This is a genomic window from Micrococcus porci (genome assembly GCF_020097155.1).
In the GTDB taxonomy this organism is placed as follows: Bacteria; Actinomycetota; Actinomycetes; order Actinomycetales; family Micrococcaceae; genus Micrococcus; species Micrococcus porci.
Window position 1 is genome coordinate 1,175,390 of sequence record NZ_CP083691.1, and the last position, 56,359, is coordinate 1,231,748.

Here is a 56,359-nt window from a genome sequence, read left to right on the forward strand (position 1 = left end):
CTGCCCGCCTACGGGGCCGGCGCCGGCCTCTACCCCGAGGCCCTGCACGCGGTCGACGGCTGGGAGGGCGCCGTGCCCGACGCCGTCAGCCTGGGCCGCGTGGACGAGCTCGCCCTGCGCCGCGGCCGCGGCGTGCTGCCGCCCACGCCCCTGTACCTCCGCGAGTCCGACGCCACGGTGCCGGCCCCGCGCACCCCGGCGCGGCCCGCCGGCGCATGAGCCTGCCCGACGCTACGGACCCCGGCGACGACGCCGCGCCCGCCCACGGGCTGCCCGCCGGGTTCCTGCTGCGCCCCATGACCGTGTGGGATGTCCCCGAGGTGCTGGAGCACGAGGAGACCCTGTTCCCGCTGGACGCCTGGCCGGGGCACTTCTACGCCGAGGAGCTCGCCCAGGCGGGCCCCGCCGGCGCGCTCGACGCCCACGGCCGCCCCACGACCCGGGACTACCGCGTGGTGGTCCGCCAGGACACCGGGGAGATCGTCGGGTACGGCGGCATCATGGCCGTGGGGGACACCGCAGACGTGCAGACCATCGGCACTGCCGCCGCCGTCCAGGGCCGCGGGATCGGCGCCGCGCAGCTGCGCTGGATGGTCGCCGCCGCGCGCGAGCGCGGGGCCGAGTCCCTGCTGCTCGAGGTCCGCGAGTCCAACGCCGCCGCCCGCCGGCTCTACGCGCGGCACGGGTTCGAGCCGATCGCCGTGCGCCGCGGCTACTACCCGGGCGGCGAGGACGCCGTCGTCATGCGCCGGGCCCTCTGAACGCGGCCCCGCCCGGCGGCCCGGCCTAGAATGGCCCCCATGTCCGCCACCGCAACCGCCCCCCTCGTCCTCGGCATCGAGTCCTCCTGCGACGAGACCGGCGTCGGGATCGCCCGCGGCACCGCCCTGCTGGCCCACGAGGTCGCCTCCTCCGTGGAGGAGCACGTGCGCTTCGGCGGCGTCATCCCGGAGATCGCCGCGCGCGCCCACCTCGAGGCCCTCGTGCCCACCGTCCGCCGCGCCCTCGACGCCGCCGGGGTCACGCTGGACGAGGTCGACGCGATCGCCGTGACCTCCGGGCCCGGACTCGCCGGGGCGCTGATGGTCGGCGTCGCGGGGGCCAAGGCGCTCGCGGTGGCGGCGGACAAACCGCTCTACGGGATCAACCACCTCGTGGCCCACGTCGGCGTCGGGCTGCTGGACGGCGTGCGCCCCGCCGACTGGGACGACCTGCCCCGGGACCTCGGCGCGCTGCTCGTCTCCGGCGGGCACACCGAGATCCTCCAGGTGGACCGGATCAGTTCGGACGTCACCCTGCTGGGCTCCACCATCGACGACGCCGCCGGCGAGGCGTACGACAAGGTCGCCCGCCTCATCGGGGCCGGGTATCCCGGCGGCCCCGTGATCGACCGGATGGCGCAGGAGGGGGACCCGAAGGCGTTCCGGTTCCCCCGCGGGCTGACGGCCGGCAAGTTCGTGGGCACCGCGGAGGAGCCCGGCCCGCACCGGCACGACTGGTCCTTCTCGGGGCTCAAGACCGCCGTCTCCCGGGCCGTGGAGCAGTTCGAGGCGCAGGGGCTCGAGGTGCCGCGCACGGACATCGCCGCGTCCTTCCAGGAGGCGGTGGCCGACGTCATCACGGCCAAGGCCGTGCGGGCGTGCCGCGAGCACGGCCTCACGCACCTGCTGCTCGGCGGCGGTGTGGCCGCCAACTCCCGCCTGCGCGGGCTGCTCGCCGACCGGTGCCGCTCCGCCGGGATCGAGCTCGTCGTCCCGCCGGTCAACCTGTGCACGGACAACGGGGCCATGGTCGCCGCGCTCGGCGCCCGGCTCGTGGCCGACGGCGTCGCCCCCTCGGACCTCGCGTTCGGGGCGGATCCGGGCCAGCCCGTCTCCGCGGTCAGCGCCGCCTGACGCGCCGGCCCGACGGCGGCCGGCGCGCGCCCGTCGTGGCCGGGCCTACTCGCTGCCCTTCGACTGCTCGTCGCCGGACCGCCCGCCGTGGACCTCCTCGGGGAGCTCCGCCACGGGGACCACGACGACGTCCTCGAGCTTCCAGTCGAGCTCCTCGATCCGCTCGCGCAGGTCGGCGCAGCGGCCCACGGTGACGTCGGCGCCGTGCCGGGGCACCACGAACATCTCCAGGTGGAACACGTGGCCCTCGTCGCGCACCCGGGCGCCGGCGTGCCGGACCCACGGCTGGGCCCACGCCACCCGCTCGGCGCGGTCGATGATCGGGTGCGGGCGCGCGCCGTCGATCGTGGTGGCGCGGCGGTCCGCCAGGTTCGTGACGGCCTCCTTGAGGTTCTTCCAGCCGTCCAGCACGATGCTCACGCCCACGAAGATCGCCGCCGCGGCGTCCGCCCACCACCAGCCCAGGCCGATACCGGCCACGCCGACGATGGTCGCCACGCCCGTCTGCCAGTCCGCCTTGTTCATGTCCGCGTCCGCGTACAGCACGCGGTCGTGGAGCTGCTCGGCGAGCTTGAGCTTCTTGTGGCCGAGGATCATGGGCCCGGGCACGGACAGGGCCATCACGGCCATCATGAACCAGCCCTGCCACACGGTGTGCCCGAACAGGTCGAACGTGCCGATGGGCGGGTGCTCCGCCGTCAGCAGGCCCAGGAGGGAGTCGCCGACGAGGACCACGCCCATCACGGACAGGGCGACGGCGGCCACGAGGTGTCCCACCCCGACGGACCGGTGAGAGCCGTAGGGCCGGGCCCGCGTCGGGGCCATGCGGGCCACGCGCAGGGCGACGAGGAACGCGATCGGCGGGATCAGGGAGAGCAGGTCCTCGATCCACGCGGCGCGCATGGCCTGCGAGGAGCCCATCACGACCGCCACGAGCGAGACCGTGAGCACGAGCCAGCCGAGGGAGACCCACTCGAGGACCACGGCCTGGTGGGCGGCCCGCGCGACGTCGTCGGGCAGCTCGGCGCGTCCGATGGTGCGCTTCTCGCTCATGCCCCGGCCTCCTCGCCGTGCGCGTCCAGGAAGCGCTCGAGCGCGGACTGGAACTGGTTCTCCCCCAGGGGGACGGCCATGACGAGCTCGGCCTTCTCCCCGTCCGGGCCCGTGGTCTCCGCGTAGGGGCGGGTCAGACCGGCGTCGGTCGTCCAGGGCGACTTCTTCGTGAGCCCGCCGACCACCAGGTCGAGGTCGCCCTGCTTCAGCGCCGTCATGAGGGCCTCTTCGCCGGAGACGGTCCACTCCACGCGCGCGTCCCGCTCGGCGGCGAAGGCACGCACCAGGTCCGGCTCGGGGCCCTGGGGCTCGGCACCGGCGGCGTCCACGTGGGGCGGGTGGTGCGAGGCCCCTACCCGCAGCGTCCCGCCCGTGATCCGGTCCAGGGTGCCGTCCGGGTCGGCGGGGTAGCCGGAGGATGTGCATCCGGTCAGGACGACGCCGGCGGCGGCGAGCGCGCCGGTCAGGAGGGTGCGGCGGGGGGTCTGCATGGGGCTCACTCTAGAGGGGAGTGGGAGCGGTGCCCCGCGTTCCCGAGGCCCTCCCGGCCGTCCAGGTGGTCGAGCACGAGGCGCACCGCGTCCCGCGCGTCCGTGCGCGGGCGCCAGTCGGTCGCGCGCCGCAGCGCGGAGGTGTCCATCACGGGCACCGCGGCGGCCATGTCCACCCAGCCCGGGTCCGTGGGCTGCAGGCGGGCCCGGTAGCTCACGGCGGCGGCGGCGCGGAACACCGCGACGGGCAGCTCGAGGATCCGGCGGGCGCCGAGCACCGTGCCCATCGTGTGGGCGTCGAGCACGGGCTCGGCGGCGACGTTGAACGCGCCGCCGGCGCGGTGGGCGACCACCTGCCAGTACGCCTCCGCGACGTCCTGGGCGGTGAGCGCCTGGAAGCGCAGGCCCGTGGGGAAGGGCAGCACGGGGGTGCGCAGGCGCGCGGCGAGGCGGGCGGGCACGAGGTCGCCCAGGAAGTAGTCCTTGATCTCGGGCCCGGCGCCGGACTGGAAGATCAGTCCGGGCCGGAGCCGGCTGACGAGCATCCGCGGGTGCTCGGCCGCCACGCGGTCCAGGATCGTCTCCACCTCGGCCTTCTGGGCCGCGTAGTGGGACGTCGGCACGCCCGTGGTGGGGTGCGACTCGTCCACCCGCACGTCCTTCGGCCCCGGCCCATACGCGCCCACGGAGGAGGCGTAGACCAGGTGGGGCACCCCCGCGGCGGCAGCGGCACGGAACACGCGCTCGTTGCCGTCCACGTTGACCGCCCGCAGATGCGCGCGGTCGCGGTTGGGGCGGATCACCCACACGAGGTCGACCACGGCGTCCGCCCCGCGCAGCACCTCGGTGAGGCGGGGGGCGGACGCGGCGTCGGCGATGTCCATGCGGTGCCACTCGACGCCGTCGTACGGAGCGCCCGCGCGGTCCGGGCCGCGCCGGCTCACGCCGACGAGCTCGGTGGCCTCCGGGGCCCGGTGGAGGCGCTCGAGCAGGGCCGTCCCGACGTTGCCGGTGGCACCGAGGACGACGATCCTCACGGCGTGAGCACCACCTTGATGCAGCCGTCCTGCTTCTTCTGGAACTTCTCGTACATGGCGGGCGCATCCTCGAGGGGCGCGGTGTGCGTCACGAGGTCGAGCACGCCCAGGGGATCGGACGGGTCGTCCATCAGGGGCAGGAGGTCGTCCACCCAGCGGCGGACGTTGCACTGGCCCATGGTGAACTGGATCTGCTTGTCGAACATGGTGAGCAGCGGCATGGGGTCCTGCATGCCGCCGTACACGCCGCTCAGGGAGACGGTGCCGCCGCGGCGCACGGACTCGATCGCCGTGTGCAGGGCCGTGAGACGGTCGATGCCGGAGGTCTTGACGGCCGCGCGGGCCAGCGGGCCGGGCAGCATGCCCGCCGCGGTCTGGGCGGCCGCGGCCACGGGCGCGCCGTGCGCCTCCATGCCCACGGCGTCCACGACGCCGTCCGGGCCCCGCCCGCCGGTCGCCTGGCGCAGGAGGTCCGGGACGCCCGTGCCGGAGCCCTCCATGTCCAGGACCTCGACGCCGTGGCGCGCGGCCATGTGGCGGCGCTCCGGCACGGGGTCGACGGCGATCACGCGGCACCCCAGGTGCACGCCGATGCGCGCGGACATCTGGCCGATGGGGCCCAGGCCGAGGACGGCCAGCGTGTCGCCCTTCGACACGTTCGCGTACTGCACGGCCTGCCACGCGGTGGGCACCACGTCGGAGAGGAACAGCCACTGGGTGTCGGGGCCGGTGTGCGGCACCTTGATGGGCCCGTAGTCGGCGTGCGGCACCCGCAGGTACTCGGCCTGGCCGCCGGGCACGGAGCCGTAGAGGCGGGAGTAGCCCAGCAGCGCGGCGCCGGAGCCCTGCTCCTTCACCTGGGTGGTCTCGCACTGGGACTGCAGGCCGTGCTGGCACATCCAGCAGTGGCCGCAGGAGATGTTGAAGGGGATGACGACGCGGTCACCGGGGGAGAGGTTCGTGACCGCGGAGCCGACCTCCTCCACGATGCCCATGGGCTCGTGGCCGATGACGTCTCCCTTGTCCATGAACGGGCCCAGGACCTCGTAGAGGTGGAGGTCGGATCCGCAGATGCCGGTGGAGGTGACCTTGATGATCGCGTCCGTGGGCTCCTGGATCCGCGGATCCGGGACGTCCTCGACGGAGACGCTTCGCTTTCCCTGCCATGTGAGTGCTCGCATGCCGGGTACGCTACGGCCCGGCCGGCCCCGAAGGAAGGGTGCGCGGGCCGGAATCCCCAGGTCAGCCCTGGAAGGCCCGGAGGGACTCGCGGGTGCGGTCCGCGGCGTCCCGGACGACGGCGCGCAGGGGCGCGACCGGGTCGGCGGGGTCCTCGCCCGTCCGGGGCGGACCCGCGGCGGCCTCCGCGGCCACGCGTCGCTGCCGGTCCGCGGGGGAGTGCTCCATCAGGACGCGCGCGTGCGCCAGCTCCGCCGCGCAGCCCAGTTCCTCCGCCACCGGGGCCAGGCGCTCCAGGTCCGCGGCCAGGTGCTCGGCCAGCGGGACCTGCGTGCCGGCGTCGTCCGTGATGACGGTGGCCTCCAGGCCGTAGCGGGCGGCGCGCCACTTGTTCTCCTGGGTGTACCAGGGCGGCAGGATCGCGACGGGCTCGTCGTCCTCGACCTGCGCGGAGAGCTCATGGACCAGGCACTGGGCGTAGGCCGCGACGGCGCCGATCTCCTCGAGGGTGGCCATGCCGTCGCACACCCGCATCTCCACGGTGCCCAGGCGCGGCACCGCGCGCACGTCCCAGCGGCACTCGGTGACGTCCTCCACCATGCCGACGCCCGTCATCTGCTCGACGCAGTGCTCGAAGCCCTCCCACGTCTCGAACTGGAAGGGCAGCCCGGCGGTCGGCAGCTGCTGGAAGAGCTGCGTGCGCTGGGACTGGTAGCCGGTGTCCGCGCCCACCCAGAACGGGGACGACGCCGACAGCGCCAGCAGGTGCGGGAGCCGGCTGATCAGCCGGTTGACGGCGGGCATGGCCTTGGCGCGGTCGTCCAGGCCGATGTGCACGTGCACGCCGAAGATCAGCATCTGGCGGCCCCAGTACTGGGTGAGGTCCACCATCCGCCCGTAGCGCGCCTTGGGAGTGATGGGCTGCGTCATCGCCTCGCCGAACGGGTGCGTGCCCTGGCAGAACAGCGCCAGCCCGCGGTCCGCCGCGGCGCGCTGCACGCGGGCCGCGATCCCGCCGAGGTCCGCGACGGCGTCCGGCACCGAGCCGTGCACGCCCGTGACCAGCTCGACCGTGTTCTGCAGCAGCTCGCCCGTCACGTGCGGGTGGTCGGCGTCCGCGTCCAGGCCCGCCTCGGCGCGCAGCTCCTCGAGGATGCCCGGCGCCTCGGAGCGCAGGTCGCCCGTCAGGGGATCCACGAGCGCTAGCTCCCACTCGATGCCGAGGGTGGACTGCGCGGAGTCGGCGAAGGGAAGGCTCATGGCGTCATCCTAGGGTGGTCGCATGGCACGATCCCAGCGCCCCGCCCGCCCGTCGCGGCCCCGTCCGCGTCCCGCCGACCGGCCGGGCCGCCCCCGCGCGGCCGAGTCCGCGGCCGACGCCACCCGCCTGGAGCCGGTGCTGGACCCCGCCGGGCGCGTCCTGCTCGACGGGCTCGGCGACGTCTCTGGCCAGGACCCCCTGGCCCTGTCCTCCCGCCTGCGCGCCGCCGGACACGACGCCGACACGGTCGCCGCCGCCCTGACCCAGGCGGGGCTGCGCCACGCGGGGCGCGCCAAGCTCGGTGCGCTCGCGGACGGCATGCTCCTCACCCGGGACGGGCTCGAGCAGGCCACCCGCGCCGTGGTGGCGGAGCACCGGGCGCGGCGCCTTCAGGAGGCCGGGGTGCGCTCCCTCGCCGACCTCGGCTGCGGCATCGGGGCGGACGCCCTCGTGTACGCGCGCGCCGGGCTGGACGTCACCGCCGTCGAGCGGGACCCCACCGTGGCCGCCGCCGCGGCGGCCAACCTCGCGACCCTCGCCCCCGCGGGCGCCGCCAGCGTCGTGACGGGCGACGCCGAGGCGTGGGCGGCCGCGCACGCGGACGAGGTGGATGCGCTCTGGCTGGACCCCGCGCGTCGGCGGCTGGGCTCGTCCGGGACGGCACGCGTGTTCGACCCCGAGGCGTTCTCCCCGCCGTTGTCCTTCGTGCTCGGCCTGGCCGACGGCGGCCGTCCGGTGGGTGTGAAGCTGGGCCCGGGCCTGCCCCACGAGCACGTGCCCGCCGCGGCCGAGGCCGAATGGGTGTCTGTGGATGGGGACGTCGTGGAGGTGACGCTGTGGTTCGGGCCGCTCGCGCAGGCCCCCGGGCGGCGCACGGCGACGCTGCTGGACACCCGCGGGTCGGCCGTGCACCGCCTCGTTCCGGCCGCCGCGTCCTCGCCCGCCGTGGAGGCGGTGGGGGAGGAGGGCGTGGACGGGCTCGTCGGCCAGGTCCTGCTCGAGCCGGACGGGGCGGTGATCCGCGCGGGGCTGGTGACGGACCTGGCGGTGGAGCTCGGCCCGGCTGTCCGCCTGCTGGACCCGCACCTGGCGTACCTCGTGGCGCCGGACGCGGCGCCGCACCCCCTGGCGCGCGGATACCGGGTGCTCGCGGTGCACGAGTTCCGCACGAAGGCGCTGGCCCGCTGGGCGCGGGAGACCGGTGTCGGTCGCCTGGACGTGAAGAAGCGCGGCGTGCGGGAGACCCCGGAGCAGGTGCGGGCCGCCGTGCTCGGTCGCGGCACGCCCGGGGGACGTCACGCGACGCTCGTGCTGGCGCGCGTGGGGGAGCGGCGCGTGGCGTTCGAGGTGGAGCCCCTGCCGGCCGGCTGAGGCGGCCGTGTGACGCCGGGTGACTCCGGCGAGGGCTGTGCCGCGCATTACGTGACGGGCGTGTACCCTAATCAACTGAGGTAAGCCTCACCTGACCTGAGGGCGTCCCCCCGCCCGCCCCAACGACGCACGGGCCGCACCCGCGACGCCCGCCGAGGAGATCCCCCATGCGCACCGCACGCCTGTCCACCGCCGCCGCCCTCGCTTCGCTCGCCGCCCTGACGCTGGCCGGCTGCGGAGCGGGAGGCCCCGCCGCCGAGGGCTCCTCCCCGGCCTCCTCGGCCGCGTCCTCCTCCCCGGCCTCCTCGGCCGCGTCCTCCTCCGCGACGGCCGGCGGCGTCGCGGCCGGGGTCACCGTCACGGACATGTCCGGCACCGAGGTCACCCTGCCGGAGGAGGTCGACTCCGTCATCGCCACGGACAACCGCATCTTCCGCACCCTGGACGACTGGGGCGTCGAGCTGTCGGCCGCGCCGAAGCAGATCATGTACAAGGGCGAGGGCGGGCCCTCCTACCTCCAGGACGACTCGGTCGCCGACATCGGCAACCACCGGGAGCCCGACATGGAGCTGTTCGTCACCGCCGAGCCGGACGTCGTCTTCAACGGCCAGCGGTTCAACGAGCGCAAGGCGGAGATCGACGAGCTGACCGGCGACGCCGCCGTCGTGGACACGAACTTCGACGTCACGCAGACCCCCATGGACGAGGGCCTGAAGAAGCTGACCACCCTGCTGGGCGAGGCCACCGGCCACGAGGCCGATGCCGAGAAGCTCATCGCCGACTTCGACGCCGCCACGCAGCTCGCCAAGGACGCCTACGACCCCGAGCAGACCGTCATGGGCCTCATCGCCTCGGGCGGCGAGCTGTCGTACGCCGCGCCCAGCACCGGCCGCTCCATCGGCCCGTTCTTCGACATGCTGGACCTGACCCCGGCCCTCGATCAGTCGGGCACCGACAACCACCAGGGCGACGACATCTCCGTCGAGGCCATCGCGAAGTCGAACCCGGACTGGCTGATCGTCATGGACCGCGACGCCGCCGTCGGCGAGGAGAACGCCACCGCCGCCGAGCTGATCGAGCGCTCCGAGGCCCTCCAGGACGTGACCGCGGTGAAGGAGGGCAACATCGTGTACCTGCCCGCCGACTTCTACGTCTCCGAGGACATCCAGAACCACACCACGGTCATGGAAGACCTCGCGAAGGCCTTCGAAGGCGCGCAGTGACTCTCGACGTGCGTCACCACGTCGCCGACGCCCCGCCCCGGCTCGAGGAGCCGGGGCGGGGCGACCGCGTGTGCTGGGTCCCGCCCGCCGTCCTGCGGCCCGAGCGCACCCGCTGGCAGCGCACCTGGCCGCTGCTGGTCGGCGTCCTGGTGACCGCGGCCCTCATCGTGGTCTCGCTGTTCGTGGGCGTGTACGACGTCGGCGCGGAGGGCGGACGCGAGATGTTCGCCATCACGCGCGTGCCGCGCACGGTCGCCCTCGTGCTGGCCGGTGCCTCGATGGCGATGTGCGGGCTGATCATGCAGCTCATGACGCAGAACCGCTTCGTGGAGCCCAGCACCACGGGCACCACCGAGTGGGCCGGCCTCGGCCTGCTGGTGACCATGGTGCTCGTGCCGGGGTCGGGCCTGGTGACCCGGATGGTCGGGGCCATCCTCTTCGCCTTCGTCGGCACCCTCGTGTTCTTCCTCTTCCTGCGGCGGGTGCGCCTGCAGTCCTCCCTCATCGTGCCGATCGTGGGCATCATGCTCGGCGCCGTCGTGGGCGCCGCCTCGACGTTCCTCGCCCTCCAGACGGACATGCTGCAGCAGGTGGGCGCGTGGTTCGCCGGCTCGTTCACCTCCGTGGTCCGCGGCCGGTACGAGCTGCTCTTCCTCGTGCTGATCGTGTGCGTGGCGGTCTTCGTCATCGCCGACCGCTTCACCGTGGCCGGCCTCGGCAAGGACGTCGCGACGAACGTCGGCCTCAACTACGACGCCGTGATCCTCACCGGCGTGGCCATGGTGGCCGTGGCCACCGGCGTGGTCACCGTGGTGATCGGGGCCCTCCCGTTCCTGGGGCTCGTGGTCCCCAACCTCGTGTCCATGGTGCGCGGCGACAACCTGCGGACGAACCTGCCCTGGGTGGTCATGGTCGGCGTGTGGATCGTGATCGTCTGCGACCTGATCGGGCGCACCGTGATCGCCCCGTTCGAGGTGCCCATCTCGCTGATCCTGGGCCTCGTGGGCGCGATCGTGTTCCTCGCCCTGCTGCTGAGGCAGGCCAAGCATGGCTGAGCCGCTCGCGACCGCCCCGGGTCGCATCCCCGCCCCGTCCGGCGGCGCCACCGCGGCCGGGCCCGTCGACGCCGACGCCCCGCGCCGGTCCGGCGCGTTCGTCACCGCCGCCGACCGCCGGAGGTATGCGCTCGTCGTCGCGGTGCTGGCCGCCGTCGCCGTGCTCTCCACCGCCGGGATCCTGCTGTGGGGCAACGAGGCCGAGCCCGGCTCGCGCGCGTTCTGGATGATCGCGCGGATGCGCGTGGAGTCCCTGGGCGTGATCGGGATCGTGGCGCTGTGCCACTCCTTCGCGACCGTCAGCTTCCACACGGTGACGGGCAACCGCATCATCACGCCCTCGATCATGGGGTTCGAGGCGCTCTACACGGCCGTGTCGACCGCCGCCGTGTACGTGCTGGGAGCCGCCGGCGTCGCGGTGCTGACCGGGGTGGGGCCGTTCCTCGCCCAGGCCGCGCTCATGGTGGCGCTCGCGACGGCCCTGTACTCGTGGCTGCTGTCCCGGCCCTACGGCAGCGTCCATCTGATGCTGCTCGTGGGCGTGGTGCTGGGCGGCGGGCTGGCCGCGCTGAGCACGTTCATGCAGCGACTGCTGGACCCGAACTCGTTCGACCTGCTGAGCGCGCGGCTCTTCGGCAACATCTCGAACGCCCGGACCGAGTACGTGGCGATCGCCGCGCCCATCGCCGTCGTCGTGTGTGCGCTGCTGTGGCTGCGCTCCCGTCGCCTGAACACGGTGGCGCTCGGCGCCGACGCCGCGACCAACCTGGGCCTGCACCACCGGCGCGAGCTCATGGTGACGCTGCTGCTGGTCTCCGTGCTGATGGCCATGACCACCGCGCTCGTGGGCCCGATGACGTTCCTCGGCTTCCTCGTGGCGACGCTGGCGTACAGCCTCGTCGACACCCACGACCACCGGTTCATCCTCCCGGTGGCGGCGCTGGCCGGGTACGCGGTGCTCACGAGCGCCTACTTCGTGCTGCGGCACGTGTTCTACGCGGGGGGTGCGGTCACGGTGGTCATCGAGCTGATCGGCGGCATCACCTTCCTGATCGTCGTGATGAGAAAGGGACGTCTGTGATCGAGCTGCGCGGCGTGGTGAAGCGCCACAGCGACGAGGTGTGCATCGGACCCGTGGACCTGGACATCCAGGCCGGGGGAGTGACCGCGCTCGTGGGGCCCAACGGGGCGGGCAAGTCCACGCTGCTGACGATGATCGGCCGGCTGCAGGACGCCGACGCCGGGACGATCGCCGTGGGCGGGCACGACATCACCACGACGCCGTCTCGGAAGATCGCCCAGACCCTGTCCATCCTGCGGCAGGAGAACCACTTCGTGACGCGGCTGACCGTGCGACAGCTCGTGGGGTTCGGGCGCTACCCGTACACGCGTGGCCGGCTGACCCTGGAGGACGAGCGGCACGTGTCGGACGCGATCGACTTCCTCAACCTCGGCCCGTTCGAGAACCGGTACCTCGACCAGCTCTCGGGCGGCCAGCGGCAGCGCGCGTACGTGGCGATGGTGCTGGCGCAGAACACCGAGTACGTGCTGCTGGACGAGCCGCTGAACAACCTGGACATGCAGCACTCGGTGCAGATGATGCAGCAGCTGCGCCGGGCCGCCGACGAGCTGGGCCGAACCGTGGTGATCGTGCTGCACGACATCAACTTCGCCGCCCACTACGCCGACCGGATCGTGGCCATGGGCGACGGCCAGGTGGTGGAGACCGGCACCCCGGCCGAGATCCTGCGCCCTGAGGTGCTGGAGCGGATCTTCAAGACCCCCTGCAGCGTGGTGGACGGACCGCACGGGCCGCTGGCCGTGTACTGGTGAGCGGGGCCGTGGCGGGGAACGGTCGTGGGCCCTGCCCGGACCCGCTCATCGGCCGCGACGGCGGTCCTGCAGCTGGGCGATCAGCCGGCGGTACCCCTCGGCGTGGTCCTCGGCGGTGTTCCGCAGGGGCGTGACGCCGCGGGCCGGCAGCCGGCGGTCACGACGGGCGTCGCGGGCCTGCTGTGCGGGCGTGAGGTGACCGCCGCCGTCGTACTCCAGGGCGACCGCCAGCTCCGGGGAGAACATGTGGGTCTCGGGGCAGTCCGGGTCCCAGGGGTCCAGCCGGTGCTGCAGCAGCGGCTCGCCGAGCCCCGCGTCGACGAGCGCGAGTCGCGCGAGGGACACCACGGCTGAGTCGGCGCCGACGCGCACCCGCTCCAGCATCGCGCGGAGCCGTGCCACGGTCGTCAGCGGCGGCAGACGGCCGCGCGGCGACCAGGGGTGCGTGACCAGATGGTCGGCCGCCGCCACCAGGTCCGGCTCGGGCCAGGGAGGACGCAGCGTGCACAGGTCCGCCCACCCGGACGCGGGCGCCGCGCTGCGGGGCGTCCAGGTCGCCGCGACGCAGGCGGGCCGGGCCGGCTCCCGCCGCGAGGGCTTCGGCCGTGGTGAAGACCTGCGGGAGGGGCGGCGGAGGAGCGGGGCCGGGCTGTGCAGGAGTGGACGGGGAACCCGGAGACCGCACGGACGGTCTGGACCCTCAGCCCCTCCTGCGTCGTGTTCACGACGCGGGTCGAGCAGAAGGGGGGAGGGGCGTGTTCCGCCGTCGGCGCACGGCGTTGGCAGTCGGTTGGTGGGAGTGCCAGCCCCGCGCTAGAGTCAGACCTGGCACTCGGGGGGTACCGGGTGCCAAGCCAAGGATGGGCCCAGCGGCACCGCGACGACGCCGGGCCTGACGCCCGTGGCACCCCCGCAGATCTGAACATCGCGGCCCGGCCCCGCCGCCGGGGCACCGCACGTCGAACAGAAGGAGTGTGCAGCATGTCTGTCTCCATCAAGCCCCTCGAGGACCGCATCGTCGTCCGCCCGCTGGAGGCCGAGCAGACCACCGCGTCCGGCCTCGTCATCCCGGACACCGCCAAGGAGAAGCCCCAGGAGGGCCAGGTCGTGGCCGTGGGCCCGGGCCGCGTGGCCGAGAACGGCACCCGCGTGCCCGTGGACGTGGCCGAGGGCGACGTCGTCCTCTACTCCAAGTACGGCGGCACCGAGGTCAAGGTCGGCGGCGAGGAGTACCTGGTGCTCTCCGCCCGCGACGTGCTGGCCGTCGTCACCAAGTGACCCCCTGACGCGTCGGGCCCGGCGAGCGGCACTCGCCGCCCCGGGCCCTTCGCGTCCCCTCTTCTTCTCCCCGAACACCCGATCCGAAAGGAGCCGCCGTCATGGCCAAGCAGCTGGCATTCAACGACGACGCCCGCCGCGCCCTCCAGGCCGGCATCGACAAGCTCGCCGACACCGTCAAGGTGACCCTCGGCCCGAAGGGCCGCAACGTGGTCCTGGACAAGGCGTGGGGCGCCCCCACCATCACCAACGACGGCGTCACGATCGCCCGGGACGTCGAGCTCGAGGACCCGTACGAGAACATGGGCGCGCAGCTGGCCAAGGAGGTGGCGACCAAGACCAACGACATCGCGGGCGACGGCACCACCACCGCCACCGTGCTGGCCCAGGCCCTCGTGAACGAGGGCATGCGCCAGGTCGCCGCCGGCGCCGCCCCGAACGAGGTCAAGAAGGGCATCGAGACCGCGGTCGCCGCCGTCGAGAAGCGCCTGCAGGAGAACGCCCGCCCCGTGGAGGGCAAGGAGGTGGCCCACGTGGCCGCCATCTCCGCCCAGAACGACGAGGTCGGCGAGCTGCTGGCCCGCGCCTTCGACACCGTGGGCACCGACGGCGTGATCACCATCGAGGAGTCCTCCACGACCTCCACCGAGCTGGACGTCACCGAGGGCATGCAGTTCGACAAGGGCTACCTCTCCCCGTACATGGTCACCGACGCCGAGCGCCAGGAGGCCGTCCTCGAGGACGCCTACGTGCTGATCAACTCCGGCAAGATCTCCAACGTGCAGGAGCTGCTGCCCCTGCTGGAGAAGGTGCTGCAGGCCAACAAGCCGCTGTTCGTGATTGCCGAGGACGTCGAGGGCGAGGCCCTGTCCACCCTCGTGGTGAACAAGATCCGCGGCACCCTGAACGTCGTGGCCGTCAAGGCCCCGGGCTTCGGCGACCGCCGCAAGGCCATGATGCAGGACATCGCGATCCTCACGGGCGCCACCGTGGTCTCCCCGGACCTCGGCATGAAGCTGGAGCAGGCCGACCTCGACGTGCTGGGCTCGGCCCGCCGCGTCACCGTCACCAAGGACGCCACCACCATCGTCGACGGCGGCGGCGAGGCGGCCGACGTCGAGGCCCGCGTCTCCCAGATCAAGGCCGAGGTCGCCGCGACCGACTCCGACTGGGACCGCGAGAAGCTGCAGGAGCGCCTGGCCAAGCTCGCCGGCGGCATCGGCGTGATCCGTGTGGGCGCCGCCACCGAGGTGGAGCTCAAGGAGCGGAAGCACCGCATCGAGGACGCCGTGTCCTCCACGCGCGCCGCGCTCGAGGAGGGCATCGTCGCCGGCGGCGGCACCGCCCTGATCAACGCGCTCTCCGTCCTGGACGAGGACGCCGAGGTGACCGCCCTCACCGGCGACGCCGCCACCGGCGTGGAGATCGTCCGCAAGGCGCTCAAGGAGCCGCTGCGCTGGATCGCCCAGAACGCGGGCGAGGACGGCTACGTCGTGGTCTCCAAGGTCGCGGAGATGAAGCCGAACGAGGGCTTCAACGCCAAGACCGGCGTGTACGGCGACCTGATCGCCGACGGCGTCATCGACCCCGTGAAGGTGACCCGCTCCGCGCTGGCCAACGCCGCCTCGATCGCGGCGCTCGTGCTGACCACGGAGACCCTCGTGGCCGACAAGGTCGAGGACGAGGACGAGCACCAGCACTGACGCCGGGCCGCTCGCGACGACGCCCCCGCACCTCCACTGGGAGGGGCGGGGGCGTCGTCGCGTCCGGGGGTGCTCAGCGGGCGGAGCCGGCCTCGGTGAGGTCCGCCCGGGACGCGCCGCGGGCGTCGTCGTGACGGGCCTCGACGATGGTCTCGTCCTCGTCGGCCATGACGTCGCCGCGCTCGGCGTCGTAGCGGGTCCGGTCGAGGATGCCCTCCTGCTGGGCGACGAGCGCGGGGATGAGGGCCTGTCCGGACACGTTGACGGCGGTGCGGCCCATGTCCACGATCGGGTCCACGGCCAGGAGCAGGGCCATGCCCTCCAGGGGCAGGCCGGTCGTCGACAGGGTGAGCGTGAGCATCACGGTGGCGCCGGTGGTGCCCGCGGTGGCGGCGGAGCCGAGGACCGAGACCAGCACGACGAGGGCGTACTGGCCGAGGGTCATGTCGATCCCGTAGAACTGCGCCACGAACACGGCGGCCACGGCCGGGTAGATCGCCGCGCAGCCGTCCATCTTGGTGGTGGCGCCCAGCGGCACGGCGAAGGAGGCGTAGCCGGTGGGCACGCCGAAGCTGCGCTCGGCCACGCGCTGGGTGACGGGCAGGGTGCCGAGCGAGGAGCGGGACACGAAGCCCATCTGGAAGGCGGGCCAGACGCCGGTGAAGAACTGCTTCACGGACAGGCCGTGCACGCGGGCCAGCAGCGGGTAGACGACGAGCATGACGAGCGCCAGGCCCACGTAGACCGCCACGACGAACTTCACGAGCGTGCCCATCGTGGACCAGCCGTAGGAGGCCACCGCGTTGCCGAGCAGGCCGACGGTGCCGAGGGGGGCGAGGCGGATGATCCACCAGAGGACCTTCTGGATGACGGCCAGCACGGACCGGGAGAACGCGAGGAACGGCTCGGCCTTCTCGCCGACCTTGAGGGCGGCCACGCCCACGGCGATCGCGATGACCAGGATCTGCAGCACCTGGAAGGACGGCGTGGAGGTGAGGGCGCCGTCGTCGCCCGCGGTGGTCTTCACGGTCAGGCCGAGCATGTTCACCGGGACCATGGACGTCAGGAAGTCGAGCCAGGTGACGGTCCGCGCCTGGTAGCCCTCGGGTGCGGACTGGCCGGTGCCCACGCCGGGCTGCATCACGACGCCGACGGCCAGGCCGATCAGCACGGCGATGAAGCTGGTGATCGCGAACCACAGCAGGGTCTTGGCGGCCAGGCGGGCGGCATTGGTCACCTGGGCGAGGTTGGCCACGGAGGCGACGACGGCGAAGAACACGAGCGGGACGACCGTCGCCTTGAGCAGCTGCACGTAGATCGACCCGATGAGGGCGAGGGTCTCGCCGAGCCAGGTCGGGGAGTCGGGGGTGTGGCCCATGGCCCGGGCGGCGAGGCCGAGGAGCAGGCCGAGGACGAGGGCGGCGGCGATCTGCCAGCCGAAGTTGCCGGTCCAGGCGGGGAGCCGGCGGCGGCGCGCGGGTGTGGACGCCCCGGAGGCGGGGGAGGAGGGGTGCGAGGTCATCCGGGAAGGGTAGGGCCGTCCTTACCAGAGATCGGAATCGGGTTTCCCCCCATGACGTCGGTGTGGCGCGCGCCGCAGGCGTCCCCGCCGACGGCCGGCCCGGCCGAGACCCGTGCCACAGGTGGTCCGGGGGCGGAATGTCCGGGGCCCCGACGCTGTTCCTCCCACACCCGCCCGGCCGGAGCCGCGGCCCTACACTGGACGGGCGCCGTCGTCCCCGTCCTGAAAGGCCAGCCGTGAGCACCAGCACCGGTCCCTCCTCCGATCCCGTGTACGCCTCCGAGGATCCCTTCGGCTTCTTCGGCCTGACGTACGACGACGTCCTCCTCCTGCCGAACGCCACCGACGTGATCCCGGCGGACGCGGACACCTCCACGCAGCTCACGCGGAACATCCGGCTGAACATCCCCGTGGTGTCCGCGGCCATGGACACCGTCACCGAGGCGCCCCTGGCCATCGCGATCGCGCGCCAGGGCGGCATGGGCATCATCCACCGCAACCTGTCCATCGAGGACCAGGCCAAGCACGTGGACACGGTCAAGCGCTCCGAGTCCGGCATGATCTCGGACCCCGTGACCATCGGACCGAAGGCCACCCTCGCCGAGCTGGACGAGCTCTGCGCCCAGTACCGCGTCTCCGGCCTGCCGGTGGTGGCGGAGGACATGACCCTGCTGGGCATCATCACCAACCGCGACACCCGCTTCATCCCCCACGAGGAGTGGGACACGCGCACGGTGGACACGGCCATGACGCGCATGCCGCTGATCACCGCGCAGGACGGCATCTCCCGCGAGGAGGTCCTGCACCTGTTCTCCCAGAACCGCGTGGAGAAGCTGCCCCTGGTGGACGACGCCGGCCGCCTCACCGGCCTGATCACCATCAAGGACTTCGACAAGGCGGAGAAGTACCCGGACGCGGCGAAGGACGACGAGGGCCGGCTGCGCGTCGGCGGTGCCGTCGGGTTCTTCGGCGACGGCTGGGAGCGCGCCATGACCCTCGTGGAGGCCGGCGTGGACGCCCTGGTGGTGGACACCGCCAACGGCCACACCCACGGCGTGCTGGACATGATCGCGCGTCTGAAGAAGGAGAAGGCGGCCGCGCATGTGGACGTCATCGGCGGCCAGGCGGCCACCTACGCGGGCGCCAAGGCCATCGTCGACGCGGGTGCGGACGCCGTGAAGGTGGGCGTGGGCCCGGGCTCGATCTGCACCACCCGCGTGGTGGCCGGCGTCGGCGTCCCCCAGATCACGGCGATCTACGAGGCCGCGAAGGCGACCCGCCCGGCCGGCGTGCCGCTGATCGCCGACGGCGGCCTGCAGCACTCCGGCGACATCGGCAAGGCCCTGGTGGCCGGCGCCGACTCCGTCATGCTGGGCTCCCTGCTGGCCGGCACCGCCGAGTCTCCGGGCGACCTGGTGTTCTACCAGGGCAAGCAGTTCAAGGCCTACCGCGGCATGGGCTCCCTGGGCGCCATGCAGACCCGCAACGGCACGCGCTCCTTCTCCAAGGACCGCTACTTCCAGGCGGACGTGCCGGACGAGGACAAGCTGATCCCCGAGGGCATCGAGGGCCAGGTGCCGTACCGCGGACCGATCGCCTCGGTGGTGCACCAGCTGGTGGGCGGCCTGCGCCAGACCATGTTCTACACGGGCGCACCGACCATCGTGGACCTCAAGGAGAACGGCCGCTTCGTGCGCATCACCACGGCCGGGCTGAAGGAGTCCCACCCGCACGACATCATGATGACGGTGGAGGCCCCCAACTACCGCTCCAAGTGAGCGGTCCCGGGCCCGCCGCCGCGGGCCTGGGCTAGGCTGGCCCGGTGACGAACCAGATTGAGATCGGACGAGGCAAGCGCGGCCGGCAGGCCTTCTCCTTCGACGACGTGTCCGTGGTGCCCTCGCGGCGCACGCGGGACCCGAAGGACGTGAACCTGTCCTGGCGGATCGACGCCTACACGTTCGACATGCCCGTGATGGGCGCGCCGATGGACTCCGTGATGAGCCCGGAGACGGCGATCGCCCTGGGCCGCCTGGGCGGCCTGGGCGTCCTGAACCTCGAGGGCCTCTGGACCCGCCACGAGGACCCGGAGCCCCTGCTCGAGGAGATCGCGGCCATGGAGGCCGAGGCCGGCAGCCCCGAGGTCACCCGCCGCCTCCAGGAGATCTACTCCGCGCCCATCCGCGCCGACCTGATCACCGAGCGCCTCGCGCAGATCCGTGAGTCCGGCGTCGTGGTGGCGGGCTCCCTGACCCCGCAGAACACCCAGCAGTTCTCCCAGACCGTGCTCGCCGCCGGGGTGGACCTGTTCGTCATCCGCGGCACCACCGTGTCCGCCGAGCACGTCTCCTCCACGCACGAGCCGCTGGACCTCAAGCAGTTCATCTACGAGCTGGACGTCCCCGTGATCGTGGGCGGCGCCGCCGGCTACACCCCGGCGCTGCACCTGATGCGCACCGGCGCCGCGGGCGTGCTCGTGGGCTTCGGCGGCGGCGCGTCCACCACCACCCGCCGTGCCATGGGCATCCGCGTGCCGATGGCCACCGCCATCGCGGACATCGCCGAGGCGCGCCGCGACTACATGGACGAGTCCGGCGGCCGCTACGTGCACGTGATCGCCGACGGCGGCGTGGGCACCTCCGGCGAGATCGTCAAGGCGATCGCCATGGGCGCCGACGCCGTCACCCTGGGCACCGCGCTGGCCCGCGCCACCGAGGCCCCCGGCCGTGGCTGGCATTGGGGCCTGGAGGCCGCCCACCCGGAGTTGCCCCGCGGGCACCGCACCCGCGTGGGCCAGGTGGCCCCGCTGGAGGAGGTCCTCTGGGGCCCCGGCCACACCACGGACGGCACCTCCAACCTCATGGGCGCCCTCAAGCGCGCCATGGCGACCTCCGGCTACACGGAGCTCAAGGACTTCCAGAAGGTCGAGGTGCTCGTCACGGGCGCCCGCACCCACTGACCGCGCGCGGGCCGGACCGGCCCGCCCCTCCCGGAACAGGACGTCCCCGGTTGCTCCGCACCGCCCTCAAGCCCAAGTGGCTCGCGACCCTCGTGCTCGCCCTCGTGGCGGCCACGGCGTTCGTGCTGCTCTCCCGGTGGCAGTTCGCGTCGTCGGAGACGGCCGCCCCGCCGCCGCGCACGCAGACCGAGAACGCCGTGCCGCTGACGGAGCACGTCCGCCCGGGGGAGCCCCTGCTGGCCTCCCAGGCGGACCAGGTCGTCTCCGCCCGAGGCGAGTTCGTGCCCGGCACGGACGCGCTCGTCGGCCCGCGCCTCTCGGACGGGCGTGAGGGGTGGTGGACCGTCACGGCCTTCCGCGTGGCCGGTGCCCCGGACGGCGAGACCGTCCCCGTGGTGCGGGGCTGGTCCGAGGCCGCCGACGTCGTCGACCCGGCCCCGACGGGCGAGGTGACCGTGACCGGCCGCCTGCTGCCCCCTGACGGCCCCGTGAGCCCGGCCGACGCCGGCGAGGACACCGCTGGGCGCCCCGCGTTCTCCACGCTCTCCCCGGGCCAGCTCGTCAACGCATGGGACGTGCCCGCCTACGCCGCCTACGTGGCCGCCTTCGGGGTCACGGACGCGGCCGGCGCGGACGTGTCCGCGGGAGCGCGGGACGGCGGGCTGCAGCCCGTGTGGGTGCCGCCGCAGCCTGAGGAGTCCCAGGTCGTCTGGCTGAACGTGTTCTACGGGGTGGAGTGGCTGCTCTTCGCCGGGTTCGCCCTGTTCCTGTGGTGGCGGTTCGTCCGGGACGACCACCTCCGCGACGAGCAGGAGGCCGAGCTCGACGCGCAGTGGGCCGCACGGTGGCGCGCGGAGGAGCTGGAGCGCCGGCGCGAGCGCGCCCGCCGCGAGAAGGAGGCGGCCGCCCGCGCCTACGCCGCCTGGCAGGCGGGGGAGACCGCGCCGGACGCCGCACACCAGGAACCTCAGGACGGGCCCGCGGGCCCGAGGAAGGAGGGCCAGGCATGAGCCAGCCCCATCACGACGCCGGCCGCGAGGCCGCCCGCGCGGGCGAGGCGCCCGTGGACCCGGCGACCCTGCCGGACCCCGAGGACATCACCGAGGCGGACCTCCCCGCGCCGCCGCCGCGGCCGGGGCGTGCCGTGCGCCGGTTCGCCGGCACCCGCCAGCAGATCGTCTCGGCGGACCGCATCTACAAGGTCTGCGCGTACATCACCGGCGTGATGCTCCTGCTGCTCGTGGCGGAGATGGTCTTCAAGTACGGCCTGCACCAGGAGCTGTTCGCCGGCGGCACCACCGTGGACGGCGAGCCCCATGGGTTCGGCCTGGCCCCGGAGAAGTCCGTGACCGGAGGCGTGAACCTGTCCCTGGCGATCCTGATCGCGCACGGCTGGATGTACGTCGTCTACCTGCTCGCGTGCTTCCGCCTGTGGTCGCTGATGCGCTGGGCCCCGGGCCGCCTGCTGGCCATGGCGGGCGGCGGCGTGGTGCCGTTCCTGTCCTTCGTGGTGGAGCGGAAGGTCTCCGGGCAGGTGCGCGAGGAGCTCGCGCAGTTCCCCGACGCCGCCCGGCGGTACTGACGCGGCCCGACGGTGCTGACGCCGCCCGGCGGTGGCGACGCCCTCGTCTATCCTTGACGGGTGACCCAGAACGAGCCCACCCGTGACCAGCCCGCGCCGCTGCACGACGTCCTGCCCACCGTCCTGGTGATGGACTTCGGCGCGCAGTACGCGCAGCTCATCGCGCGCCGCGTGCGCGAGGCGAACGTGTACTCCGAGGTGGTGCCGTCCTCGACGCCCGCCCAGGAGATCCTCGACCGCCGCCCCGCGGCGCTGATCCTCTCCGGCGGCCCGTCCTCCGTGTACGAGGCCGGCGCCCCGCAGCTGGACCCGGCCCTGCTGGAGGCCGGGGTGCCCGTGCTGGGCCTCTGCTACGGGTTCCAGTCGATCGCCCACGCCCTGGGCGGGACCGTGGCCCGCACCGGCACCCGGGAGTACGGCTCCACCCGTCTGGAGTCCGCGGACGGCGGCTCCGTGCTGCTCGCCGGCCAGGACGCCGCGCAGGTCGTGTGGATGTCCCACGGGGACGCCGTCACCGAGGCCCCCGAGGGCTTCGCCGTCACCGCGGTGACCGCGGGCGCCCCCGTGGCCGCCTTCGAGGACCGCGAGCGGCGGATCTTCGGAGTGCAGTGGCACCCCGAGGTGGGCCACTCCGAGCGCGGCCAGGAGATCCTGGCGAACTTCCTCACCGAGGGCGCGGGCCTGTCCCAGGACTGGACGGCGGAGAACGTCATCGAGGAGCAGGTCGCCCGCATCCGCGAGCAGATCGGCGACGCCCGGGCCATCTGCGGCCTCTCCGGCGGCGTGGACTCCGCCGTGGCCGCGGCCCTGGTGCAGCGCGCCATCGGCGACCGCCTCACCTGCGTGTACGTGGACCACGGGCTGATGCGCCAGGGCGAGTCGGACGAGATCGAGCGCGCCTTCGGCGAGGCCCACGGCGGCGCGAAGCTCGTCATGGTGGACGCCCGCGAGGACTTCCTCGCCGCGCTGGCCGGGGTCACCGACCCGGAGGCGAAGCGCAAGATCATCGGCGAGCGCTTCATCCGCACCTTCGAGAAGGCCCAGGCGGACATCGTCCTGGAGTCCGCCCACGACCCGAACGCCCCCGAGGTGAGGTTCCTCGTGCAGGGCACGCTCTACCCGGACGTGGTCGAGTCCGGAGGCGGCGACGGCACCGCGAACATCAAGTCGCACCACAACGTGGGCGGCCTGCCGGACGACATCGAGTTCGAGCTGTGCGAGCCGCTGCGTGAGCTGTTCAAGGACGAGGTCCGCGCCGTGGGCGCCGAGCTCGGCCTGCCCGAGGGCATCGTGCACCGCCAGCCGTTCCCGGGCCCGGGCCTGGGCATCCGGATCATCGGCGAGGTCACCCAGGAGCGCCTGGACCTCCTGCGCCAGGCGGACGCGATCGTGCGCGCCGAGCTGACCGCGGCCGGCCTGGACCGGCAGATCTGGCAGTGCCCGGTGGTGCTGCTCGCCGACGTCCGCTCCGTGGGCGTGCAGGGCGACGGCCGCACCTACGGCCACCCGGTGGTCCTGCGTCCGGTCACCTCCGAGGACGCCATGACCGCCGACTGGGCCCGCATCCCCTCCGAGGTGCTCTCCCGCATCTCCAACCGCATCACCAACGAGGTGGACGGCATCAACCGCGTGGTCCTGGACGTCACCTCCAAGCCCCCGGGAACCATCGAGTGGGAGTGAGCCGGGCGCGCCCCGCGCGACCGTGAGGTGCCGGCCGCCCAGGGCCGGAAGGACAGCAAGCTGAGGAAGGACACCACGACGTGACCGAGCAGGAGTTCCCGCGGCTGGCCCGCGCCCGCGCAGCCGTGCGCCCCGCGGAGCAGGACCAGGAGCGGCCCGACCCGGCCGCGTGGGTGGCGTCCCTGGGCTCCGGCGCGGAGTCGGACACGATGCTGCGGTTCGCCCCCTCGGCGGCGAACAGCATCGACCTCACCGGCGCCGGCACCTCCGGCCTGTCCCAGCTGCTGCTCGGCCGGCGCACCCGCCTGTCCACGCTGCTGCCGGCCGGGCCGGAGCTGGACGCGGCCCAGGAGGTCGCCGCCGCGCTGCGCGCCAAGGTCCGGGAGCTGGGGGAGGAGCGCGGCATCGACGTCGGCGCCCTCGCCCTCGGCGTGGCCACCTGGTCGGCCGTCGAGGACGGTCGGCGGGAGCGCCGCACCGCCCCCGTGCTCCTGGCCCGACTGGCGTTCAGCGTGCGCTCCGGCGCCCGCGGCCGCGACGAGGTCGAGCTGCAGATCGTGGAGCACGCGCACCTGAACCCGGCGCTCGTGCGCAACCTGCGCCGCCACCACGGGCTGCGCCTGGACCCCGAGGCCTACCAGCACGCCGCCTACGCGACCTCCCGCCTGGAGCCCGGCCCCGCCCTGGCCCTGCTGCGTGAGGAGGCGGCCGGCGTCGAGGGCCTGGAGGTCCAGGAGACCCTGCTGGTCTCCACGTTCGCGGACCTCGGGGACACCGCCACGCTGCCCGAGTCCCTCGAGCACCTGCCCGTGGTGCAGGCGCTCTACGACGTCGGCACGGGCATGGTGCCCCGCCCGGCCGAGCTGCGCCCCACCGGCCGCCCGGACGAGGACGAGCTGCCCCCGGCCGACGAGCGCCTGGTGCTCGACGCCGACCCGTCCCAGCTCCGCGCCCTGGACCACGCCGCCGCCGGTGAGTCCCTCGTGGTGCGCACCGCCCCCGGCACCGGCCAGACCCAGACGGCCGTGAACCTCGCCGCCCGCCTGGCCTGGGAGGGCCGTCGCGTGCTCGTGGTGGCCGAGCGCTCCTCCGCGCTCGCCGACGTGCACGCCCGACTCGCGCAGGCCGGCCTGCGGGACGCCGCCCTGGACGTCCCCGCCCACGCGGACCCGGAGGACCTGCGCCGACAGCTCGTGGCCGCCGTGCTCCGCGCCGAGCGGGCGTCCGCCCCGGACCGCGCCGCCGCGGACGCCGAGCTCGAGGAGCTGCGCCGTCGCCTGCGCGAGCATGTGGACTCCCTCCACCACGTCCGCCCCCGCTGGGGCTGCTCGCCGTTCCAGGCGATGCAGGCGCTCGCCTCGCTCACGGCCCTCGACACCCCGCCCGCCACCACCGTGCGGCTGAAGCGCTCCGTGCTCGACTCCACCGTGGACCGCCACGCCGTGGCCGGGCGCCTGACGCGCGCCGGCGAGCTCGGGGCCTTCGACCGGGACGCCACCGCCTCCCGCTGGTTCGGCGCCCGCGTGCGCAACGTGCAGGAGACCGAGGCTGCCGGCGAGCTCGTCGAGCACCTGGCCGGCACCCTTTACACCACCCGCCGCGCCGTGGAGGCCGCCGCCGACCAGGCCGGCCTGCGCCGCCCGCGGACCGTGGACGGCTGGGCCGAGCAGTCCGACCTGTTCGCCCGCGTGGAGCGCGCTCTCACCGCGATGGACCCCTCGGTGTTCTCCCTGGACGTGCCGCAGCTGGTCACGGCCACGGCGTCCAGCCAGTGGCGCCGCAGCAACGCCGTCGAGATGTCCTCGGTGCAGCGCTCCCGCCTGCGCCGCGCCGCCAAGGACGCCGTGAAGCCCGGCGTGCAGGTGCCGGACCTGCACCAGGAGCTGATGGAGGTCGAGGGCATCCTCGAGGACTGGCGGCGCTGGACCGCGATCCCCGGGTCCACCCCGATGGTCCCGGACATGGCCGACCACGCCCGCCCGGCCGTCAGGGACGTCCTCGACGCGCTGGACCGGCTCTCCCAGGTCCTGGCCCCGGAGGCCACGGCCGGCACACCGCTGGCCGAGCAGGACGTCGACGACCTCATGGCCGCCGTCGACGGCCTCGTCGCCGACCGGCCGACCCTGGCCACCCTCCCCGAGCGCACCCTCGTCCTGGACGAGCTGCGCGAGCACGGCCTGAACGAGCTGCTGGAGGACCTGCACGCCCGGGAGGTGCCCGTGGCGGCGCTGCCGGCCGAGCTCGAGCTGGCCTGGTGGCAGTCCGCGCTGGAGGCCATGATCTCGGGGGACGACTTCCTGGCCATGATGTCCGGGGCCGACCTGACGGCCGTGGAGCAGGGCTTCCGCGCCGCCGACCGCACGCTGCTGGACTCCGGCGGCGCCCGCCTCGCCGCGTCCCTCGGCGCGGCGTGGAAGGCGGCGCTGGGCACCTACCGGGCCGACGCCGCCGTGCTGCGCTCCCTGCTGAAGCAGGGCCGCCCGTCCGTGGAGTCGCTGGCGACGATCACGCCGGGGCTGCTGCAGGCGCTCGTGCCGATCGTGACCACCTCCCCGATGGCCCTGACGGAGTTCCCTCCGGACTGGGACGCCGACGTCGTGATCCTCCTCGAGGCCGACGCGACCGCCCTGGCCACCGTGGCCGGGGCCCTCACGCGCGCCCCGCAGGTGGTGGCGTTCGGCGACCCGGCCATCGGCCGCCCGCAGTCCTTCCAGGTGTCGGTGGACCCCACCGCCACCGCCGGGCCCCTGCGGCCGCTGCGCTCCGCCCTCTCCGCGCTCGCGGAGGTCCTGCCGGTGCTGGACCTGCGCCACGTGCACCGCCCCCTGCCGCGCTCCCTGGTGCGCCTCGTCTCCCACGTGGCCTACGAGGGCGCGGTGGACGCGCTGCCCACCGCGGCCGAGTTCACGGGCCGCGGGCGGACCCTCACCGCCGAGTACGTCGCCGAGGGCGTGGGCATCCCCATGACCGGCGGGGACGTCGTCGAGTCCACGGACGCCGAGGTCGCGCGCACGGTGGAGCGCGTGTTCGAGCACATCCGCGACCGCCCCGAGGAGTCCCTCGCCGTGGTCACGGTCTCGGAGCAGCACGCCCGCCGCGTGGCCGGGGCCGTGCAGGCCACCGCGGCCCGCGCCCCGTGGGCGGCGGACTTCCTGGCCCGGGGCCGCACCGACGGCGACGAGCGCGAGCCGTTCGTGATCGTGCCGGTGCTCCGCGCGTCGACGGTGACGCGCGACGCCGTCATCCTCACCCCCGGCTACGGGCGCACCCCGCACGGGCGGGTGGTCCACCACTTCGGCGCGCTCTCCGACCCGGACGGCGAGCGCATGCTCACCGTGGCCCTCACCCGCGCCCGCGCCCGCATGCACGTGGTCACCGCGCTGCGGGCGGCGGATCTGGACGCGGACCGGCTCGACGGCGGGGCCCTGGCCTTCCGCAGGATGCTGGAGGTCGCCCTGGACGACGCCGAGGCCGCGCCCGCCGGCCGGCTGAGCGACCCGCTGCTCCTGGACCTGCGGGACCGCCTGGCGGCCGAGGACGCGCTCGTGGCCGCGCACTACGGCGGCGCCATGGACCTCGCCGCCGCGGACGCCGCGGGGGAGCGGGGCCGGGTGCGCCCGCTGGCGCTCGTCTCCGACGGCGGGGACGCCTACCGCGAGCAGTCCGTGCGCGAGCGCTCCCGGCGCCTGCCGGAGCGGCTCGAGGCCCGTGGCTGGGACACGGACACCCTCTGGGCCATCGACGTGTTCGCCGACCCCGAGTCGGTGGCCGCGCGTCTCGTGGGCCGCCTGGGCCTGCCCCTCGAGGAGGTCGACGAGGACGGTGAGGACGACGCCGACGGCGAGTCCTGAGCCCGGCCGCCGGCGGGGCCACCGCCGCGCCGACGCGGCCGGCACCGGCCCCGCCTCCGCCGACGGTCCCGAGCCGACTCTGCCGGAGCCGACGCTGCCAGGGCCGGCCCTGCCGGGGGCCCAGACGGCCGGTGACGCGACGCCGTCCCGCCCCGCGGTGTCGCGGGGCCGCGCCGTCACCTCGGCGGCGGGCGCGGACCGGCCCCAGCCCGCGGACGAGCTCGGGCGCTGGCTCCTGGAGCAGCGCCCGCCGCACTGGGGCTGACGGCGGCGACGGGGCTGACGGCGGCGACGGGGCCGAGCGGGCCGGCGTCGTCCCCGCCCCGCGCTCAGTCGGAGGAGCCGGAGGACGTCCCGGTGGACGAGGCGGCGCCGCTCGACGGGGCGGCCGGCGTCGAGGACGGGGCGCCGCCGCGCGAGTCGGTGCGGTAGAAGCCGGAGCCCTTGAAGGAGACGCCCACCGAGCCGTACTGCTTGCGCAGGACGCCGCCGCAGACGGGGCACTCGGTGAGGGCGTCGTCGGAGAAGGACTGCACGGCGTCGAAGGCGTGGCCGCAGTCCTTGCAGCGGTAGGCGTACGTGGGCATCTCAGGGGCCTCTCGGTGCGTGGTCGTGGACCCGGCGATGCTACTGCGGGCCGGCCGAGGCGGGCTCGCACCAGAGCAGGCCGTCCGCGGTGAGCACACCGTCCACGGGGCGGTCCGTCGGCTCGAGGGGGATGACGCCCGGCTCCAGCACCTCGGACGGGTGCACGAAGGCGACCGTCGTCACGGAGGAGGGGAGGGTGGCCAGGAACCGGTCGTAGTACCCGCCGCCCTGGCCCAGGCGTGCGCCCGTGAGGTCCACGGCCAGCCCCGGCATCAGGACCAGGGCCGCGCCGTCCAGGACGGAGCCGGGCTCGCGCGGGCCCACGGGCTCGTCGAGGGGGGCGTTCGCGGCGCGCGCCACCGCCACGCCGGGCCTCCAGGCGGTCCAGCTCAGGTGCCGTCCGGGCTCGATCACGGGGACCAGCACGCGCGCCCCGGCGGCCAGGGCGCGCTCCCGCACCGGCCCGGTGTCCGGCTCCGTGGGCATCGGCAGCACCGTGGCCACCACGGGCGGGCCGTCCGCCGTCCGCTCCTCCAGGTGCGGGCCCAGCCAGGTCCAGAGGTGCTCGGCCGCGGCCTCGGCCTGACGGGCGCGCACGGCCGGGTCCAGGCCGCGACGGGCGGCGCGCAGCCGGGTCCGCAGCGCGGCCTTGGCCTCGGTGCTCGCGAGGGCCGCGGCGGCGTCGTCGGGGTGCGGGGCGGGGGCGGCGGCGGGCATGGGCCCATCATGCCGCCCGGACCGGCGGCGCAGGGAGCCTAGGATCGAGCGCATGGACGTCTCCGGTTCCCTCTGGCCCGTGGCCCTGCGCCACGGCACGCTCACGCTGCGCCCCCTGCGCCGGGGCGACCGCCGGGCGTGGGAGGAGCAGCGCGCCGCCAATCGCGACTGGCTCACGCCGTGGGACGCCACCAGCCCGGTGCCGGGGGCGGCGCCGGCGAGCTTCGCGCAGATGGTCCGCTGGCAGCACCGCCAGGCCCGCGCGGGCACCTCCTACACCTGGGGCATGGCCCTCGACGACGACGCCCCCGGCCGCGACCGGCTCATCGGGCTGCTGAGCCTGGGCGGGGTGCAGCACGGGTCCGTGATGTCGGGTGCCGTGGGCTACTGGATCGACCGCCGGCAGGCCGGGCGCGGGCTCACTCCGACCGCCGTGGCGATGGCGACGGACTGGGCGTTCCACGGGCTGGGCCTGCACCGCGTGGAGGTCAACATCCGGCCGGAGAACACCGCGAGCCTGCGGGTCGCGGAGAAGCTCGGGCTGCGGGAGGAGGGCCTGCGCCGGGCCTACCTCCACGTGGACGGCGCCTGGCGCGACCACCTGAGCTTCGCCGTCACCGCAGAGGAGGTCCCCGAGGGCCTGCTGCCGCGCTGGCTGGCCCGCCGAGAGGCCGCCGCGGGCACCGCGGAGCCGCGTGACACGGCGCATACGCCGGGCGTCGCAGGGGACGTCCCGGGGCCGTCGGGCCGCTAGGCTGGTGCCCTGCACGCGTCGACGCCCCCACGGGACCGGCGCCCGACCCCACCGCCCCGGAAGGACCGCCATGACCGAGACGCCGTCGCCCCGTGAGGACGCCCGCCTCGACGCGGAGCCGGGGCACGCCGACTCGGGGTTCCACGTGCACTGGGACCGTGCGTCGCTGTTCCTCGTGGGCGTCGGCGCGCTGGCCGTCGCGCTGGTCACCGCGCTCTGCGCCCTCGCCGGGCTGCCCACCGCCGGGCTCGCCGGCTGGTCCCTGCTGGTGACCGTGGGCGCCGTCGTCGGCCTGCGCGTGCTCGCGGCCCGCGACCAGCGCGAGCACCACGACGACCTCGCCGACGACGCGGACGAGCCGAACCTCGCGGAGGAGGACCTGGACACGCACGAGCTGCCCGTGGTCCCGGATCCCGAGCGGGACCGCCGCGTCCTGGCCGCCGCGCTGTCCCTGACGGACGAGGCCGAGGACGAGGAGCCCGCCGCGGAGCCGGTGCCCGTGGTCGTGGACGCCCTGCAGCGCCGCCGTGCGCCACGGATCCCGCTCGGCGGCATCGTGATCCCCGAGGTCCCGCGTCCCACCTACCTCGACGCCCCGGAGGCCCCCGCCGCCGAGGCCCAGGCCGAGTACCCGGCGGAGGACGACGCCGTGGCCACCCGCCCGGAGGCCGAGGAGCAGGCCGCGTCCGCGGAGGTCGTGGAGATCCCCGAGCCGGCCGCGCGCGCCGTCGTCCTGGACCTGGACGGCGTGCTGGCCCGGCGCCGCGCCTCCTGAGCCGGGGCGGCCCGTCCTGACGCCGGACCCCGGGCGCCTGGCGGCCGCGCTGGCCGCCACCGGCCGGCGCGCGGTCCGCACCGGGGCCTCCCGCACCACCCTGCACCTCGACGGCACGGTCTCCCACGTCCTGGCCGTGGTCCTGCTGGAGGGTCCGCCGGGCGCCGGCGTGGCCCGGGAGCGGGTCCTCGTCCTGCGCGGTCCTGTCGAGCCCGCGGTCGCCGTGCCCGGCCCGCCCGGCCCGCCCGTCCCGGCGTCGGGACCGGCTCCGCGCCGCCGCGGCCGTGGCCGCCTGCCCGACGGCACCCGCTGGTGGCTGCTCCCGCACGACCCCGCCCTGCCGGGCCTGGACCTGGCCCTCGACCACGAGCGGCTCGACGCCTGGCTGCCCGGCCTCGGCCGCGCCGGCGAGCCCGCCTGGGTCGCCTACCGGCCGGGGGAGCGGGCCGTGCTCCGCGTCCCCCTGGACGCCGTCCCCGCCCGGCCCGACGAGCCCGGCTCCTCGCTCCACCTCAAGGTCCTGCCGCCGGCCCGGCTGCACGGCATGCACGGCCGGCTCCTCGCCGCCCGCGCCGCGGGGCTGCCCGTCCCGCCGCCGCTGGCGCCGCCGGATCTGGGCGTGCTGGCCCTGGGGACGCTGCCGGGGGAGCCCTGGCGCGCCCGCCTCGGCGCGGACGCCCCGCAGCCGGCGCCCGCCGCCGTCGCGGCCCTGCTCGACGCCCTCCCGGATGCCCTCGCCGCCCACGACGACGGCCCCTCCCGCACCCCCGCCTGGTCCGCCCTGCTCGCGCATGCCGTCCGCGCCGGCACGCTGCTGGACCCGGGGGCCGCCGAGGAGCTCCGCGAGCGCGCCCGCCGGCTCGAGGAGTCCCTGGCCGCCGCCGATCCCGGGCCCCGCGTGCCCGTCCACGGGGACCTGCACCCGGACAACCTGCTGCTCGCCCCGGGGACGGACCGGATCGTGGGCGTCCTGGACCCGGACAGCCTGGGTCCGGGGCACCGGGTGGACGACTGGGCCGTGCTGGTGGGACACCTGGCCGTGGCCGCCGCCGACGCCGCCGTCCCCGGCCCGTCGCACGACCCGGAGCGGGCCCGCCGGACGGCCGCGCTCGCGGCGGAGTTCACCGGGCACGCGTGCGGCGTCGTCGACGAGGAGGCCCTCCGCGCCCGCGCCGACGTGACGGCGCTGGCCCTGGCCGCCGCCCCGGACCTGCCGGCCGCGGTCCGCGCGGCCCGGCGGTCGGCCCGCTAGTCCCGCCCGCCCAGGGCCCGACGCACGGCGTCGGCGTCGGCCCGCACCCGGTCGGCCTCGGCGTGCTCGCCCAGCGCCGCCAGGCACTGCTGCAGCCCGGTGAGCGCCCCGAGCCGCACGAGGTCGGAGTGGGTGGACTCGCTGACGAGCCGGAACAGGGTGGCCGCCTGCTCGGGGCGCCCGTCCTCGGCGACCACGTGGGCGGCGAAGAGCTCGGCCTGCGCGGCGCCGGAGGGGTCGCCGGCGTCGGTGAAGAGGTCCGCGGACGTCAGCGCGGCGGACACGGCGTCGTCGCCCCGGTGGAGCGCCCAGAGGGAACGGGCGCGCGTGTCCAGGTAGTCGGCCTTCTGCCAGGCGGCGCCGGAGCCCTCCGCCAGGGCGATGGCCTCGTCGATGAGCTCCAGGCCGTCGCCCCGGCCGGTCTCGCAGCGCAGGTAGCCGAGGGCGTGGAGGGCGGAGGCGAGCACCGCGGAGTCGCCCTCGGACCGGCGGGCGGCGTCCACGGCCTGCTCGAACAGGTCGAGGGCGCCGGCGTGGGCGGCGTCGTGCGGGTCCCGGTGGCACAGGGCGCCGGCGGCCAGGAGGGTGTGGGCGGCGTCGGCGTGGTGGCCGCGCCGCGTGAACAGCTCCGCGGCCTCCCGCCACAGCGGCAGCGCCTCGGAGGGGCGGTCCAGCTCGTGGCACGCGTGGCCGAGGTCCACGAGGGCGCGGGCCTGCGCCGCCTCGTCGCCCGCGGCGGCCTCCCGGCGGACCAGCGCGGTGAGCACCGGTTCCGCCTCCTCCGCGCGCCCCGCGATCAGCAGCTGGTGCGCCCACCAGTAGGCGAGTGACGGCGCCTCGGGCGCCTCCGCCTTCTCCGCATGCACGCACGACAGCTCCCAGGCGGCCACCGCGAGGTCCTGCCGGTCCGCGCGGGCCCCGGCCACCCGCCCCACGAGCGCCGCCGCCGAGGCCGCCCCGCGCCGCAGCCCGGCCCGGCTCATGGCCTCGGCGGCGCGCAGGGCGAAGTCCAGGGCAGCCTCGGGCCGGTCCTGGCCGTGCGCCGCCAGGGCACGCACCAGCGTCGCCGAGGCGCGCACCACGGCCGCGCACGGGCGGGCGAGGACGGCGCGGGCGGCGTCGTCGGAGGCCCGGTGCTCCTCCCGCCACAGGTGCAGGCGGGCCAGCATCAGCAGGGCGTGCGGCTCGGCGGCCTCCCCGAGGACGACGCCGGCCGTCTCCTGTGCGCGGATCACGGCCAGGGCCTCCTCGGCGGCCTCGAGGGCGGCGTCCAGGTCGTGCGCCTGGACCCGCTGCGCGCACAGCGCCAGCAGGGCGTCCGGGAGGACGGTGTCCTCGAGCGCGGCCGGGTCCGCGGTGATCCGCCCGCGCTCGTCCTCGGCGACGCCGGCCAGCACCGTGGCCTCGAACGCGTCCGGCTCGCGGAGCAGGCTCGCCCCGAGCTGGACCTCCAGGTCCGCCTGCCGGGGCCGGCCGAGGCGGCGCAGCAGGTCGGCGCGGCGGGCCGTCCACTCCTCGAGCGCGGGCTCGTCACCGGCATGGGCGGCGGCGGTGGCCCGCAGGCGCAGCAGGGCCAGGCGCAGGGCGGGGTCCTGGCCTCCGGGAGCGTCGAGCCCGTCCTCCGCGGCCCGGGCGGCGGACGCCGGGTCCTCGCGCAGCAGCGCCTCCAGGGCGCGCTCCCGCAGCGACGGGGCGTCCGAGCCCGCGGGGAGCGGGAGGGCGGCGTCGTCGCGGGCGGCCGCCAGCAGCGCCTCGACCGCGGCCAGCGGGTCGCGGCCGGCCAGGAGGGCGGGGGCGTCCTCGGCCATGGGCGGCTCCTCTCAGGTGGCGGTGCGGGGCGGGCGGGGGTGGCGGGGTCGGGCGGGACTTCCCAGCGTAGCCACGCGGATGCCGGGCCGGTCCGCTGTTCGCCGCGGGCGGGAGACCGTGCGGCAGCCGGGCCGCGCCCGTCGGGCCGGACCGCTCCCGCCGGCGAGGCCGCGCCTAGACTGGCGGGACCGTCGGCCGGCGTCCCGGCCGGACCCTCCCCAGGACCCAGGAGCCCCCGTGAGCGCAGCCAGCCCCACCGCCGCGAGCACCGCGCCCGGACCGTTCGAGACCCGTGCCGGGGCCTACGCCCTGATCGTCGAGGACGGCCGTGTGCTGATGTCCGCCTGGGCCGGCCCCACCGGCATCGTGTGGACCCTGCCCGGCGGCGGCATCGAGCTGGGGGAGAGCCCCGAGGAGGCGTGCGTCCGCGAGGTCGAGGAGGAGACCGGCCACACCGCCGAGCTCACCGGCCTGCTCGGCGTCACCACGGGCACCATCCCCGTCGAGCGCCGCCTCCGCGGGGAGCCCCTGCCGCTCCTCACCGTCCAGGTCCTCTACACCGCGCGCCTGACCGGGGGCGTCCTGCGCCCCGAGGCCGACGGCTCCTCCGTGGACGCCGCCTGGTTCGCGCTCGACGGGCTCGCGGACGTGCGCACCTCCGCCTGGGTGGACCGCGCCCTCGCGCTCGCTGGGCTCGCCGCGGACGACGCCGCCGGGACCGCCCGATGACCCGCCCCGCCGAGCGCCCCCGGACGTCGCGGGTTCGCGCCGCCGCCGGCGCGTCGGCCCTTTCCCTCGCGCTGGCGCTGTCCGGCTGCGGCGCCCCGCGCGCCGGGGCCCCGGCGGACCCGACCGGCGCGCCCGTGACGGTCGTGCACACGTCCGACCCGCTGGACTCGGCGGTGGCCGCCGTCGTCGCCCGCCACCTGCGCCACCGCGGCCACCCGGTGACCCTCGAGGACGCCGGTGACGCGACCCCCTGGTCCGCGGCCGCCGGGGACACCGTGGCCGTGGTGGACACCCTGCGCCTGGCCCTGCAGGCCGACCCTGCGGCCGTGCTCCCGCCCGAGCCCGAGGACGCCGCGGCCTCCCGTGCCGCCGCCGCCCCCACCCCGAGCGAGTCCAGCCTGGAGCCGATCGACCCCTCGGCGCCGGCCCGCGTGCCCGCCACCGGGTCGGCGACCCCCAGCCCCACGCCCCTGGCCTCGGGCCTGCCCGCGGCCGACGCCGACGCGGCACAGGCGGTCGTGGACGCCGCCCTGTCCCGCGTCGCGGCCGGGGCAGACGCCGCGGCGCCCACCCCTGCCGCCTCCCGCTCCGCGGCGACGCCGACGGGTCCGTCCCCCCGCGTGCTCGCCGACTCCGCCGGCACCCTGCGCCTGGCCGCGGTGGTCACCGCGACCACCGCCTCTCGCGAGGGCCTCGACTCGATCGACGACCTCGACGGCCGCTGCGGCGACCTCACGCTCGCCGTCCCCGCGGCGCTGGCCGCGGCCGTCTCCGACGGGCTCCTGGCCCACCGCCTCGACGACTTCGCGGGCTGCCGGCCGGCGGACTGGCGCACCGATGCCGCCGACGTCGGCCCCGCCGTCGTCGCCGACGCCGCCCAGGTCGGGCTGACCTACCGCACCGACCCGGACATCCCGCCCAACGGCCTCGTCCTGCTCGAGGACCCGGACCGGGTCCTGCCGGAGGGGCGGATCGCCGTCGTCGGCGAGCGCGAGACCCTGGACGACGACGCGCAGTCCGCGCTGGGCGAGGTCATGGACCGCCTGGACGACGACGGCATCGCCGAGCTCGCGCGCCTCACCGAGGGCGGCGACGCGCTGCCCGCGGACGAGGCGGCCCAGTACTGGCTGGTCTCCCAGAGGCTGGAGGACGCCCCGGAGGACTGGGTCGTTCCGGCCGACCCCTGGTTCTGACGCCGCCCCGGTCCTGCGTGCGGGGGCTCCCCGGGGGGACGACGCACGGGCGTCGCTTCCGGCCGCAGACGGGCGACGGTGCCAGAATGGGCCAATGGCACCCAGCACTCCCCGCGAATTCCGCCAGTCCTCCAAGCTGCTGAACGTGCGCTACGACGTGCGCGGCCCCATCCTGGAGGAGGCCCAGCGCATGGAGGCCGCCGGCCACCGCATCATGAAGCTGAACATCGGCAACCCCGCGCCGTTCGGCTTCGAGGCGCCGGACGCGATCCTCCAGGCCATGTACCAGCACCTGCCCCACGCGCAGGGCTACTCCGACTCCAAGGGCATCTACTCGGCCCGCACCGCGGTGTCCCAGTACTACGAGTCCCGCGGCATCCGGGACATCTCCGTGGACGACGTGTTCATCGGCAACGGCGTGTCCGAGATGATCACCATGGTCCTGCAGGCGCTCGTGGACGACGGCGACGAGATCCTCGTCCCGTCCCCGGACTACCCGCTGTGGACGGGCGCGACCACGCTCTCCGGCGGCAGGGCGGTGCACTACCGGTGCGTCGAGGAGGAGGGCTGGGCCCCGGACCTCGAGCACCTGGAGTCGCTGATCACCGAGCGCACCAAGGGCCTCGTGATCATCAACCCGAACAACCCCACCGGCGCGGTCTACTCCCGCGAGGTGCTCAACGGCGTCGTGGACATCGCGCGCCGGCACAACCTGGTGCTGCTCGCGGACGAGATCTACGAGAAGATCACCTACGACGGCGCCCGCCACATCAACGCGGCCGGCCTGTCCGACGACGTCCTCACCCTCACGTTCTCCGGCCTGTCCAAGGCGTACCGCGTGGCCGGGTACCGCTCCGGCTGGGTGGCTGTCTCCGGCCCGAAGCACCGCGCGAAGGACTTCCTCGAGGGCCTGACCCTGCTCTCCAACATGCGGATGTGCGCCAACGTGCCCGCGCAGCACGCCATCCAGGTGGCCCTGGGCGGGTACCAGTCCATCGAGGACCTGATCCTGCCGGGCGGGCGCCTGCTGGAGCAGCGCAACCTCGCGCAGAAGCGCCTGAACGACATCCCCGGCGTCTCCGTGCAGCCCGCCCACGGCGCGCTCTACCTGTTCCCGCGCCTGGATCCCGAGGTCTACGCGATCGACGACGACGAGAAGTTCGTGATCGAGCTGCTCCAGGCCAAGAAGATCCTCGTCTCGCACGGCGGGGCGTTCAACTACCCGCAGCCGGACCACTTCCGCCTGGTGACCCTGCCGAGCGTGAAGGACCTGGACATCGCACTGGATCGACTCGAGGACTTCCTCGAGGACTGGAGGGAACGCCGTGGCTGACACGCCTGAGAACCGCTTCACCGAGCCCGTCCGCACCCTGCTGCGCGCCCGTCGCGCGGACGGGGCGCCCGTCGGGCCCGCCGACGTCGACCCGCACGGCAAGCCGGGGTTCGACGGGGGCAAGTCGGAGGGCAGGGCCGTCCTCGCCGCCCGCTCCGAGCGGCTGGGGCAGCTGCAGGAGCTCCTCTACGCCCAGTCCACCCGCGAGGCCGACGGGGGCCTCCCCGCCCCGTCCGTGCTCCTGGTGGTGCAGGGCATGGACACCGCCGGCAAGGGCGGGATCATGCGCCACGTGGTCGGGCAGATGGACCCGCAGGGCGTGGACGTGCACGCGTTCAAGCGGCCCACCCCGGAGGAGGCGCGGCACGACTTCCTGTGGCGCGTGCGCCCGCACCTGCCCATGCCCGGCACGCTCTCCGTGTTCGACCGGTCCCACTACGAGGACGTGCTGATCCAGCGCGTGCGCTCCCTGGCCCCGGCCGAGGAGATCGAGCGCCGCTACACGGCGATCCGCGAGTTCGAGGCCGAGGCCGTGGCCGCGGGCATCCGCGTGGTGAAGGTGATGCTGCACATCTCCCCGGAGGAGCAGAAGGCGCGGCTCTCCGAGCGGCTGGAGCGGGCGGACAAGCACTGGAAGTTCAACCCGGGCGACCTCGACGAGCGCGAGCTCTGGGACGAGTACCAGGAGGCGTACCGGGTGGCCCTGCACCGCACGGACGCCACGGACGCCCCGTGGTTCATCGTGCCCGCCGACCGCAAGTGGTACGCCCGCGTGGCCGTGCAGGAGCTGATGATCGAGACCCTCGAGGCGATGGGCCTGACCTGGCCCGAGGCCGACTTCGACGTCGCGGCCGCCCGCCGTCGCCTGCTGGCGGGCTGAGCGCCGCCGTCGTCGCGATGGGCGGGCAGTGGTGCTCGGACCTTGCCAAGCCCGGGGCCGCGGTGAGTTAATTCATGAACGCCGGGCGCCGCAGAGGCGCGCCGGATCCGATCCGAAAGGTGGACCCATGACTGAGAACGCTGTCCAGAACGCCCCGCTGACCGGCAAGACCGTCGCGTTCCTCGCGACCAACGGCGTCGAGCAGGTCGAGCTGACCTCCCCGTGGGAGGCCGTGATCGCCGCCGGCGCGACCCCCGTGCTCGTCTCGCCGGAGTCCGGCACCATCACCGCGATGCAGTCCGACTGGGATCACGGCGAGTCCTTCGAGGTGAACACGACGGTGAAGGACGCCAAGGCCGAGGACTTCCACGGCCTCGTGATGCCGGGCGGCACCCTGAACGCGGACGCCATGCGCGTCAACAAGGACGCGCAGGCGTTTGTGCGTGCCTTCTTCGACCAGCACAAGCCGGTGGCGGCCATCTGCCACGCCCCGTGGACCCTGATCGAGGCCGGCGTCGTGGACGGTCGCCGTCTGACCAGCTACGCGTCCCTGGAGTCCGACCTGAAGAACGCGGGCGCCCAGTGGGTGGACGAGGAGGTCGTCGTGGACAACGGGCTGACCACCTCGCGCTCCCCGGAGGACCTCGACGCCTTCAACGCCAAGCTCGTGGAGGAGCTGGGCGAGGGCAAGCACGAGGACCAGACCGCCTGACCGACGTCGGGCGCGAGTCGCGCGGGGGCGGGGGCCGATGGCCCCCGCCCCCGCCGTTTCTCGAACGAAAGCGTGGCGGAGGCCGCCGTTTCTCGAACGAAAGTGGGGGCGGGGTCAGTCGGCGTCGGGGGCGGCCTCGCCGCGCACCTGGTCGAGGCGGGCGCGGGCGCCGTCCAGCCAGGCCTGGCAGCGGTCGGCCAGCGCCTCCCCGCGCTCCCACAGGGCCAGGGACTCCTCGAGGCCGGCGCCACCGGCCTCCAGCTGGCCCACGACTTCCACGAGCTCGGCCCGCGCCTGCTCGTAGCTCATGCGGGCCACGTCCGAGGTGTCGGCGGACGTGAACCCCCCGACGGCCGTTCCCTGCTGCTCCTGCTCGCTCATGCGTCCTCCTGGGTGGGGCTGGGGGTCTCGACGGGGGTGACGTCCGTGACGTAGGCCTCGATCCGGCCGGCGGCCACGAGCACGTCCAGGTCGTCGCCGGGGGTGACGTCCTCCGCGCGGCGGACGACGTGGCCCGCATGCTGGACCACGGCGTAACCGCGGTCCAGGGTCTGCTGGGGGGAGAGCGCGCGCACCTGTGCCCGCAGCGCGGACACGGCGTCCGCCTCCCGGGCGAGCCGGTGCCCGAGGGCCACCCGGCCCCGCTCCTGCCAGCGGCCGAGGTCCTCGGTGCGGGTGTCCACCATCACGTGCGGGTGGGCGAGCACGGGCCGGGAGCGCAGGGCGGCCAGAGCGTCGGCCTCCCCGCGCACGCGGCGCTCCACCGCCCCCGCCAGCCGGAGCCGGGCCTCGCGGATGCCGACGGACTCCTGGGCAGCGTCCGGGACGATGCGCTTCGCGGCGTCCGTGGGGGTGGAGGCGCGCAGGTCCGCGACGTCGTCGAGCACCGGCCGGTCCGCCTCGTGCCCGATGGCCGAGACCACGGGGGTGCGGGCCGCGGCCACGGCGCGCACGAGGGCCTCATCCGAGAACGGCAGTACGACCTCCTCCAGGGCCCCGCCGCCGCGGGCGATCACGATCACCTCGACCTCCGGCCGCGCGTCGAGCTCGGCGAGGGCCGCCGCCACCTGGCGCGGAGCGTCCGGGCCCTGGACGGCGACCTCGCGGACCTCGAACACCGCCGCCGGCCAGCGCAGGTGCGTGTTGCGGACGACGTCCTTGAGCGCGTCCGAGTCCCGCCCGGTGATCAGGCCGATGACCCCGGGCAGCACGGGCAGCTGCCGCTTCCGGGCGGGGGAGGTGAGCCCCTCCTCGGCCAGGCGGCGACGCAGCAGCTCGACGCGGGCGAGCAGGTCACCCAGGCCCACGGGGCGCATCTCCTGCACCACCATGGACAGCCGCCCGCCCTTGACCCAGAAGTTGGGCTTCACCCGCGCGACCACGCGCGAGCCCTGCTGGACGGACGGGTCGATGCCCGCGGCGACCGCGCGCCAGGCCGTCAGCGGCAGGGAGACCTCCTCCTCGAGGTCCCGCATCGTCATGTACAGATTGCCGCGGTTGTTCTTGTGCTCGATCAGCTGGCCCTCGATCCACGTGGCCGGCGCGCGCTCGATGTGCAGCTTCAGGTTCTCGGAGAGCCGGTGCAGGGGCCAGGGCCGCTCCGGGGACGTCTCCGAGGCCGTGGCGGGCACGACGACGGTCCCCTCCTCACGCGCTGCGCTCTCCTCCACGCGGCCTCCTGCTCCTCGTCCTGCCCCCGCGGCGGGGGTCCGCTCCTGACACGGGGCGCTCGCCCCGGGCCTGCGTCCAGAGTCTGTCACTACCCTCGGACACCGTAACCCGCCGCGCCGGAGCCCTCCGCGTGCGGCCCCTGACCCGTGGAAGGCGGCCCATGCGCTCCCTGCTCTCTCTGCTCTCCGCGGTCCTCGCGGCGCTGCTGGCCGTGCTCGCCACCGCCGGCGCCCTCGTGGACCGCACGGCCCACCAGCCGGACACCGTGCGGCAGGTGGCCGAGCGCATCGCCGCCGACGACGCCGTCCGCGCGGCCGTGCCCCGGGCGGTCACCGACTCGATCGAGGGCGCCGTCCCCGAGTCCGTCCCTGCCCCGCTCACCCAGCTGGCCCAGGACATCGTGCGCCCGATCGCTGAGGACGTGGCCAAGGACCCGGACGTGGCCACCGGCTTCGCGGACACCGCGGACGAGGCCCGCCGGGCCTGGCTGATGGACCTGGAGCGCGCCCGTGACGGCGGGGAGCACGCTCCCGGCGGAGAGTTCCGCATCCCCTTCGGGCCGGTCGCCCAGTCCGGCGTCGCCTCGGCCGTCGGGGACCTGGAGACGCGGCTGCGCTCCGATCAGCTGAACCTGCCGGGGCAGTCGATCGTCGAGGCGATCGTCGGCGTGGACGTGGGCACCTGGGCCGCGGACACCCTCGTGAAGCCCCTCTACGACCGCGCCGCCGAGCTGCGGGACAGCACCGACCTGACCATGACCGTCCGGGTGGACGCGCTCGCGGGCACGGACCGGGCCACGGTGGCGCGCTGGGTGGACGCGTCCGCGCACTGGCGGTGGGCAGCCGGCGGCTCGGTCCTGGCGCTCGTCGCCTCCCTGCTGCTCGCCCGCCGGGGCCGTCGCGGGCTGGCCCTCGCGGTCGCCGGGGTCACGGTGCTGCTGGCCGTCCTCCTGGCCTCGTCCGCCGTGGACTCCTCCCGGTGGTCGCTGGCCGCGCCCGACGGCGCCACCGGCGGGGTGGCCGCGCTGGCACGGGCCGCGGAGGCCGCGTTCCGCCCCGCGGTCGCGGACGTCCTGGCGCCCTGGCTGGGCGGGCTGACCACGTGGGGCACGGTGGCCCTGCTGGCGGGTCTGGTGCTCATGGCGATCGAGGTCCTTGCCGGGCCCGTGCGCCGCAGACTGGCCCGCACCCGTCCCAGCGGGACCGGCTCGCACACGGGCCGATAGCATGGACGGCATGTCCGTTCCCACCGCCTCCGCCCCGTCCACCGTCGGCCTCGGCATGCCGCAGGTGCCCCGCACCCGCCGCTCCCGCGAGGAGGTCGAGGCCGCCGCGCCCGTGGCCGGGGACAAGCGCGTCCTGCTGGCCGCGCCCCGCGGCTACTGTGCCGGCGTGGACCGCGCCGTCGTCGCCGTGGAGAAGGCCCTGGAGCACCACGGCGCTCCCGTGTACGTGCGCAAGGAGATCGTGCACAACCGGCACGTCGTGGACACCCTGACCGAGCGCGGCGCGGTGTTCGTCCAGGAGCTGGACGAGGTGCCCGCCGGCGCGCTCACCGTGTTCTCCGCCCACGGCGTGTCCCCGGCCGTGGTCGCCGAGGCGGCGGAGCGGGACCTGCAGACCATCGACGCCACCTGCCCCCTGGTGACCAAGGTGCACCGCGAGGCCGTGCGCTTCGCCCGGCAGGACAAGCGGATCCTGCTGATCGGGCACACCGGCCACGAGGAGGTCGAGGGAACCTACGGGGAGGCGCCGGAGCACACCACGGTGATCAACGACGTCGAGGAGGCCCGCACCGTCCAGGTGGACGACCCGGACAACCTCATCTGGCTCTCCCAGACGACGCTCTCCGTGGACGAGACCCTGGAGATCGTGGCGGTACTGCGCGAGCGGTTCCCGAACCTGCAGGACCCGCCCTCGGACGACATCTGCTACGCCACCTCCAACCGCCAGGCGGCGATCAAGAGGATCTCGCCGCAGTGCGACCTCGTGATCATCGTCGGCTCGGCGAACTCCTCGAACTCCGTGCGCCTCAAGGAGGTCGCCCTGGAGTACGGCGCGGCCCGGGCCGAGCGCGTGGACTTCGCCTCCCAGGTGGACGAGTCCTGGTTCGAGGGCGTGGCCACCGTCGGCCTGTCCTCGGGCGCCTCCGTGCCGGAGGTGCTGGTGCAGGACGTGCTGGCCCTCCTGGCCGACTACGGCTATGGGCAGGTCGAGGAGGTCGTCACCGCGGAGGAGGACATCATCTTCTCCCTGCCCAAGGAGCTGCGCGCCCAGCTCAAGCAGGCCGGGGACGAGGAGCGCTCCCTGGGCGGGCGGCGTCGCCCCGCCGAGTGACCGGGCAGGCCGGGCCCGCCCGGGCCCTCCTGGACCTGGCGGGCACGGCGGTGGTGGTGATGGGCGTGTCCGGCTCCGGCAAGACCGTGCTGGCGCAGCGCCTGGCCCAGGCGCTGGGCGTGCCGTTCGCCGAGGGGGACGAGTTCCACTCGGCCGAGGCCGTGGCCAGGATGGCCGGCGGCACCCCGCTCACCGACGAGGACCGGGGGCCGTGGCTGCGCCGGATCCGGGACTGGATGGGCTCCGGGGTGGCCGCGCGTGGGGCCGTGGTCACCTGCTCCGCGCTGAAGCGCTCCTACCGGGACGTGCTGCGCGAGGCCCCCGTGCGGGTGGTGTTCCTCCACGTGGAGACCCCGGCGGAGCAGGTCCTGCACCGCATGGAGCGCCGCCGACACTTCATGCCGCCCGCGCTGCTGCCCGGCCAGCTGGCGACCCTCGAGCCGCTGGAGGCCGACGAGGAGGGGGTCGTCCTGGCGAACGACTCCACCATGGAGGAGCTCACGGAGCGCGCGCTGCGAGCCCTCGCCGACCTCTGACCGGGCCCGGGTGTCACGGCCGAGCCCGGGGGGCGCTCCGGGGGCGGCCAGGGCTCAGGCGGTGCGGCGGTCCGTGTCCCAGGCGGCGTCCTCGGTCCACTCGTCGTCCTCCCAGAGGGGGGACTCCTCGAAGGCCGGGGCGGGCTCGGGGCGATCCTCTGCGGCCGCGGAGCCGGCCGGGGTCCAGCCCTCGTCCACGGGTCCGTCCCCGTCCACCAGCTCCGGCGCGGTGAGCGGGCGCGGGGCGTTGTCCACGCTGCGCACGTCCGCGAGGGCGGGCAGCCCCGGGTCCGCCTCGCGGAGGGTGCGGGCGGCGGGGAGCACGCGGGACTCGACGTTGCCGACCAGCCGGTTGTAGCCGTCCACGGCGGCCCGCAGGGAGCCGCCCATCCTGTCCAGGTGGGAGCCCATGGTGCCGAGGCGGTCGTAGAGCTCGCGCGCGCCGGAGACGATCAGCTGCGCGTTCTCCGCGAGGCGCTCCTGCCGCCAGGCATAGGCCACGGACTTGAGCGCGGTGAGCAGGGAGACCGGCGCCACCAGCGCGACGTTCCGGGAGAACGCGTGGTCCAGCAGGGCGCCGTCCGCGTCCAGGGCGGCGGCCAGAAGGGACTCCGCGGGCAGGAAGCACAGCACCAGCTCGGGGGAGCGCTCGAGCCCGGTCCAGTACGCCTTGGCGGAGAGGGCGTCCACATGGCGACGCACGGCCGCGGCGTGCCGGGCGTTCAGCGCGGCCCGGCGCTCGGCCGCCTCCTCTCCGGGCTCCTCCGCGAGGGCCCCGGCGGCCAGGGCGTCCCCGATGGGGGCCTTCGCGTCCACGGCGAGGGTCTTGCCGCCGGGCAGGGAGACGAGCAGGTCCGGGCGCAGGCGCTCGCCGTCCCGGCCGGTCATGGTGGTCTGCTCGGAGAAGTCCACGTGGTGCAGCATGCCCGCGGCCTCGACCACGCGGCGCAGCTGAGCCTCGCCCCAGTGCCCGCGCGCGGACGTGGACTTCAGCGTGGCCATGAGGGAGGCGGTCTGGTTCAGCAGGTCGCGGTCGTTCGCGGCGGCCGTGCGCAGCTGCTCGCCGAGGCGGCCGAACTGCGCGGCGCGGTCGCGCTCCAGCACGCCCACCTGCTCCTGCAGCGCCCCGAGCTGCCGGCCCAGCGGGGCGAGGGTCTCCAGCACCCGGGCGTCCGTGCGGGCGCGCTCGGCGTCCTCCGCACGCTGCTGGGTGAGCGCCCGGGACTCGGCGCGGGCCCCGGCCAGCTCCTCCCGGACGGCCGCGTGCTCGCGGCGCAGGGCATCCAGCTCGGCCCCGGCGGAGCCGTCGGCGGCCCCGTCCATGCGGCGCCACATCAGCCATGCGCCCACGGCGGCGCCCACCAGCAGCCCCAGGGCCAGCGTGATCACGAGGGTCAGGAAGTCCATGCCGACCACTGTCCCACCGGGGCCGGACACGCTAAGGGGCGGCGCGCCGTCGTCGGGCGCCCGGGCAATCTGACCCCGGACTCAGCTGATCTGCCCGAACAGGGGGTTGTGGCCGTTGGCCACGATGTGCGGCTCGCCCTCGATCCGGCCGGTGATCTCCGTGCCGGGGATGCCGGGCACGTACTCGAACACGAGGCGGACGGACTGCACGGCGCCGGCGTCGAACGCCTCGACGGCCACGGCCGGGCGCGGGCCCTGCGGGGTCTGCACCTCGCCGTCGAACACGGCGACGGCGCGCTGGGGGAGCGGCTGGATCCGGCCGACCTCGGCGGCGGCCTGCTCCGGGGCCAGGTCGGGCAGGGTCCACATGCCGCGGGCGCCGTCTGCGGTGACCGCGAGGATCGTCGGGTCGAACACGGCCTGCCGGGTGAGGGTGTCGAACACGTGGTCCACGGCCAGGGAGACCAGCGGGAGGATCTCGTGGGTGGGCGGGGTCACGGGGGTCTCAGGAGTCTGGCTCACGTCCCCGACGCTACCGCGCGCCGGCCCGCCGCACCTGTCCCGGCCGGGGCGCTCGTGCCTACGGTGGCCGGCATGAAGTTGAGCATCGCCCCCGGGGACATCACCGCCACGCACGCCGACGCGATCGTGAACGCCGCCAACTCCACCCTGCTCGGCGGCGGAGGCGTGGACGGCGCCATCCACCGGCGCGGCGGTCCCGAGATCCTGGCCGAGTGCCGCCGCCTGCGCGAGACCGACCTGCCGGACGGGCTGCCCGCCGGGCAGGCCGTGGCGACGACGGCGGGGCGCCTGCCCGCGCGCTGGGTCATCCACACGGTGGGCCCGGTGTGGGCCAAGACCATCGACAAGTCCGACACCCTCGCCTCGTGCTACCGCGAGTCCCTGCGGGTGGCCCGCGAGCTGGGCGCCCGCACGGTGGCCTTCCCGGCGATCTCGGCGGGCGTCTACGGATGGCCCATGGACGACGCCGCGCGCATCGCCGTCGAGACCTCACACGCCATGGCGGACGAGGTGGGCGACGTGGTCGAGGAGGTGCTGTTCGTGCCCTTCGGGGACCGGGCCGAGGCCGCGTTCCGTGCGGCGCTCGAGCATCTCACCTGAGCTCCTCCGCTGAGCCGCCCCTACAGCCACCCGCGGTCGCGGGCGACCGTCGCGGCCTCGCCGCGCGTGCTGGTGGCCGTCTTGCCGATTGCCGCGCTCAGATGGTTGCGCACCGTGCCCGCCGAGAGGTGCAGGCGCCCGGCGATCGCCCGGACGGAGGCCCCCGTGAGCGCTTCGCGCAGCACGTCGACCTCCCGCGGGGTCAGCGGGCTCGGACCCGCCGCGAGGGTGTCCACCGCGAGCGAGGGATCCACCACGCGCTCGCCGCGGGCCACCGCGCGCACGGCGTCGGCGAGCTGCTCGGCCGGGGTGTCCTTGACCACGAATCCCCGGGCCCCGGCGGCCAGGGCACGTTCCAGGTAGCCGGGACGGCCGAAGGTCGTCACCATCAGCACGGCGCAGCCCAGGCCACGGTCCCGGATCCGGCGCAGGGCCTCGAGCCCGTCCACCCCGGGCATCTCGATGTCCAGCAGCGCGACGTCCACGTCATGGGTCTCGACCGCGTCCGCCACCTCGTCCCCGGAGGCCGCCTGGGCGACGACGGTCAGGTCCGGCTCGGTGTCCAGGAGGGCGGCCAGGGCACCGCGCACGAGCGCCTGGTCGTCGGCCAGCAGCAGGCGCAGCGGAGCCCCGGGTCCGAGACCGGCTGCGGGCGGCGACGCCGGGGACGGGGCCGGGTCGGCTGACTCTCTCATGCGTCCATCCTGCCCTCGGTGGCGGGCAGGACCCCGCGCGCGGCCTCCGGCGTGGTCCCGCCCCAGTGCACGGCCACGCCGGTGCCGGCCCCGCCCAGCCCCGGCCCCACCTCGAGGCGCGCGCCCTCCGCGGCCGCCCGCTCGGCGAGGGTGCGGGGGCCCACGCCCGCGACGACGGCGGCCGGCAGCCCGGCGCCGTCGTCGAGCACCGCCACGTGGTGGGCGTCCAGGCTGATGCGCACCCGGCGGGCCCCGGCGTGGCGGAGCACGTTGGTCACGGCCTCGCGCACGATCCACGCGGCCAGGGCGCGGCGACGCTGCGGCACCTCGGTGACCGCGCCGGGCGGCGGGGCCTCGACGGCCATCCCGGCGTCCCGCAGCGCCCCCACGGAGAGGGAGAGCTGCCCACCCAGCTCCGGGGCGGCGAGCTCGGCGACGGCGGCCCGCGCCTCGGCGAGGGCCGTGCGGGACAGGGCGATCACCTCGGCGGCCTCCTCCTTGGCCCGGGCGGGGTCCGTGTCGATCAGCCGGTGCACGAGCTGGGTCTTGACGTTGATGGTGGTCAGGGAGTGGCCCAGGATGTCGTGCAGATCCCGACCGAGCCGTTCCCGCTGGCCGGCGAGGTCGAGTTCATGCGTCATCTCCACGACCCGGTCGTCCCGGGCGATCGCCAGGCGCATGCCCACCAGCACCACCAGGAGGACGGCGAGGTTGCCCAGCACGACGGGCAGGGCCGGATCGCCGGGGAAGAACAGCAGCCCGGTCGCCAGCGCCGCGGCCATCGTGGCCCCGGCGCCGGTCAGGCCCACGCGCAGCCGGTGGGGGAAGATCCACGTCGCCACGAGGAAGGGGGAGTAGAGCAGGGCGTGGACGCCCAGGATCCGGGTCAGCACGGCCACACACCCGGCGAGCACGAACCAGGTGAGGACCGTGTTGGCCCAGGCCGGCCACGCGCGCACCGGGCGCGGCACCACGAACGCGGCCAGGTAGACGAGGATGAAGACCGCGATGGCCGCCACCCCCAGGATCGCCTCGCCCCGCCCGTCCCCGGGAGTGAACGCCCGGCGGAGGAGCTCGACGAGGACGAAGCCGAAGCTGATGAGCCACACCCCGGCGAACCCCATCGTGGACGGCCACAGGTGCAGCGGCAGGACGGCGGGGTCGTGCTCCGCCGTGCCGACCGTCGGGCGGGCCGGCGCCGGGGGTCCGCCGGCGGGGCTCATGCGCGGGCCGTCCGGGAGCGGGAGGCGAGCAGGCAGACCACCGCGAACACGGCGGTCCAGGCCAGCAGGTTCACGATCGGCAGCCACAGCGGGTCCGCGGCGGCGGGTTCCGTTCCCATCGGCGCCCTCTCTCCCTCCATCTGCGGCCACCGGGCGAGGGCGCCGGCCCCGTACACCGGAGTGAAGCGCCCGATGTCCAGCATGATCCCCGAGAGCGGGACGAAGAGGTTCCCGAGGAAGCCGAACACCACCAGGATGCCCGACGCCGCGGACACGGCGGCCTCCGAACGGAAGAGCAGGGCGGCCGCCAGGCCGAACAGGGCGAACGGCAGCGAGGACACCAGGGCGAGGGCGCCCGTCGTGAGCCAGCGCAGCGGGCCGTCGAGCTCCGCGCCCGTGAGCGCGCCCGCGGCGAGCACGGCGAGCACAGGCAGGGCGGCCATGGCCAGGGCCACGAGGCACTTGCCGGCGAGGTAGGCGCCCGGGGTGAGCGCGGTCAGGGAGAGCTGGCGGCCCCAGCCGGACTGGCGCTCGACGGCGGCCGAGCCGGCGATCGAGGTGGTGGCCATGACCGCCCCGTACACGGCCATGCCGGTCATGGTGTACGCGGACGCGTTCCCGTGGCCGACGGGGAGGTCTCCCCAGTCGGAGAGCGCGCCGAACATGAGGTAGAGCGCCACGGGGAGGACGACGATGAAGAACGAGCCCTCGATCATCCGCACGTTGCGGACAAACTCGCGGCGTGCATAGCCGAACAGGCGGCCGGGGGCGGTGGTGGTCGTGCTCATGCGAGGGACTCCTGCGGCTCGGAGGGTGCCGACTGGCCGGCGTCGGTCAGGGAGAGGAACACGTCGTCGAGGGAGGCGTGGGTGATCGCCAGGTCCTCGACGAGGCGCTCGTTCAGCAGGTGGCGGGCGACGTCGTCGCCGGTGACCCGGCCCCCGGCGGGGACGCGCACGCGCAGGCGGCCGGGGGAGAGGTGCTGTGGTTCGAGCTGGACGGCGTCCCGCGGCAGGCCCAGGGCGGCGGCGAGGCGGGCGGGCGCGTCCGGATCGCCTCCGCCGCCGGCCCAGCGGCCCGTGAGGGTGACGGACCCGCCGGTGGCGAGCTCGGCGGGCGTGCCGTCCGCGTGGATCCGGCCCTCGCGCATCAGGACGATCCGATCCGCGAAGTCCTCGGCCTCGGGGAGGAAGTGGGTGGCGAACACGATGGTGCGGCCCCGGTCCGCCTCGGCGTGCATGGTGTCCCAGAAGTCGTGGCGGGCGCGGACGTCCATGCCCGCGGTGGGCTCGTCCAGGATCAGCAGCTCGGGGTCGGTGAGCAGGGCCAGGGCGAAGCGCAGCCGCTGGCGCTCGCCGCCGGAGCATTTCTTCACTCGGCGGCCGGCCAGCCCGGTGAGGCCGGCGCGCTCGAGGGCGGCGGACACGCCGATGTGGCGGCGGTGGCAGCCGGCCACCATGGCCACGGTCTCGCGGACGCTCAGGTCCTCCAGCAGGCCGCCTGTCTGCAGCACTGCGCCCACCCGGCCCTGGCGGACGGCGGCGACGGGGTCGGAGCCGAGGATGCGGACCGTGCCGTCCGAGGGCGGGCTGAAGCCCAGGGCCATGTCCAGCAGCGTGGTCTTGCCGGCGCCGTTGGGCCCGAGGAGGGCGAGGACTTCGCCGGCGGGGACGGTGAGGTCCACGCCGTCCACGGCCCGGACCGGTCCGAAGCGGCGGGTGAGTCCCCGGGTTGCGAGTGCGGGTGCGTTGCTCATGGCTCCAGCCTCGCCGCGGGGCGCGCCCCGCGGGAGCGGCAGACGTCAGGAATGCGCCATGACGAATGTCATGGGTGGGGCCGAGCCGCAGCGTGCGGGCTGTCCCTCAGAAAGTTGAGCGGAGTTCACGCAGATTTCTGGAATAGGTTCGCTGGGCGTGCTGTTGTGGTGATCAGACGCCGCGGTGTCAGCGGCGCCCACCCGACTCCCGAGGAGAGTGAACCGACATGGCCCGTCCCATCGATCCGTTCCGTGAGATGGAGCGTCCCTTCCGTGAGATGGAGCGCCTGGTGAACGGTCTGACGACCCGCGCGACCGGCACCGCGTCCATGCCCATGAACCTGTACCGCGAGGGCGACGCCTTCGTCGCCGAGGTCGAGCTGCCGGGCGTGGACCCGGCGTCGATCGACGTGGACGTCGAGGAGCGCACCCTGACCATCCGCGCCGAGCGCAAGGAGGCCGCCGCCTCCGAGGGCCGCCAGTGGCTGACCCGGGAGCGCTCGTCCGGCACGTTCGCCCGCCAGCTGACCCTGGGCCAGGGCCTGGCCCTGGACCGCATCGAGGCCGACTACCGCGACGGCGTGCTCGTGCTGAGCATCCCCGTGGCCGAGCAGGCCAAGCCGCGCAAGATCCAGGTGAAGCACTCCGCCGCCGACCAGGTGGAGGGCCAGGAGGTCGCCGGCCAGGAGTCCGTGCAGGACTCCGCCGCGGTCGAGGCCCCGCAGCAGCCCTCGGGCGAGTGACCGCCTGAGCCGCTGATCGGCTGAACCGACGACGCCGGCGCCGCACCTCCGCGTGGGGGTGCGGCGCCGTCGTCGTGTCCGGGCGCCCCGGTAGAGTGGCTCCGTGGCTTTGACTATCGGATTCGTGGGACTGCCCAACGTGGGCAAGTCGACCCTGTTCAACGCGCTGACGCGCCAGACCGTGCTCGCGGCGAACTACCCGTTCGCGACGATCGAGCCGAACGTGGGCGTGGTGAACCTGCCGGACGAGCGGCTGCCCCAGCTGGCCGAGATCTTCGGCTCCGAGCGCATCCTGCCGGCCACGGTGTCCTTCGTGGACATCGCGGGCATCGTGAAGGGCGCCTCCGAGGGGGAGGGCCTGGGCAACCAGTTCCTGGCGAACATCCGCGAGGCCCACGCGATCGCCCAGGTGGTGCGCGCGTTCGACGACGGCGACGTCGTCCACGTGGACGGCAAGGTGGACCCGGCCTCGGACATGGAGACCATCAACACCGAGCTGATCATCGCCGACATGCAGACCGTGGAGAAGGCGATCCCGCGCGTCGAGAAGGAGGTCAAGGGCAAGAAGAAGGAGCCCGCCGACCTCGAGGCGCTCAAGGCCGCGCTCGCGGTGCTGGAGCGGGGCGAGACGATCTTCGCGGCGAAGGACAAGGACAAGCTGGACATGGACCGGCTGCGCGAGCTGAGCCTGCTCACCGCCAAGCCGTTCATCTACGTGTTCAACTCGGACGAGGGTGTGCTGGGGGACGAGGCCAAGCAGCAGGAGCTGCGTGATCTGGTGGCCCCCGCCGACGCTGTGTTCCTGGACGCCAAGCTCGAGTCCGACCTCGTGGAGCTCTCTGAGGAGGAGGCCGCCGAGATGTTGGAGATGGCCGGGCAGGACGAGTCCGGGCTGGACCAGCTGGCCCGCGTGGGCTTCTCCACCCTCGGCCTGCAGACGTACCTGACGGCCGGGCCGAAGGAGACGCGTGCCTGGACCATCCCGGTCGGCGCGACGGCGCCCGAGGCCGCGGGCGTGATCCACACCGACTTCCAGCGCGGGTTCATCAAGGCAGAGATCGTGAGTTTCGATGACCTGATCGCTGCCGGCTCGATGAACGATGCCAAGGCCGCCGGCAAGGTGCGCATGGAGGGCAAGGACTACGTGATGAAGGACGGCGACGTGGTGGAGTTCCGGTTCAACGTGTGATGTTACAAGCTATCTTTGAGCCACTGTACATCTAGTTAAAAAGAATCGACGTCTTGTGACTGAATCCTCACTTCAAAATCAGGTCAATCGATGGCGGATGCAAGCGTCCTCTATTGGCGATCTCAAGTGCGGCAAAGAGCAACTCTTCCCGAGAACCGTGGAACTGGTGGCTCTGCTTGATGCCGAGGCTCCGGTATCGCAAGACAGCGCTCCCTCATTGCAAGAAGATACAGCAGGACGCACGTGGCGTGAGTACTTGTCGGGACTTCGGTCCATGGGATTCGTCAGCATCCAGGACGGGCTGATTTCGCTTTCGCCGGCTGGACAAAAGTTTTCAAGGGACCCGTCTCGAGACCGGCTCGCAGATCAATTTGCTAATAGAATTAGACTGTTCGCAGAAGCCCTGGCGGTCCTCTCTGAAGGCCCCAAGACTATCAATGAGATTAACGAGCATCTTGTCCAGTCCTATAGCCTCAGTACGTGGAAAACCGTAGCGAATACACGTACGCGTATGACCTGGCTCGAAGTCCTTGGATATGTTGAATGGCTCAGCGGAAATAAGTTGCAAGTGACCGGAGAAGGCATTGATGCACTCGCCCGCTGGGAGCTGGTCACCCCCGAGGCAATCCAGTTGCGCGAGGAAGAACCCGCCGTGGCAAACATTCCTCCCGCGCCCGCGTCGATCGAGGCTTTACTGGATAAACTCACTCGAGATCCGCGGGCCCATGAATCGCGAAACACATACAACATTTGGGTTCCGAGCCCGGCGTCTAGCCCGAATAAGATTGCGAACATGCGTATATGTATCGAGGCTACGGCTGAGCCGATAGAGAAAGAGGATCTTCTCTCATTTATCGCTGATACCTTCGGGCTGAAACGAAGCAGTGTCGAGTCAATGATGCCTTTCATGCGCGCCGCTGGTCTTATCCAGGAAATTCGTCGTGGTGTGTACTCGGCGACACCTGCCGCCCGTGCCTGGCTGGAGACGGGTTCTGATTTGGACTATGTCCGGATCATTCACGCGCACATGAGGTATGTCGGCGAGATTTTAAGGGTGGCAGCCCCTGAAGCTCTGCGATCAGAAGTATATGCCCAGGGGTCCCAGTACGGCATGAACCGAGACAAGGTTCGATGGATCCTCAATTTCCTGGTTGAGGCTGGCCTGATTGTCGACATTAGCTGGTCGACCATTGCATCAACGGCCCTCGGCAAGGCCTTCGCAGCTTCTCTTCCCCTTGCTCCCCCGAACGCCGATGAACCGCTCAATCCGGCAAGTCAGTCATCCTTCGCTGGGCTTGAAGACGATTCTGCGGAAGGAATCACGGATAGTAATTCTGAATCTCTTTTGATCGCACAGCACTTGCGTCGATATGCGGTCGATCCGTTTGCGGAGGGTGTCGCCTCTGGGGCGGCATTTGAAAATGCAATTGAGGCTGCGTTCGGGGCTCTGGGATTTCGTTCGCAGAGGATAAGTGGTTCTGGTGACACTGACGTACTGGTTCAGTGGTATGACGAAGATGGTCAGCTATGTACGGCTATAATCGATGCAAAATCCAGTGCAAGTGGGTCCATTTCTCACACCAATGTGAGTGATGTGGCCATCGCGTCTCATAAGGAGAAGCACTCGGCAGACCGCGTTGCCATTGTTGCCCCGGGGTTTTCGGGGGAAACCATTCGTGCCACTGGTGCCAAGAGGGGCTGGGCACTTCTTACGGCAGATGACCTGGCTGGCGTTCTAGAAACCGCCGTGGATTTAGGCCTGACGCCCGTCGAGACCTCGATAATGTTTGACTCTAGTGACGGGTTCTCTCGGCTGACTGAATTGATTGACGGTCGGAAAAGGCAGTTGGATTTGATTTCCCTCGTTGTCGCTCGATTGTGGAGCGAAAGTGAGAATGATGAGCCTTTTTCCCCGCGAGATATATCTCTTGTGGAGCGCAAGTCGGATCTTGAGCCGACCGTGGACGAACTAGTAGGTGTGGTCTCCAGGCTGAATGCACTCGACTCTCGAGTGCTGCGTACCGTCGAGGCTTCTTCCGATCCAAAACACGAGACGTATCGCGTAGGGGATGTCCAGGCCGTCGCGCGTCAGTTGAGGGCCATTGCTCGCGCCCTCGAATTTGGTCTCGACCCTAAGCGCCAATAGTATCGCGTGTTTCTCGCTGGTGCCGGAGATGCTGTTCCTGATTGGAGCGAATCTCGCGGTTCCTGATCGAATCCGGCCTTTTGGGTGCCATTATTCCTGTCTGCAATTTTAAGGCGTTGTTCGTTGGTACCTGTCTAGTTTGTGCATGCACTCTCCCGCGCGAAGGCAGAGACGTTTTTAAGGCCGCCATTCTTATCGCTTCCGACTTGGTGCCGGGCGCGGCCTGCGCAAGCTCTTCAAGTCGCTGGACCTGACGGTCGCGCCGGGGGCGTCGTCCGCGGGGTGGGGCCAACGGCGCGGGCAAGTCCACGCTGCTGCGCATCCTCGGCGGGGACCTCGCCCCGCAGTCCGGCACCGTGTCCCTCGCCCCGGCGGACGCCTTCATCGGCTGGCTGCCGCAGGAGCACGAGCGCGTGCCGGGGGAGACGGTGGCCGGGTACATCGCCCGCTTTACCGGCCGTCTAAAGGCTGAACTAGTGAAGAACATATGAAACGCCGCAAGGGAGTCGGCTCGGCTTGAGCCACGTGATTGGCGTCGGACGCGGTGATGGTCGATCTTCCCCACCCCTCGCCCTTATGGCCTCTCCACCTCAGAACAACGCCCAAGGCACGGCCGACGCCCGGCTGCTTGGAGCGGGAAACCATCCGTTGTCGAGCAACCGAGCGCAGTGTTCCGTGGGGGCGTCGATCCCGTCGCTACGGAGCTGCTCCGCTAGCCCCGCCCCAGCTCGCCCTCGTGTCCCTTACGAACGCGCCCCGCGCCGTCGCGTTCGTTGTTGACGATCACGTCGAACACTGCCATGCGGCGCAGCCCCGCCGAGTCCTCGTGGGCCAGGACCAGCCGATTCCCGCCCTCGTCCTCACCCTCTTCACCGTGTGAGCCCGGCGGGGGAGCAGGCCATCACCAGCCGCCCGATGTCGCGGGCGGTCGCGGTCAGGTCCTCTGCTGTACGACGGATCGCTGTTGCCAGGTCCTGGGGGCCGCGGCCAATGGGCACGATCGCGGTGATGCCCTCGTCGTAGAGGATGTCCGCGTCCTGTCCCACGGAGCCGGCGAGGACGATCACCGGGATCGCACGGCCTGCTGCGCGCACGGCCTGGGCCACGCCGATCGGCACTTTCCCGGCCAAGGACTGGCCGTCGATGCGCCCCTCGCCGGTGATGACGAGGTCAGCGGTCTTCACGAGGTCGTGGAAACCCGCCGTCTCGAGGACGACGTCGATACCCGGCTTCAAGGTGGCCCCGATGAAGGCATGCAGGCCACCGGCCAGACCCCCCGCCGCTCCCGCACCGGGGAGCGCATCGATCGCGACCCCGAGGTCTCGCTCGACGATGCCCGCGAGATGGACCAGTCCGGTGTCCAGGCTCGCCACTGATGCAGGATCCGCCCCCTTCTGGGGGCCGAACACGTGGGCTGCACCCTGCGATCCCGTGAGGGGGTTGCTGATGTCACACATCACCTCCACGTCGACGTCTCGGAGCCGGTCTCGTGCCGGGGTGGAGTCGATCCGCGCGATCCGGATGAGGGTGTCGCCGGTCGGGACGAACTCCTCACCCGCGACGTCGAGGAACCGGACGCCGAGGGCCGCGGCAGCGCCCGTGCCGCCGTCCGTCGTGGCGCTCCCGCCGGCCCCGACGACGACTCTGCGCGCGCCAGCGGACACCGCGTCGAGGATCTGCTCGCCGACCCCGAACGTCGTGGCCCGTCCCGTGTCTTCGCGTCCGGAGGCGAGCGGGAGCCCGGCACATGAGGCTGTCTCCACCACCGCCACGTCCGGGTCGATCAGACCGTAGTGGACGGGCACGCGTTCGCCGTAGAACACCCCGCAGACGGTCGCGGATCGCAAGGCGCCCCCTGCGGCAGCCACGAAGGCCTCGACGGTGCCTTCCCCGCCGTCGGCGATGGGCACCACGAGGACCTCGGCGTCGGTGGCCGAGGCGAGACCCGTCGCGATCGCGGAGCCCGCCTCGCGCGACGAGAGGGCCCCCTTGAACGAGTCTGGGATGACGATGATGCTCTGCACGCGTGGATCTCCTAGGTGTAGGAGGGCATGACGTTGTTGACTCGGGCCGGGGCCCGAGGCGCACCCGCGGTGGGCGGGACTCAGATGAGGCCGTGCTCCTCGAGGAGCTGGCCGATCTCCCCGTGCTCGAGCTTGCCGCGCAGGTAGCCGCGCAGCGCGGCCGGGCCGGGCATCTCCACCTTCTTGCCGTCGCGCATGCGCGCCGATGCCTCGAGCAGGTCGCGCACATCGTACGTGGAACCCCAGGTCTCCGGCACGCCGCGCTCCACGTCGAGGAGTTCGTAGACGGCCTCCATGCCGGTGCGCACCGAGTACTCGGTCGTGAAGATCGTGTCGCGGCCGGTCTCCGCGAACTGCCCGAGGAACGCGAAGTTCGCCGCCCCCTCCGGCACGACCTGCGGCCGGTCACCCGCGCGGCGGGGCATGAAGAAGCTCGTCACGTAGGGCATCATGACCGGCACGCACCGGGCGCCGGTCGCCGCGAGCTCGGGGATCTCCTCCACGGGCACGCCCAGGTGGTAGAGCCACTCCTGGGTGATCTCCTCGCCGGTGCACTGCGCCAGGGGCTTCTTCACGTAGTCGCCGTCGACGTCAACGAACAGACCGTAGACCCAGACGACGATCTGATCCTTCGGCTGCTTCTTGAAGTGCGGCTGGCGATTGACCGTCCAGCTCAGCAGCCAGGAGGAGTCCTCGGCGGTGACGATGCCGCCGGTGACCACGCGGCCGCTGAACGGATCGCGCTGGGCGATGCGCTCGATGTAGGCGGGGATGCGCTCATCGAGCGTCGTGACGGTGGCCGATTCCCACTTCGTCTCCTCGATCGAGGAGCAGAAGACCTCCGGGCGCCCGAACGCCGGGTCCTTCTTCGCGATGCGCTTCCACAGGTCCCAGGCCGGGGCCGGGCCCTCGTTGAGGGCTGCGGGCGTGTGGTGGTCGCCCTCATCGGAGTTGTCCACGAGCGAGCCGATCGTCATGAGCGCGAGGTCGTGCTCGCCGAGCTCGATGGTCTCCTCGGCGCCGTCGCGGCGGCAGCGGATCGCGGTGGCGCGGATCTCGCCGTTGCGGTGGGCGAAGTCCACATCGAGGACCTCGGTGCCGGAGCGGAAGACGACGCCGTGCTCGGTGAGGTAGTGCATGAGCGGCAGGACGAAGGACTCGTACTGGTTGTACTTCGTGAACTTCAGCGCCGTGAAGTCCGGCAGCCCGCCGATGTGATGGATGAAGCGGTGGAGGTAGAGCTTGAACTCGAGCGCGGAGTGCCACTCCTCGAAGGCGAACATCGTCCGCCAGTACATCCAGAACGGCGAGTCGAGGAACTCGCGGCCCATCACCTCGTCGATGCGCTTGCCCTCCATCTCCGCACGCTCGGCGAGGAAGATCTTCAACAGGTCCTTCTGCGCCCGCTTCGGCAGGTCGAAGCGGCCCTCGTGTCCGGCGTCCTCGCCCCGGCGCACGGTGGCGCGGCGCAGCGAGTAGTTGGGGTCGTCCTTGTTGAGCCAGTAGAACTCGTCGAGCACGGAGGCGTCCTCGAGCTCCAGGGAGGGGATGGAGCGCATCATGTCCCACAGGCACTCCATGTGGTTCTCCAGCTCCCGGCCGCCGCGGATGACGAAGCCCTTCTCCGGGACGTCGAGGCCGTCGAGCGCACCGCCGGCGATCTCGCCCTTCTCGAGGATCGTAACGTTGGCGCCGGGGACCCCGGCGTCGCGGATGAGGAAGACGGCCGCCGCGAGCCCGGCCAGCCCGCTGCCGACGATGTAGGCCTTCGTCTCCTGCGCGTGCTGTGCGGGGCG

At 73.7% G+C, this 56,359-nt stretch carries 51 protein-coding genes and 1 pseudogene (2 of these 52 cut by a window edge); 32 read left to right on the forward strand and 20 right to left on the reverse strand.

The features are described 5' to 3' along the window. The 3 genes in view from tsaB to tsaD are tightly spaced (at most 30 nt apart) and all read left to right on the forward strand, a layout consistent with a single transcriptional unit that may run on beyond the window. Positions 1–219, forward strand: the final stretch of a protein-coding gene (tsaB, locus tag KW076_RS05690) for a tRNA (adenosine(37)-N6)-threonylcarbamoyltransferase complex dimerization subunit type 1 TsaB (RefSeq protein ID WP_224356615.1). It extends 462 nt beyond the left edge of the window; 219 of the gene's 681 nt are visible here — the last part of the coding sequence; its start codon lies off the left edge, out of view; the stop codon is at positions 217–219. Continuing rightward, entirely contained in the window at positions 216–761 is a 546-nt protein-coding gene (gene rimI / locus KW076_RS05695) for a ribosomal protein S18-alanine N-acetyltransferase (RefSeq protein ID WP_224356616.1), read from the forward strand. The genes tsaB and rimI overlap by 4 nt, the downstream gene beginning before the upstream one ends. A 30-nt stretch (positions 762–791) precedes the next feature. Further along, positions 792–1,895 (forward strand): tRNA (adenosine(37)-N6)-threonylcarbamoyltransferase complex transferase subunit TsaD, encoded by a 1,104-nt coding sequence (gene tsaD, locus KW076_RS05700; protein ID WP_434084362.1) that lies wholly within the window; start codon positions 792–794, stop codon positions 1,893–1,895. 45 nt (positions 1,896–1,940) lie between these two features. Here tsaD and KW076_RS05705 read toward each other — a convergent pair whose 3' ends face one another. The 5 genes from KW076_RS05705 to KW076_RS05725 form a co-directional block, all read right to left on the reverse strand. Continuing rightward, entirely contained in the window at positions 1,941–2,948 is a 1,008-nt protein-coding gene (locus KW076_RS05705; protein ID WP_224356618.1) for a cation efflux transmembrane domain-containing protein, read from the reverse strand. Next, on the reverse strand, positions 2,945–3,439 hold the full coding sequence (locus KW076_RS05710; protein WP_224356619.1) for a transporter substrate-binding domain-containing protein: 495 nt from the start codon (positions 3,437–3,439) through the stop codon (positions 2,945–2,947). The genes KW076_RS05705 and KW076_RS05710 overlap by 4 nt, the downstream gene beginning before the upstream one ends. 5 nt (positions 3,440–3,444) lie before the next feature. Next, a complete protein-coding gene (locus KW076_RS05715; RefSeq protein ID WP_224356620.1) occupies positions 3,445–4,476 on the reverse strand; it encodes an NAD-dependent epimerase/dehydratase family protein in 1,032 nt (343 codons plus the stop codon). After that, positions 4,473–5,657, reverse strand: coding sequence for a zinc-dependent alcohol dehydrogenase (locus tag KW076_RS05720; protein ID WP_224356621.1), 1,185 nt, complete (start codon positions 5,655–5,657; stop codon positions 4,473–4,475). Before KW076_RS05720 ends, KW076_RS05715 begins: the two co-directional genes overlap by 4 nt. 61 nt (positions 5,658–5,718) lie before the next feature. Continuing rightward, positions 5,719–6,915 carry a glutamate--cysteine ligase gene (locus KW076_RS05725; protein ID WP_224356622.1) on the reverse strand — a complete coding sequence of 399 codons (1,197 nt, stop codon included), beginning with the start codon at positions 6,913–6,915 and terminating at the stop codon, positions 5,719–5,721. A 22-nt stretch (positions 6,916–6,937) separates the two neighbouring features. On the opposite strand from KW076_RS05725, the gene KW076_RS05730 reads away from it, so the two are divergent. The 5 genes from KW076_RS05730 (at position 6,938) to KW076_RS05750 (ending at position 12,398) form a co-directional block, all read left to right on the forward strand. Continuing rightward, positions 6,938–8,287: a THUMP-like domain-containing protein gene (locus KW076_RS05730; protein ID WP_224356623.1), complete on the forward strand. Its 1,350-nt coding sequence runs from the start codon at positions 6,938–6,940 to the stop codon at positions 8,285–8,287. A gap of 167 nt (positions 8,288–8,454) precedes the next feature. Further along, positions 8,455–9,510, forward strand: coding sequence for a siderophore ABC transporter substrate-binding protein (locus KW076_RS05735; protein WP_224356624.1), 1,056 nt, complete (start codon positions 8,455–8,457; stop codon positions 9,508–9,510). Beyond that, positions 9,507–10,565 carry an ABC transporter permease gene (locus KW076_RS05740; RefSeq protein WP_224356625.1) on the forward strand — a complete coding sequence of 353 codons (1,059 nt, stop codon included), beginning with the start codon at positions 9,507–9,509 and terminating at the stop codon, positions 10,563–10,565. The genes KW076_RS05735 and KW076_RS05740 overlap by 4 nt, the downstream gene beginning before the upstream one ends. After that, positions 10,558–11,646, forward strand: a complete 1,089-nt coding sequence (locus KW076_RS05745) for an iron chelate uptake ABC transporter family permease subunit (RefSeq protein ID WP_224356626.1) — start codon at positions 10,558–10,560, stop codon at positions 11,644–11,646. Before KW076_RS05740 ends, KW076_RS05745 begins: the two co-directional genes overlap by 8 nt. Beyond that, positions 11,643–12,398, forward strand: coding sequence for an iron ABC transporter ATP-binding protein (locus tag KW076_RS05750; RefSeq protein ID WP_224356627.1), 756 nt, complete (start codon positions 11,643–11,645; stop codon positions 12,396–12,398). Before KW076_RS05745 ends, KW076_RS05750 begins: the two co-directional genes overlap by 4 nt. 45 nt (positions 12,399–12,443) lie before the next feature. Here KW076_RS05750 and KW076_RS05755 read toward each other — a convergent pair whose 3' ends face one another. Next, positions 12,444–12,800: a hypothetical protein gene (locus tag KW076_RS05755; RefSeq protein WP_224356628.1), complete on the reverse strand. Its 357-nt coding sequence runs from the start codon at positions 12,798–12,800 to the stop codon at positions 12,444–12,446. Positions 12,801–13,379: 579 nt separating this feature from the next. On the opposite strand from KW076_RS05755, the gene groES reads away from it, so the two are divergent. Then, entirely contained in the window at positions 13,380–13,676 is a 297-nt protein-coding gene (gene groES / locus KW076_RS05760; protein WP_135028631.1) for a co-chaperone GroES, read from the forward strand. Positions 13,677–13,777: 101 nt separating this feature from the next. Beyond that, entirely contained in the window at positions 13,778–15,379 is a 1,602-nt protein-coding gene (gene groL, locus KW076_RS05765) for a chaperonin GroEL (protein ID WP_224356629.1), read from the forward strand. A gap of 73 nt (positions 15,380–15,452) precedes the next feature. Here the strand turns inward: groL and KW076_RS05770 are convergent, their stop codons facing one another. Further along, positions 15,453–16,901 carry a dicarboxylate/amino acid:cation symporter gene (locus KW076_RS05770; protein ID WP_224356630.1) on the reverse strand — a complete coding sequence of 483 codons (1,449 nt, stop codon included), beginning with the start codon at positions 16,899–16,901 and terminating at the stop codon, positions 15,453–15,455. A gap of 236 nt (positions 16,902–17,137) precedes the next feature. Here KW076_RS05770 and guaB point away from each other — a divergent pair, with 236 nt between their 5' ends. The 6 genes from guaB to KW076_RS05800 all read left to right on the forward strand — a co-directional run bounded on the left by guaB (position 17,138) and on the right by KW076_RS05800 (position 26,973). Continuing rightward, positions 17,138–18,679, forward strand: a complete 1,542-nt coding sequence (gene guaB, locus KW076_RS05775; RefSeq protein ID WP_286670237.1) for an IMP dehydrogenase — start codon at positions 17,138–17,140, stop codon at positions 18,677–18,679. A 44-nt stretch (positions 18,680–18,723) separates the two neighbouring features. Then, the gene (locus KW076_RS05780) at positions 18,724–19,860 is read left to right on the forward strand and encodes a GuaB3 family IMP dehydrogenase-related protein (protein WP_224356631.1); all 1,137 of its coding nucleotides are present in this window, start codon (positions 18,724–18,726) and stop codon (positions 19,858–19,860) included. 50 nt (positions 19,861–19,910) lie between these two features. Then, positions 19,911–20,870: an SURF1 family protein gene (locus tag KW076_RS05785; protein ID WP_224356632.1), complete on the forward strand. Its 960-nt coding sequence runs from the start codon at positions 19,911–19,913 to the stop codon at positions 20,868–20,870. Then, positions 20,867–21,442, forward strand: a complete 576-nt coding sequence (locus KW076_RS05790) for a DUF3817 domain-containing protein (protein WP_224356633.1) — start codon at positions 20,867–20,869, stop codon at positions 21,440–21,442. The genes KW076_RS05785 and KW076_RS05790 overlap by 4 nt, the downstream gene beginning before the upstream one ends. Before the next feature lie 60 nt (positions 21,443–21,502). Beyond that, complete coding sequence (gene guaA, locus KW076_RS05795) at positions 21,503–23,122, forward strand: glutamine-hydrolyzing GMP synthase (protein ID WP_286670238.1); 1,620 nt, start codon at positions 21,503–21,505, stop codon at positions 23,120–23,122. A gap of 80 nt (positions 23,123–23,202) precedes the next feature. Then, positions 23,203–26,973, forward strand: coding sequence for a hypothetical protein (locus KW076_RS05800; protein WP_224356634.1), 3,771 nt, complete (start codon positions 23,203–23,205; stop codon positions 26,971–26,973). A 329-nt stretch (positions 26,974–27,302) separates the two neighbouring features. Here the strand turns inward: KW076_RS05800 and KW076_RS05805 are convergent, their stop codons facing one another. Both KW076_RS05805 and KW076_RS05810 read right to left on the reverse strand, forming a co-directional pair. Further along, positions 27,303–27,560, reverse strand: a complete 258-nt coding sequence (locus KW076_RS05805; RefSeq protein WP_224356635.1) for an FmdB family zinc ribbon protein — start codon at positions 27,558–27,560, stop codon at positions 27,303–27,305. Positions 27,561–27,600: 40 nt separating this feature from the next. Continuing rightward, positions 27,601–28,278 carry a 5-formyltetrahydrofolate cyclo-ligase gene (locus KW076_RS05810; RefSeq protein ID WP_224356636.1) on the reverse strand — a complete coding sequence of 226 codons (678 nt, stop codon included), beginning with the start codon at positions 28,276–28,278 and terminating at the stop codon, positions 27,601–27,603. Between the two features lie 52 nt (positions 28,279–28,330). On the opposite strand from KW076_RS05810, the gene KW076_RS05815 reads away from it, so the two are divergent. From KW076_RS05815 to KW076_RS05825, 3 genes are all read left to right on the forward strand, one after another. Continuing rightward, positions 28,331–29,032 carry a GNAT family N-acetyltransferase gene (locus tag KW076_RS05815; RefSeq protein ID WP_224356637.1) on the forward strand — a complete coding sequence of 234 codons (702 nt, stop codon included), beginning with the start codon at positions 28,331–28,333 and terminating at the stop codon, positions 29,030–29,032. Between the two features lie 70 nt (positions 29,033–29,102). After that, on the forward strand, positions 29,103–29,807 hold the full coding sequence (locus KW076_RS05820) for a hypothetical protein (protein ID WP_224356638.1): 705 nt from the start codon (positions 29,103–29,105) through the stop codon (positions 29,805–29,807). 136 nt (positions 29,808–29,943) lie between these two features. After that, a complete protein-coding gene (locus tag KW076_RS05825) occupies positions 29,944–31,059 on the forward strand; it encodes a phosphotransferase (RefSeq protein WP_224356639.1) in 1,116 nt (371 codons plus the stop codon). Here KW076_RS05825 and KW076_RS05830 read toward each other — a convergent pair. Then, positions 31,056–32,867 (reverse strand): hypothetical protein, encoded by a 1,812-nt coding sequence (locus KW076_RS05830; RefSeq protein ID WP_224356640.1) that lies wholly within the window; start codon positions 32,865–32,867, stop codon positions 31,056–31,058. The two genes, KW076_RS05825 and KW076_RS05830, sit on opposite strands and share 4 nt — an antisense overlap. A 238-nt stretch (positions 32,868–33,105) precedes the next feature. Between KW076_RS05830 and KW076_RS05835 the strand changes: the two genes are divergently transcribed. The 5 genes from KW076_RS05835 (at position 33,106) to KW076_RS05855 (ending at position 37,715) form a co-directional block, all read left to right on the forward strand. Further along, on the forward strand, positions 33,106–33,597 hold the full coding sequence (locus tag KW076_RS05835; RefSeq protein WP_224356641.1) for an NUDIX hydrolase: 492 nt from the start codon (positions 33,106–33,108) through the stop codon (positions 33,595–33,597). Next, a complete protein-coding gene (locus KW076_RS05840; protein WP_224356642.1) occupies positions 33,594–34,790 on the forward strand; it encodes a glycine betaine ABC transporter substrate-binding protein in 1,197 nt (398 codons plus the stop codon). The genes KW076_RS05835 and KW076_RS05840 overlap by 4 nt, the downstream gene beginning before the upstream one ends. Positions 34,791–34,884: 94 nt before the next feature. Next, the gene (locus KW076_RS05845) at positions 34,885–36,123 is read left to right on the forward strand and encodes a pyridoxal phosphate-dependent aminotransferase (protein ID WP_224356643.1); all 1,239 of its coding nucleotides are present in this window, start codon (positions 34,885–34,887) and stop codon (positions 36,121–36,123) included. Beyond that, positions 36,116–37,003: a PPK2 family polyphosphate kinase gene (locus KW076_RS05850; protein WP_434084363.1), complete on the forward strand. Its 888-nt coding sequence runs from the start codon at positions 36,116–36,118 to the stop codon at positions 37,001–37,003. The genes KW076_RS05845 and KW076_RS05850 overlap by 8 nt, the downstream gene beginning before the upstream one ends. A gap of 127 nt (positions 37,004–37,130) precedes the next feature. Continuing rightward, entirely contained in the window at positions 37,131–37,715 is a 585-nt protein-coding gene (locus tag KW076_RS05855) for a type 1 glutamine amidotransferase domain-containing protein (protein WP_224356644.1), read from the forward strand. Positions 37,716–37,829: 114 nt separating this feature from the next. On the opposite strand, the gene KW076_RS05860 is transcribed toward KW076_RS05855, so the two are convergent. Together KW076_RS05860 and xseA are read right to left on the reverse strand one after the other, a co-directional pair. Continuing rightward, positions 37,830–38,096 carry an exodeoxyribonuclease VII small subunit gene (locus KW076_RS05860; protein ID WP_224356645.1) on the reverse strand — a complete coding sequence of 89 codons (267 nt, stop codon included), beginning with the start codon at positions 38,094–38,096 and terminating at the stop codon, positions 37,830–37,832. Further along, positions 38,093–39,385, reverse strand: a complete 1,293-nt coding sequence (gene xseA, locus KW076_RS05865; protein ID WP_224356646.1) for an exodeoxyribonuclease VII large subunit — start codon at positions 39,383–39,385, stop codon at positions 38,093–38,095. The genes KW076_RS05860 and xseA overlap by 4 nt, the downstream gene beginning before the upstream one ends. Positions 39,386–39,546: 161 nt before the next feature. On the opposite strand from xseA, the gene KW076_RS05870 reads away from it, so the two are divergent. The 3 genes from KW076_RS05870 to KW076_RS05880 are packed head-to-tail and all read left to right on the forward strand — an operon-like array spanning position 39,547 to position 42,258. Further along, positions 39,547–40,611 (forward strand): hypothetical protein, encoded by a 1,065-nt coding sequence (locus KW076_RS05870; RefSeq protein ID WP_224356647.1) that lies wholly within the window; start codon positions 39,547–39,549, stop codon positions 40,609–40,611. A gap of 10 nt (positions 40,612–40,621) precedes the next feature. Further along, positions 40,622–41,722 (forward strand): 4-hydroxy-3-methylbut-2-enyl diphosphate reductase, encoded by a 1,101-nt coding sequence (locus tag KW076_RS05875; RefSeq protein ID WP_224356648.1) that lies wholly within the window; start codon positions 40,622–40,624, stop codon positions 41,720–41,722. 59 nt (positions 41,723–41,781) lie between these two features. Then, positions 41,782–42,258 (forward strand): gluconokinase, encoded by a 477-nt coding sequence (locus KW076_RS05880; RefSeq protein WP_224356796.1) that lies wholly within the window; start codon positions 41,782–41,784, stop codon positions 42,256–42,258. 54 nt (positions 42,259–42,312) lie between these two features. Here KW076_RS05880 and KW076_RS05885 read toward each other — a convergent pair whose 3' ends face one another. Continuing rightward, entirely contained in the window at positions 42,313–43,665 is a 1,353-nt protein-coding gene (locus KW076_RS05885; RefSeq protein ID WP_224356649.1) for a DNA recombination protein RmuC, read from the reverse strand. A gap of 81 nt (positions 43,666–43,746) precedes the next feature. Beyond that, positions 43,747–44,187, reverse strand: coding sequence for a hypothetical protein (locus KW076_RS05890; RefSeq protein ID WP_224356650.1), 441 nt, complete (start codon positions 44,185–44,187; stop codon positions 43,747–43,749). A gap of 72 nt (positions 44,188–44,259) precedes the next feature. Here KW076_RS05890 and KW076_RS05895 point away from each other — a divergent pair, with 72 nt between their 5' ends. Continuing rightward, entirely contained in the window at positions 44,260–44,787 is a 528-nt protein-coding gene (locus KW076_RS05895) for an O-acetyl-ADP-ribose deacetylase (protein ID WP_224356651.1), read from the forward strand. Positions 44,788–44,807: 20 nt separating this feature from the next. On the opposite strand, the gene KW076_RS05900 is transcribed toward KW076_RS05895, so the two are convergent. From KW076_RS05900 to KW076_RS05915, 4 genes are read right to left on the reverse strand one after another with little or no spacing between them, the layout of a single operon-like run. Beyond that, positions 44,808–45,482, reverse strand: coding sequence for a response regulator transcription factor (locus tag KW076_RS05900; protein WP_180535928.1), 675 nt, complete (start codon positions 45,480–45,482; stop codon positions 44,808–44,810). Then, positions 45,479–46,705, reverse strand: a complete 1,227-nt coding sequence (locus KW076_RS05905) for a sensor histidine kinase (RefSeq protein WP_224356652.1) — start codon at positions 46,703–46,705, stop codon at positions 45,479–45,481. The genes KW076_RS05900 and KW076_RS05905 overlap by 4 nt, the downstream gene beginning before the upstream one ends. After that, positions 46,702–47,493, reverse strand: coding sequence for an ABC transporter permease (locus tag KW076_RS05910; protein WP_224356653.1), 792 nt, complete (start codon positions 47,491–47,493; stop codon positions 46,702–46,704). The genes KW076_RS05905 and KW076_RS05910 overlap by 4 nt, the downstream gene beginning before the upstream one ends. Then, a complete protein-coding gene (locus KW076_RS05915; RefSeq protein ID WP_224356654.1) occupies positions 47,490–48,461 on the reverse strand; it encodes an ABC transporter ATP-binding protein in 972 nt (323 codons plus the stop codon). The genes KW076_RS05910 and KW076_RS05915 overlap by 4 nt, the downstream gene beginning before the upstream one ends. Before the next feature lie 227 nt (positions 48,462–48,688). Here KW076_RS05915 and KW076_RS05920 point away from each other — a divergent pair, with 227 nt between their 5' ends. The 4 genes and pseudogenes from KW076_RS05920 to KW076_RS05935 all read left to right on the forward strand — a co-directional run. After that, positions 48,689–49,204, forward strand: coding sequence for an Hsp20/alpha crystallin family protein (locus tag KW076_RS05920; protein WP_224356655.1), 516 nt, complete (start codon positions 48,689–48,691; stop codon positions 49,202–49,204). A gap of 103 nt (positions 49,205–49,307) precedes the next feature. Beyond that, positions 49,308–50,393, forward strand: a complete 1,086-nt coding sequence (gene ychF / locus KW076_RS05925; protein WP_224356656.1) for a redox-regulated ATPase YchF — start codon at positions 49,308–49,310, stop codon at positions 50,391–50,393. A gap of 274 nt (positions 50,394–50,667) precedes the next feature. Beyond that, complete coding sequence (locus tag KW076_RS05930) at positions 50,668–52,539, forward strand: restriction endonuclease (RefSeq protein WP_224356657.1); 1,872 nt, start codon at positions 50,668–50,670, stop codon at positions 52,537–52,539. A 223-nt stretch (positions 52,540–52,762) separates the two neighbouring features. Beyond that, a pseudogene (locus tag KW076_RS05935) lies at positions 52,763–53,009 on the forward strand (ATP-binding cassette domain-containing protein); the annotation flags it as partial. Between the two features lie 399 nt (positions 53,010–53,408). Here the strand turns inward: KW076_RS05935 and KW076_RS05940 are convergent. Continuing rightward, on the reverse strand, positions 53,409–54,563 hold the full coding sequence (locus KW076_RS05940) for a glycerate kinase family protein (protein ID WP_224356658.1): 1,155 nt from the start codon (positions 54,561–54,563) through the stop codon (positions 53,409–53,411). Positions 54,564–54,643: 80 nt separating this feature from the next. Beyond that, a protein-coding gene (locus KW076_RS05945) for an oleate hydratase (RefSeq protein ID WP_224356659.1) crosses the window boundary here: on the reverse strand, positions 54,644–56,359 show its 3' portion. It continues 42 nt past the right edge of the window; only the last 1,716 of its 1,758 coding nucleotides appear in the window; its start codon lies beyond the right edge, outside the window; the stop codon is at positions 54,644–54,646.

Coding starts and splice junctions, on each gene's coding strand:
- rimI (WP_224356616.1), top strand. CDS start 216: ATGAGCCTGCCCGACGCTACGGACCCCGGCGACGACGCCGCGCCCGCC.
- tsaD (WP_434084362.1), top strand. CDS start 792: ATGGCCCCCATGTCCGCCACCGCAACCGCCCCCCTCGTCCTCGGCATC.
- KW076_RS05705 (WP_224356618.1), bottom strand. CDS start 2,948: ATGAGCGAGAAGCGCACCATCGGACGCGCCGAGCTGCCCGACGACGTC.
- KW076_RS05710 (WP_224356619.1), bottom strand. CDS start 3,439: ATGCAGACCCCCCGCCGCACCCTCCTGACCGGCGCGCTCGCCGCCGCC.
- KW076_RS05720 (WP_224356621.1), bottom strand. CDS start 5,657: ATGCGAGCACTCACATGGCAGGGAAAGCGAAGCGTCTCCGTCGAGGAC.
- KW076_RS05725 (WP_224356622.1), bottom strand. CDS start 6,915: ATGAGCCTTCCCTTCGCCGACTCCGCGCAGTCCACCCTCGGCATCGAG.
- KW076_RS05730 (WP_224356623.1), top strand. CDS start 6,938: ATGGCACGATCCCAGCGCCCCGCCCGCCCGTCGCGGCCCCGTCCGCGT.
- KW076_RS05735 (WP_224356624.1), top strand. CDS start 8,455: ATGCGCACCGCACGCCTGTCCACCGCCGCCGCCCTCGCTTCGCTCGCC.
- KW076_RS05745 (WP_224356626.1), top strand. CDS start 10,558: ATGGCTGAGCCGCTCGCGACCGCCCCGGGTCGCATCCCCGCCCCGTCC.
- groES (WP_135028631.1), top strand. CDS start 13,380: ATGTCTGTCTCCATCAAGCCCCTCGAGGACCGCATCGTCGTCCGCCCG.
- groL (WP_224356629.1), top strand. CDS start 13,778: ATGGCCAAGCAGCTGGCATTCAACGACGACGCCCGCCGCGCCCTCCAG.
- KW076_RS05770 (WP_224356630.1), bottom strand. CDS start 16,901: ATGACCTCGCACCCCTCCTCCCCCGCCTCCGGGGCGTCCACACCCGCG.
- KW076_RS05790 (WP_224356633.1), top strand. CDS start 20,867: ATGAGCCAGCCCCATCACGACGCCGGCCGCGAGGCCGCCCGCGCGGGC.
- KW076_RS05805 (WP_224356635.1), bottom strand. CDS start 27,560: ATGCCCACGTACGCCTACCGCTGCAAGGACTGCGGCCACGCCTTCGAC.
- KW076_RS05810 (WP_224356636.1), bottom strand. CDS start 28,278: ATGCCCGCCGCCGCCCCCGCCCCGCACCCCGACGACGCCGCCGCGGCC.
- KW076_RS05815 (WP_224356637.1), top strand. CDS start 28,331: ATGGACGTCTCCGGTTCCCTCTGGCCCGTGGCCCTGCGCCACGGCACG.
- KW076_RS05820 (WP_224356638.1), top strand. CDS start 29,103: ATGACCGAGACGCCGTCGCCCCGTGAGGACGCCCGCCTCGACGCGGAG.
- KW076_RS05830 (WP_224356640.1), bottom strand. CDS start 32,867: ATGGCCGAGGACGCCCCCGCCCTCCTGGCCGGCCGCGACCCGCTGGCC.
- KW076_RS05840 (WP_224356642.1), top strand. CDS start 33,594: ATGACCCGCCCCGCCGAGCGCCCCCGGACGTCGCGGGTTCGCGCCGCC.
- KW076_RS05845 (WP_224356643.1), top strand. CDS start 34,885: ATGGCACCCAGCACTCCCCGCGAATTCCGCCAGTCCTCCAAGCTGCTG.
- KW076_RS05855 (WP_224356644.1), top strand. CDS start 37,131: ATGACTGAGAACGCTGTCCAGAACGCCCCGCTGACCGGCAAGACCGTC.
- KW076_RS05860 (WP_224356645.1), bottom strand. CDS start 38,096: ATGAGCGAGCAGGAGCAGCAGGGAACGGCCGTCGGGGGGTTCACGTCC.
- KW076_RS05870 (WP_224356647.1), top strand. CDS start 39,547: ATGCGCTCCCTGCTCTCTCTGCTCTCCGCGGTCCTCGCGGCGCTGCTG.
- KW076_RS05875 (WP_224356648.1), top strand. CDS start 40,622: ATGTCCGTTCCCACCGCCTCCGCCCCGTCCACCGTCGGCCTCGGCATG.
- KW076_RS05880 (WP_224356796.1), top strand. CDS start 41,782: ATGGGCGTGTCCGGCTCCGGCAAGACCGTGCTGGCGCAGCGCCTGGCC.
- KW076_RS05885 (WP_224356649.1), bottom strand. CDS start 43,665: ATGGACTTCCTGACCCTCGTGATCACGCTGGCCCTGGGGCTGCTGGTG.
- KW076_RS05895 (WP_224356651.1), top strand. CDS start 44,260: ATGAAGTTGAGCATCGCCCCCGGGGACATCACCGCCACGCACGCCGAC.
- KW076_RS05900 (WP_180535928.1), bottom strand. CDS start 45,482: ATGAGAGAGTCAGCCGACCCGGCCCCGTCCCCGGCGTCGCCGCCCGCA.
- KW076_RS05905 (WP_224356652.1), bottom strand. CDS start 46,705: ATGAGCCCCGCCGGCGGACCCCCGGCGCCGGCCCGCCCGACGGTCGGC.
- KW076_RS05910 (WP_224356653.1), bottom strand. CDS start 47,493: ATGAGCACGACCACCACCGCCCCCGGCCGCCTGTTCGGCTATGCACGC.
- KW076_RS05915 (WP_224356654.1), bottom strand. CDS start 48,461: ATGAGCAACGCACCCGCACTCGCAACCCGGGGACTCACCCGCCGCTTC.
- KW076_RS05920 (WP_224356655.1), top strand. CDS start 48,689: ATGGCCCGTCCCATCGATCCGTTCCGTGAGATGGAGCGTCCCTTCCGT.
- KW076_RS05930 (WP_224356657.1), top strand. CDS start 50,668: ATGGGATTCGTCAGCATCCAGGACGGGCTGATTTCGCTTTCGCCGGCT.